This is a genomic window from Caballeronia sp. LZ043, from assembly GCF_031451075.1.
Classification (GTDB): domain Bacteria; phylum Pseudomonadota; class Gammaproteobacteria; order Burkholderiales; family Burkholderiaceae; genus Caballeronia.
In genome coordinates this window covers 962,494-1,018,960 of sequence record NZ_JARUXT010000002.1, presented here as the reverse complement: position 1 = coordinate 1,018,960, position 56,467 = coordinate 962,494, and the positions used below count along the sequence as shown (strand labels likewise).

At 61.2% G+C, this 56,467-nt stretch carries 48 protein-coding genes and 14 pseudogenes (1 of these 62 cut by a window edge); 30 read left to right on the top strand and 32 right to left on the bottom strand.

The genetic code is table 11. The annotated features are described in order from the left end of the window. The 5 genes in view from QCE64_RS18220 to QCE64_RS18200 are tightly spaced (at most 4 nt apart) and all read left to right on the top strand, a layout consistent with a single transcriptional unit that may run on beyond the window. On the top strand, positions 1–542 hold the 3' portion of the coding sequence (locus QCE64_RS18220; RefSeq protein WP_309839527.1) for a cytochrome c oxidase subunit 3. 103 nt of this gene lie to the left of the window's left edge; only the last 542 of its 645 coding nucleotides appear in the window; its start codon lies off the left edge, out of view; its stop codon occupies positions 540–542. Next, positions 539–874, top strand: a complete 336-nt coding sequence (locus QCE64_RS18215; RefSeq protein ID WP_310005274.1) for a hypothetical protein — start codon at positions 539–541, stop codon at positions 872–874. The genes QCE64_RS18220 and QCE64_RS18215 overlap by 4 nt, the downstream gene beginning before the upstream one ends. Next, a complete protein-coding gene (locus QCE64_RS18210; RefSeq protein WP_309839524.1) occupies positions 853–1,785 on the top strand; it encodes a cytochrome c oxidase assembly protein in 933 nt (310 codons plus the stop codon). Before QCE64_RS18215 ends, QCE64_RS18210 begins: the two co-directional genes overlap by 22 nt. 4 nt (positions 1,786–1,789) lie before the next feature. Then, positions 1,790–2,152, top strand: a complete 363-nt coding sequence (locus QCE64_RS18205; RefSeq protein WP_309839522.1) for a c-type cytochrome — start codon at positions 1,790–1,792, stop codon at positions 2,150–2,152. A gap of 2 nt (positions 2,153–2,154) precedes the next feature. After that, complete coding sequence (locus tag QCE64_RS18200; protein ID WP_309839520.1) at positions 2,155–3,429, top strand: cytochrome c; 1,275 nt, start codon at positions 2,155–2,157, stop codon at positions 3,427–3,429. A 239-nt stretch (positions 3,430–3,668) separates the two neighbouring features. Here QCE64_RS18200 and QCE64_RS18195 read toward each other — a convergent pair whose 3' ends face one another. Together QCE64_RS18195 and QCE64_RS18190 are read right to left on the bottom strand one after the other, a co-directional pair. After that, positions 3,669–3,905, bottom strand: a complete 237-nt coding sequence (locus QCE64_RS18195; protein ID WP_310005272.1) for a hypothetical protein — start codon at positions 3,903–3,905, stop codon at positions 3,669–3,671. Between the two features lie 243 nt (positions 3,906–4,148). Beyond that, on the bottom strand, positions 4,149–5,294 hold the full coding sequence (locus QCE64_RS18190; RefSeq protein ID WP_310005270.1) for an L-dopachrome tautomerase-related protein: 1,146 nt from the start codon (positions 5,292–5,294) through the stop codon (positions 4,149–4,151). Positions 5,295–5,599: 305 nt separating this feature from the next. Between QCE64_RS18190 and phoU the strand changes: the two are divergent. After that, a pseudogene (phoU, locus tag QCE64_RS18185) lies at positions 5,600–6,306 on the top strand (phosphate signaling complex protein PhoU). 22 nt (positions 6,307–6,328) lie between these two features. On the opposite strand, the gene QCE64_RS18180 reads toward phoU, so the two are convergent. From QCE64_RS18180 to QCE64_RS18165, 4 genes are all read right to left on the bottom strand, one after another. Further along, the gene (locus QCE64_RS18180; RefSeq protein ID WP_310005268.1) at positions 6,329–7,231 is read right to left on the bottom strand and encodes a DUF72 domain-containing protein; all 903 of its coding nucleotides are present in this window, start codon (positions 7,229–7,231) and stop codon (positions 6,329–6,331) included. Positions 7,232–7,357: 126 nt separating this feature from the next. Continuing rightward, positions 7,358–8,401: an SDR family oxidoreductase gene (locus tag QCE64_RS18175; RefSeq protein WP_310005266.1), complete on the bottom strand. Its 1,044-nt coding sequence runs from the start codon at positions 8,399–8,401 to the stop codon at positions 7,358–7,360. 84 nt (positions 8,402–8,485) lie between these two features. Next, the gene (locus QCE64_RS18170; protein ID WP_310005263.1) at positions 8,486–8,857 is read right to left on the bottom strand and encodes a glycine zipper domain-containing protein; all 372 of its coding nucleotides are present in this window, start codon (positions 8,855–8,857) and stop codon (positions 8,486–8,488) included. A gap of 142 nt (positions 8,858–8,999) precedes the next feature. After that, the gene (locus QCE64_RS18165; protein WP_310005261.1) at positions 9,000–9,476 is read right to left on the bottom strand and encodes a GNAT family N-acetyltransferase; all 477 of its coding nucleotides are present in this window, start codon (positions 9,474–9,476) and stop codon (positions 9,000–9,002) included. A 126-nt stretch (positions 9,477–9,602) separates the two neighbouring features. Here QCE64_RS18165 and QCE64_RS18160 point away from each other — a divergent pair, with 126 nt between their 5' ends. Together QCE64_RS18160 and QCE64_RS18155 are read left to right on the top strand one after the other, a co-directional pair. Next, positions 9,603–9,998, top strand: coding sequence for a hypothetical protein (locus tag QCE64_RS18160; protein WP_310005259.1), 396 nt, complete (start codon positions 9,603–9,605; stop codon positions 9,996–9,998). Positions 9,999–10,093: 95 nt separating this feature from the next. Then, complete coding sequence (locus tag QCE64_RS18155) at positions 10,094–10,306, top strand: hypothetical protein (RefSeq protein WP_310005256.1); 213 nt, start codon at positions 10,094–10,096, stop codon at positions 10,304–10,306. A gap of 49 nt (positions 10,307–10,355) precedes the next feature. Here QCE64_RS18155 and QCE64_RS18150 read toward each other — a convergent pair whose 3' ends face one another. Then, a complete protein-coding gene (locus QCE64_RS18150; RefSeq protein ID WP_310005254.1) occupies positions 10,356–11,231 on the bottom strand; it encodes an MBL fold metallo-hydrolase in 876 nt (291 codons plus the stop codon). A 203-nt stretch (positions 11,232–11,434) separates the two neighbouring features. Then, positions 11,435–12,314 (bottom strand): annotated as a pseudogene (locus QCE64_RS18145) (YihY/virulence factor BrkB family protein); the annotation flags it as partial. A 334-nt stretch (positions 12,315–12,648) separates the two neighbouring features. Here QCE64_RS18145 and QCE64_RS18140 point away from each other — a divergent pair. Together QCE64_RS18140 and QCE64_RS18135 are read left to right on the top strand one after the other, a co-directional pair. Further along, positions 12,649–13,525 (top strand): annotated as a pseudogene (locus tag QCE64_RS18140) (manganese catalase family protein). Positions 13,526–14,032: 507 nt separating this feature from the next. Continuing rightward, the gene (locus QCE64_RS18135) at positions 14,033–14,227 is read left to right on the top strand and encodes a DUF2934 domain-containing protein (RefSeq protein WP_310005252.1); all 195 of its coding nucleotides are present in this window, start codon (positions 14,033–14,035) and stop codon (positions 14,225–14,227) included. Positions 14,228–14,257: 30 nt separating this feature from the next. Here QCE64_RS18135 and QCE64_RS18130 read toward each other — a convergent pair whose 3' ends face one another. The 4 genes from QCE64_RS18130 to QCE64_RS18115 all read right to left on the bottom strand — a co-directional run bounded on the left by QCE64_RS18130 (position 14,258) and on the right by QCE64_RS18115 (position 17,450). After that, positions 14,258–14,641: a hypothetical protein gene (locus QCE64_RS18130; protein WP_310005250.1), complete on the bottom strand. Its 384-nt coding sequence runs from the start codon at positions 14,639–14,641 to the stop codon at positions 14,258–14,260. 130 nt (positions 14,642–14,771) lie between these two features. Beyond that, on the bottom strand, positions 14,772–15,281 hold the full coding sequence (locus QCE64_RS18125; RefSeq protein WP_310005247.1) for an MBL fold metallo-hydrolase: 510 nt from the start codon (positions 15,279–15,281) through the stop codon (positions 14,772–14,774). 465 nt (positions 15,282–15,746) lie between these two features. Continuing rightward, a complete protein-coding gene (locus QCE64_RS18120) occupies positions 15,747–16,247 on the bottom strand; it encodes a DUF4142 domain-containing protein (protein WP_404987409.1) in 501 nt (166 codons plus the stop codon). A gap of 942 nt (positions 16,248–17,189) precedes the next feature. Further along, a complete protein-coding gene (locus QCE64_RS18115; protein ID WP_310005244.1) occupies positions 17,190–17,450 on the bottom strand; it encodes a hypothetical protein in 261 nt (86 codons plus the stop codon). A gap of 1,140 nt (positions 17,451–18,590) precedes the next feature. On the opposite strand from QCE64_RS18115, the gene QCE64_RS18110 reads away from it, so the two are divergent. Next, positions 18,591–19,718, top strand: a complete 1,128-nt coding sequence (locus tag QCE64_RS18110; RefSeq protein WP_310005242.1) for an IS110 family transposase — start codon at positions 18,591–18,593, stop codon at positions 19,716–19,718. Between the two features lie 180 nt (positions 19,719–19,898). On the opposite strand, the gene QCE64_RS37950 is transcribed toward QCE64_RS18110, so the two are convergent. The 4 genes from QCE64_RS37950 to QCE64_RS18095 form a co-directional block, all read right to left on the bottom strand. After that, a complete protein-coding gene (locus QCE64_RS37950; protein WP_404987389.1) occupies positions 19,899–20,093 on the bottom strand; it encodes a response regulator in 195 nt (64 codons plus the stop codon). 86 nt (positions 20,094–20,179) lie between these two features. Next, a complete protein-coding gene (gene nadE, locus QCE64_RS18105; protein ID WP_310005239.1) occupies positions 20,180–21,025 on the bottom strand; it encodes an ammonia-dependent NAD(+) synthetase in 846 nt (281 codons plus the stop codon). Next, on the bottom strand, positions 21,018–21,542 hold the full coding sequence (locus QCE64_RS18100; protein ID WP_310005237.1) for a nicotinamide-nucleotide amidohydrolase family protein: 525 nt from the start codon (positions 21,540–21,542) through the stop codon (positions 21,018–21,020). The genes nadE and QCE64_RS18100 overlap by 8 nt, the downstream gene beginning before the upstream one ends. Positions 21,543–21,819: 277 nt before the next feature. Next, positions 21,820–22,314, bottom strand: coding sequence for a DUF892 family protein (locus QCE64_RS18095; RefSeq protein WP_310005235.1), 495 nt, complete (start codon positions 22,312–22,314; stop codon positions 21,820–21,822). A gap of 252 nt (positions 22,315–22,566) precedes the next feature. Between QCE64_RS18095 and QCE64_RS18090 the strand changes: the two genes are divergently transcribed. The 4 genes and pseudogenes from QCE64_RS18090 (at position 22,567) to QCE64_RS18075 (ending at position 24,535) form a co-directional block, all read left to right on the top strand. Next, on the top strand, positions 22,567–22,923 hold the full coding sequence (locus QCE64_RS18090; protein ID WP_310005233.1) for a hypothetical protein: 357 nt from the start codon (positions 22,567–22,569) through the stop codon (positions 22,921–22,923). Then, positions 22,898–23,107 (top strand): DUF892 family protein, encoded by a 210-nt coding sequence (locus tag QCE64_RS18085; protein WP_310005231.1) that lies wholly within the window; start codon positions 22,898–22,900, stop codon positions 23,105–23,107. Before QCE64_RS18090 ends, QCE64_RS18085 begins: the two co-directional genes overlap by 26 nt. Before the next feature lie 245 nt (positions 23,108–23,352). Continuing rightward, positions 23,353–23,801: pseudogene (locus QCE64_RS18080) on the top strand (manganese catalase family protein); the annotation flags it as partial. 224 nt (positions 23,802–24,025) lie between these two features. Continuing rightward, on the top strand, positions 24,026–24,535 hold the full coding sequence (locus QCE64_RS18075; RefSeq protein WP_310005229.1) for a YetF domain-containing protein: 510 nt from the start codon (positions 24,026–24,028) through the stop codon (positions 24,533–24,535). 228 nt (positions 24,536–24,763) lie between these two features. On the opposite strand, the gene QCE64_RS18070 is transcribed toward QCE64_RS18075, so the two are convergent. Both QCE64_RS18070 and QCE64_RS18065 read right to left on the bottom strand, forming a co-directional pair. Then, entirely contained in the window at positions 24,764–25,996 is a 1,233-nt protein-coding gene (locus tag QCE64_RS18070) for a phosphatidylserine decarboxylase family protein (protein WP_310005227.1), read from the bottom strand. A 156-nt stretch (positions 25,997–26,152) separates the two neighbouring features. Next, positions 26,153–26,716 carry a low affinity iron permease family protein gene (locus QCE64_RS18065; protein ID WP_404987388.1) on the bottom strand — a complete coding sequence of 188 codons (564 nt, stop codon included), beginning with the start codon at positions 26,714–26,716 and terminating at the stop codon, positions 26,153–26,155. Here QCE64_RS18065 and QCE64_RS18060 point away from each other — a divergent pair. Both QCE64_RS18060 and QCE64_RS18055 read left to right on the top strand, forming a co-directional pair. Next, positions 26,715–27,227, top strand: a complete 513-nt coding sequence (locus tag QCE64_RS18060) for a hypothetical protein (RefSeq protein WP_310005225.1) — start codon at positions 26,715–26,717, stop codon at positions 27,225–27,227. The genes QCE64_RS18065 and QCE64_RS18060 overlap by 2 nt on opposite strands. A 350-nt stretch (positions 27,228–27,577) precedes the next feature. Beyond that, a pseudogene (locus QCE64_RS18055) lies at positions 27,578–29,293 on the top strand (PQQ-binding-like beta-propeller repeat protein); the annotation flags it as partial. Positions 29,294–29,340: 47 nt separating this feature from the next. On the opposite strand, the pseudogene QCE64_RS18050 reads toward QCE64_RS18055, so the two are convergent. The 5 genes and pseudogenes from QCE64_RS18050 to QCE64_RS18030 form a co-directional block, all read right to left on the bottom strand. Next, a pseudogene (locus tag QCE64_RS18050) lies at positions 29,341–30,371 on the bottom strand (flavodoxin family protein). A 191-nt stretch (positions 30,372–30,562) separates the two neighbouring features. After that, positions 30,563–31,771, bottom strand: coding sequence for a zinc-dependent alcohol dehydrogenase (locus tag QCE64_RS18045; RefSeq protein ID WP_310005223.1), 1,209 nt, complete (start codon positions 31,769–31,771; stop codon positions 30,563–30,565). Positions 31,772–32,520: 749 nt separating this feature from the next. Beyond that, on the bottom strand, positions 32,521–32,724 hold the full coding sequence (locus tag QCE64_RS18040) for a cold-shock protein (RefSeq protein WP_309806740.1): 204 nt from the start codon (positions 32,722–32,724) through the stop codon (positions 32,521–32,523). A 201-nt stretch (positions 32,725–32,925) separates the two neighbouring features. Next, positions 32,926–34,185, bottom strand: coding sequence for an MFS transporter (locus tag QCE64_RS18035; protein ID WP_310005221.1), 1,260 nt, complete (start codon positions 34,183–34,185; stop codon positions 32,926–32,928). 660 nt (positions 34,186–34,845) lie between these two features. Continuing rightward, positions 34,846–35,729: pseudogene (locus tag QCE64_RS18030) on the bottom strand (YihY/virulence factor BrkB family protein); the annotation flags it as partial. A gap of 618 nt (positions 35,730–36,347) precedes the next feature. Between QCE64_RS18030 and QCE64_RS18025 the strand changes: the two are divergent. Then, positions 36,348–36,575, top strand: coding sequence for a CYTH domain-containing protein (locus tag QCE64_RS18025; RefSeq protein WP_310005218.1), 228 nt, complete (start codon positions 36,348–36,350; stop codon positions 36,573–36,575). Then, a pseudogene (locus tag QCE64_RS18020) lies at positions 36,494–37,695 on the top strand (CHAD domain-containing protein). Before QCE64_RS18025 ends, QCE64_RS18020 begins: the two are co-directional and overlap by 82 nt. A 197-nt stretch (positions 37,696–37,892) precedes the next feature. On the opposite strand, the gene QCE64_RS18015 reads toward QCE64_RS18020, so the two are convergent. The 5 genes and pseudogenes from QCE64_RS18015 to QCE64_RS17995 all read right to left on the bottom strand — a co-directional run. Next, positions 37,893–38,042 carry a hypothetical protein gene (locus tag QCE64_RS18015; protein ID WP_310005213.1) on the bottom strand — a complete coding sequence of 50 codons (150 nt, stop codon included), beginning with the start codon at positions 38,040–38,042 and terminating at the stop codon, positions 37,893–37,895. A 688-nt stretch (positions 38,043–38,730) separates the two neighbouring features. Continuing rightward, positions 38,731–39,216 (bottom strand): annotated as a pseudogene (locus QCE64_RS18010) (ferritin-like domain-containing protein); the annotation flags it as partial. Between the two features lie 332 nt (positions 39,217–39,548). Next, a pseudogene (locus QCE64_RS18005) lies at positions 39,549–39,948 on the bottom strand (formate/nitrite transporter family protein); the annotation flags it as partial. Positions 39,949–40,118: 170 nt separating this feature from the next. Next, a complete protein-coding gene (locus QCE64_RS18000; protein ID WP_310005211.1) occupies positions 40,119–40,283 on the bottom strand; it encodes a MerR family DNA-binding protein in 165 nt (54 codons plus the stop codon). A gap of 78 nt (positions 40,284–40,361) precedes the next feature. Beyond that, positions 40,362–40,520 (bottom strand): annotated as a pseudogene (locus QCE64_RS17995) (IS3 family transposase); the annotation flags it as partial. A 55-nt stretch (positions 40,521–40,575) separates the two neighbouring features. On the opposite strand from QCE64_RS17995, the gene tnpA reads away from it, so the two are divergent. The 3 genes and pseudogenes from tnpA (at position 40,576) to tnpC (ending at position 42,913) form a co-directional block, all read left to right on the top strand. Beyond that, positions 40,576–41,001, top strand: coding sequence for an IS66-like element accessory protein TnpA (tnpA, locus tag QCE64_RS17990; protein WP_310005208.1), 426 nt, complete (start codon positions 40,576–40,578; stop codon positions 40,999–41,001). Beyond that, positions 40,998–41,342, top strand: a complete 345-nt coding sequence (gene tnpB, locus QCE64_RS17985; protein WP_310005206.1) for an IS66 family insertion sequence element accessory protein TnpB — start codon at positions 40,998–41,000, stop codon at positions 41,340–41,342. Before tnpA ends, tnpB begins: the two co-directional genes overlap by 4 nt. Positions 41,343–41,372: 30 nt before the next feature. Further along, positions 41,373–42,913 (top strand): annotated as a pseudogene (tnpC, locus tag QCE64_RS17980) (IS66 family transposase). A 300-nt stretch (positions 42,914–43,213) separates the two neighbouring features. Here the strand turns inward: tnpC and QCE64_RS17975 are convergent. Continuing rightward, positions 43,214–44,365, bottom strand: coding sequence for a YihY/virulence factor BrkB family protein (locus tag QCE64_RS17975; protein WP_310005204.1), 1,152 nt, complete (start codon positions 44,363–44,365; stop codon positions 43,214–43,216). 457 nt (positions 44,366–44,822) lie between these two features. On the opposite strand from QCE64_RS17975, the pseudogene QCE64_RS17970 reads away from it, so the two are divergent. The 4 genes and pseudogenes from QCE64_RS17970 to QCE64_RS17955 all read left to right on the top strand — a co-directional run bounded on the left by QCE64_RS17970 (position 44,823) and on the right by QCE64_RS17955 (position 49,398). Then, positions 44,823–45,691, top strand: a pseudogene (locus QCE64_RS17970) (manganese catalase family protein). A 326-nt stretch (positions 45,692–46,017) separates the two neighbouring features. Next, positions 46,018–46,221 (top strand): CsbD family protein, encoded by a 204-nt coding sequence (locus QCE64_RS17965; protein WP_310005202.1) that lies wholly within the window; start codon positions 46,018–46,020, stop codon positions 46,219–46,221. Between the two features lie 94 nt (positions 46,222–46,315). After that, positions 46,316–48,034, top strand: a complete 1,719-nt coding sequence (locus QCE64_RS17960) for an ATP-dependent DNA helicase RecQ (protein ID WP_310005200.1) — start codon at positions 46,316–46,318, stop codon at positions 48,032–48,034. A 359-nt stretch (positions 48,035–48,393) separates the two neighbouring features. Next, positions 48,394–49,398 carry an alpha/beta hydrolase gene (locus tag QCE64_RS17955; protein ID WP_310005199.1) on the top strand — a complete coding sequence of 335 codons (1,005 nt, stop codon included), beginning with the start codon at positions 48,394–48,396 and terminating at the stop codon, positions 49,396–49,398. Between the two features lie 116 nt (positions 49,399–49,514). Here the strand turns inward: QCE64_RS17955 and QCE64_RS17950 are convergent, their stop codons facing one another. Both QCE64_RS17950 and QCE64_RS17945 read right to left on the bottom strand, forming a co-directional pair. After that, entirely contained in the window at positions 49,515–50,453 is a 939-nt protein-coding gene (locus QCE64_RS17950; RefSeq protein ID WP_310005196.1) for a hypothetical protein, read from the bottom strand. Positions 50,454–50,577: 124 nt separating this feature from the next. Continuing rightward, the gene (locus tag QCE64_RS17945; protein WP_310005194.1) at positions 50,578–51,090 is read right to left on the bottom strand and encodes a DUF4142 domain-containing protein; all 513 of its coding nucleotides are present in this window, start codon (positions 51,088–51,090) and stop codon (positions 50,578–50,580) included. A 219-nt stretch (positions 51,091–51,309) separates the two neighbouring features. Here QCE64_RS17945 and QCE64_RS17940 point away from each other — a divergent pair, with 219 nt between their 5' ends. Further along, positions 51,310–51,870 carry a DUF3005 domain-containing protein gene (locus QCE64_RS17940; protein WP_310005192.1) on the top strand — a complete coding sequence of 187 codons (561 nt, stop codon included), beginning with the start codon at positions 51,310–51,312 and terminating at the stop codon, positions 51,868–51,870. Between the two features lie 846 nt (positions 51,871–52,716). On the opposite strand, the gene QCE64_RS17935 is transcribed toward QCE64_RS17940, so the two are convergent. After that, the gene (locus tag QCE64_RS17935; RefSeq protein WP_310005188.1) at positions 52,717–53,256 is read right to left on the bottom strand and encodes a nicotinamide-nucleotide amidohydrolase family protein; all 540 of its coding nucleotides are present in this window, start codon (positions 53,254–53,256) and stop codon (positions 52,717–52,719) included. Positions 53,257–54,084: 828 nt separating this feature from the next. Here QCE64_RS17935 and QCE64_RS17930 point away from each other — a divergent pair. The 3 genes and pseudogenes from QCE64_RS17930 to QCE64_RS17920 all read left to right on the top strand — a co-directional run. Continuing rightward, positions 54,085–55,353: an Nramp family divalent metal transporter gene (locus QCE64_RS17930; protein WP_310005186.1), complete on the top strand. Its 1,269-nt coding sequence runs from the start codon at positions 54,085–54,087 to the stop codon at positions 55,351–55,353. 471 nt (positions 55,354–55,824) lie between these two features. Next, complete coding sequence (locus tag QCE64_RS17925) at positions 55,825–56,076, top strand: hypothetical protein (RefSeq protein WP_310005184.1); 252 nt, start codon at positions 55,825–55,827, stop codon at positions 56,074–56,076. Then, positions 56,073–56,192 (top strand): annotated as a pseudogene (locus tag QCE64_RS17920) (cytochrome C oxidase subunit II); the annotation flags it as partial. The gene QCE64_RS17925 and the pseudogene QCE64_RS17920, both read left to right, overlap by 4 nt. Positions 56,193–56,467 lie beyond the last annotated feature (275 nt).

Sequence of the window (56,467 nt, the reverse complement as noted above, 5' to 3'; positions counted from 1 at the left end):
GCAGCCTGATGTGGTGGAGCACGGCCGGCCTGATGCTGATCGAAGGCACGGTGTTCGCCATCGCGGTGATGATGTACTTCTATCTGCGCACGCGCGCGCCGGCCTGGCCAATGGCCGCCGACGCGCCGCGCTTGCTGTGGGGCACGCTGAACACGGTGGTGCTGATCGCGAGCCTCTGGCCCAACCAGCTGGCAAAGAACGCCGCAGAACGCGGCGATCGCAGCAAGGCCGCGCTCTGGCTGACGGTCTGCCTCATCGCGTCGCTGGCGTTTCTGGCGATACGCGGACTCGAATTCGCGTCGCTGAACGTGAGCTGGTACACGAACGCGTATGGATCGGTCGTCTGGCTGCTGCTCGGGCTGCACACGACTCACCTCATCACCGATACCGTCGATACGGCCGTGCTCACCGTGCTTCTCTTCACCGGGCCGTTCGAAGGCAAGCGCTTCGTCGATGTCAGCGAGAACGCGCTCTATTGGTACTTCGTCGTGTTGAGCTGGCTGCCGATCTATGGCGTGATCTACTGGGCGGCGCGGCTATGAAAACCTGGCTCGCGCTGCTCGGCGCTCCATCGATCGTGCTCGGCTGCCTCAGCGTGAACTACGCGCTGGTGACGCCCGCATGTCGGCTCGGAGGGCAGGCGTTGCTGCACGGCGTGAGCGGCGCGAGCGTGATCGTGTGCGTGGCCGCGACGCTGCTCGCCTGGCAGCGCTGGCGCGACGCGCGGCGTGCGCTCGCCCTGCCGACGCCCGATACCGCCGCTCGCCCCGCGCGCCCCGCGTTCCTCGCCGCGGTGGCGGCAGGCGTGGGCGTGCTGTCGATCTTGTCCGTCATCGCCATATCGATACCGCAATGGCTTCTGTCCGCGTGTTGAAACTCGCGCCGCTCTGCGCCCTCCTCGCGTGTGCCGATGCTCACGCGCATGTCCTCGCCGACACGGCGGAGGCGTCGCCGCTCGCATGGACGTTCGAGCCGTGGGTCGTCATCGTGCTGACAGTGAGTGTGATGCTTTATCTCGTCGGATATGTGAGGCTGCGCAAGCGCGGTGCGCAAGGCCGCCGCGAGCGCGCGACAAGGCTCTTTGCGTTCATCGGGGGCTGGCTCACGCTCGTGGCCGCGCTCGTGTCGCCGCTGCACGCGCTGAGCGAATGGCTGTTCTCCGCGCACATGCTCCAGCACGAACTCTTCATGCTCGTCGCGGCGCCGCTGCTCGTCATCGGTCGGCCGCTCGCCGTGTGGCTGTGGGCGTTCCCGGCGGATGCAAGAATTCGCATCGGCGCGGCGACGCGCTCGCGCTGGATAAGACTGCCGTGGCGCTGGCTCACATTGCCACTCGTCGCGTGGACGCTGCACGCCGCCGCGCTTTGGATCTGGCATGCGCCGCGCTTCTTCGAAGCGGCGCTCGCGCGCCCCGGCATCCACACGCTGCAGCATGCGAGCTTTCTCGCGAGCGCATTGCTCTTCTGGTGGACCGTGTTCGGCCGCGCATCGGAGACGCAAGGCGCGTCGAACGCGCACGCGATGCTTTCCCTCTTCACGACGATGGTTCACACCGGCGCGCTCGGCGCACTGCTTACTTTGGCGCCGGGCGTCTGGTATCCGTCGTGCATCGAGACGACGCGCGCGCTCGGCTTCGATCCGTTGCAGGATCAGCAACTCGGCGGCCTCGTGATGTGGGTGCCGGGCGGGCTCGCCTATCTGATGGGCGGCTTGCTCGTCGGCGCGCGCTGGCTGATGCGACGCCCGCCGCCGCGCTTGGGCGAGCGCATCTCCCGCGAGGGATGACAGCATGCGCCAGGTTCCGGTCGCGCTGTTGCTGATCGTCGCGCTCGCTGCTTGCAATGACAAGCCGCCGTCATCCGATTCGATCACCGGCGGCAATCCGCAGCGCGGACTCGAGGCGATTCAGCGCTATGGCTGCGGCGCGTGTCACCGAATCGACGGCGTGCCGGGCGCAATCGGCAAGGTCGGACCGACGCTGCAGAACATCGGCGAGCGCGCTTACGTAGCGGGCAAGTTGCCGAATACGCCGGAGAACCTGCAGACGTGGATTCGCTTCCCGCAACGCCTCGTGCCGGGCAGTGCGATGCCCGACCTCGGCGTGAGCGAGATCGACGCGCGCGACATCGCCGCTTATCTGTATCACCAATGACGATGAACGTTTCCCGCTTCCTCCTCATCCTGCTCCTGTGGCCTCTCACTGTCATGGCGGACGACGCAGCGCCCTCGCCCGAACTGCTTGCTCGCGGCGCGTATCTTGCGAAAGCCGCGGACTGCGCGGGCTGCCATACGGCGCCATCGAACGGCGCGCCGTATGCGGGTGGACTCGAGATGACGTCGCCCTTCGGGACCATCGTCAGTAGCAACATCACACCGGACCGTGAAACGGGCATCGGTGGGTACAGCTTCGAGGACTTCGCAAAGGCGTTGCGCGAAGGCGTGCGGCGCGATGGCAAAGGTCTGTATCCGGCGATGCCCTATCCCGCCTTCGTCAAGATCTCCGACGAAGACATGCATGCCCTTTACGCCTACATGATGCACGGTGTGCCGTCCGTGGATCATCGGCCACCTGAAACGAAGGTGCCGTTTCCGTTCAATCAGCGCTGGGCCTTGCGACTATGGCGGATGGCGTTCGCGCCGAAGCAGCCGTTCGAGCCGCACGCGGACCGCGATGCGGCGTGGAATCGCGGCGCGTATCTCGTGCAGTCCCTCGGGCATTGCGGCTCGTGTCACACGCCGCGTGGCATCGCCTATCAAGAGCGCGGTTATGACGAATCATCGAAGACGTTTCTTTCCGGCGGCATCAACGACAACTGGTTCGCGCCGAACCTGCGCGCGGATCCGGGCTCGGGGCTGGACCGCGTCACGGTCGAAGACCTCGCCGCGTTCATGAAGACCGGTCACGGCGCGGGCATCGTGGCGTACGGAAGCATGGTCGAAACGATCGAGGACAGCCTGCAATATCTGACCGATGACGACGTGCGCGCCATTGCCGTCTATCTGAAGACGCTGCCCGCGACGGGCGCCGCCGACGGCGTCTTCGATCCCGCGCTTGCGCAGCCCGGCCGCCTGAAGACCCGCGCGCCCGACTTTCCGCCTGCACAGGGCGCGGCCGTGTATGCGGGCTTCTGCGCGCAGTGCCATCGCGATGACGGCAAGGGGGTGCCGAACGCGTTTCCGGCGCTTGCCGGCAATCCGTCCGTCATCACCGAGGACACGACTTCGCTCATACGGCTCTTGGTCGAAGGCGGCAACAGTCCGGCGACGATACACGGCCCGCCGCGTCAAGCGATGCCGCCCTTCGCCGGACGCCTCACCGATGTCCAGATCGCGCAAGTGCTGACCTACTTGCGCGCGTCGTGGGGCAACGATGCGCGTCCGATCACGACCAACGATGTCGCGTCGATGCGCAGCAATCTGCATAAGTGACAGCTCTCCGTGCCGGCCGCGACACAGAAGTGGTCTCGTGGTCCGGCTATAGCGAGTGCCCTCGTACGTCTCACCGGGCTTGGATCGCGCGCGGTCCGTCACGTCGCGCCGCTTCACTTACCGGCGCAGCCATATCAAGCTCCGGCCCGCTTCGCGGCCGACGGGCCAATCGGGTCTGCGAGTGCGTTCGTCTTTTGTGAGCTTCTCTCGCATACCCGGCGGCAGCGCGTAGCGACGCGTCAGCGGACCGCGCGTCGCGCCAACGCGGCTATGGCGAACCCCGCAGCCAGCGCGACATAAGCCATCGCCAGCGAACGCGTCGACACATGCGCTTCGAATCCCGGCGTGAAGCGTTTCGGAACCACGTGGTAATCGACTACATAAGCGATGAGCGCGGTCGCCGCCGCAGCGCTCACGATGCCTGCGGGACGGCTCCGTCGTCCGCACAGCGATTCGAACAGAGCGCCCCAGAACAAGTGCGCTGCCCATATGAATCGTCGCCCCGAGCGCCGTGTACTTGATGCTCGGCGTCTCCTGCGACGATGCATCGGGCCACAGGCAGTGCGTCACGGCATTCAGCGCGGCGTACGACGCATGCCCCGCGCGCAGCGCCCCGGTCGATGCCGCCGAGGCCATTGCGAGCCCCGCTGCCGAACCCGAACAGAGGGCGCGAACGATCCGATCGTCGAATTGCTGTTTCATACGCTGCCTTCCTCTTTCTAACGTTTGCGAATCGCATACAGCCGCGTCGGCAACGCGATAGGACTGTGCGGATCGAACCAGCTCATCTCTGGGATGCGCGAATCGGTAATATAGATCGTGCCGTCGGCGCCTTCCGAGAATGTGTCGGGCCAGACGAGATTGCGGTCCCGCAGCAGCGTGTCGAAGCGCTCGCCGTCACGCACGCGAATCGCGTGATGCTCGACCGACGACACATAGAGACGTCCATGCTCGTCGAACCAGAGTCCGTCCGCGGGTCCATCGATAGCCACCGCCTCCACGCGCGCCGAGACCTGTTGCGGACTCAGTTGCGCGTTCTGCAGCGCGTCGGTTGCGATGCGATAAAGCGTCTTGCCCTTCACCGCCTGCCAATAGAGATAGCGTCCGTCCGGCGTCAGCGCGATGCCGTCCGCCGAAAAGCTCACGTGCCTGCCGTCCGTCTGTTGCAGCGGCTTGCCGTCGACCTTCACGGTGACGGTCTTGTCGGCCTGCGTGCTCGGATCGCCGTCGAGCACCCGTCGCGCGCTTCCGGAGGCCGTATCGACCACGACGATCGCGCCGCGCACGCCGGAATCGGTGATGTAGACGAAACGCCCGTCCGGACCGATACGCACGTCGTTGAGGTAGCTTCCTTGCGGCGCGATGGTTTCATCGAACGCGTAGACATGCGCGACGCGATTCGACGCCAGATCGATCTGCACGAGCTTCGGCGCGCCCGGCACGACGAGCGATTGCGCCGGCGCGCCGGGATCGATCACCCAGAGGTTTCCATGCTTGTCCGCCACGACGGACTGCACACATACCCAATGATCCTGAGGCGTGACTTGATCGCGGCGCGCGTTGCGCCAGCTATTCCATTCGGGATCGGGATAAGGACGCAGATCGCCGGACGCTCCGAGCTCCGCGACGGAGATGGGCGTGTCTTCCGTCCAGCGCGGGAAGTTGACGAACTTACGGCCATCCGGCGTGACCGTCACGCCCGTAACCTGATGTTCGAACGTAGCGATGAGCTGAAGCTGCGGACCGCCGCCGGCGTGATTGCCGCGCGCGTCCGCGCTCTCCTGCGCGACGCCCGCTTGAGCGAACGCGGCAAGGCTCAGTGTGAGAAAAAGAAAGCGGCACAGCGGCTTCGAGACGAGCACCATGATCGGCTCCAACGGTGGCATTGCGCGATGACAGCAATCGCGATGCCAAAATCGTTTGAAATCCCGCTTTCCTTTTCATTGACCTGCCTGGTGACGCGTAATGGCTGTCCGAAACGCTAACGTGGCGAACATGCAGCAAATCCTTGCTGCCTGGCGATGCAAACGCCCTTGCCAGCGGGGTTGTTAACTTGCGCAGTTACCAGGAAACGGTATATACCGTTATTGCCTACACGACGAACGCGACGTCCGCCCTCGGCGCCGCACCGCTCCACGCTGATCATGAGGGCGTGAAACAGGTAATCGCCATGCCAGACAAGCATCTCTCACGCGCCTTTGACGCCTCGCTCGATGCGCTCTCGACCCATCTTCTGGAGATGGGCGGTCTGTCGAAATGCAGATCGAACGCTGCCTGCGATTGCTGGACGCCTACGACCCTGCGCTCGCGCTGGAAATTCGCGCCGGAGAGCGGCTTCTCAACTCATGTGAAATCGAGATCGACGATGAAATACAACATGTGATCGCCCGACGACAGCCCGCTGCCTGCGACCTCAGGCTGCTGATGGCCATGTCCAAATGCGTGGCGAACCTCGAACGCATGGGCGATGAAGCGCGAAAGATGTGCAAACGGATGCGGCGCATTTCCGAAAGTGGTGAAACGGCAAGCTTCCATGTCGCCGAACTGAAGAAATGGGGCGAGATGGCTCACGTCATCCTGCATCGGGTGCTCGACGCATTCGCACGAATGGATACCATCGATGCGGCGCGCATCGTACGCGACGATAAAGCCATTGACACAGTGTTCCGCTCGTTTTCCCGCAGCCTCGCCGTGCAGATGCATGCAGCACCCGGAACCATCCCGGTCGCGCTCGAATACCTGTTCATAGCCAAGGCTCTGGAGCGGATCGGAGATCACGCCAAGAATATCGCTGAGTTCCTCGTGTTCGTGGTCAAGGGCCGGGACGTGCGTCACATATCGCTGGACGAACTCGAACGAGAGGCCTTGGCGAATTGACGGCGCCTTCTCGACGATTGTTTTATCGCGACGAGCCGCTGAAGGACCCTTCCTGGAGACGTTCTCGCAGCCGCTTGGCATCGAACGGCGCCTGTACTTTTTGATCGTTGTCGAAGTAACAGAATACATCGCGCGATGCGCGGCTTCGCGGCTTGTGCGCCGTGATTAGCCGGGCATCCTCGGCCTGCGTTCCCTTTGCCCAGCACACGATGCGATGCGCCCATGCGTCGAGTGCCTCGTCGGTATACGCGCCGCCGTAAAGCGTTTCTGTGCCGTGCAGACGCATGTACACGAAATCGGAGGTCAAATCTTCCGCGTATGGCCAGCCAGCCGTGGAGTCCGATACGACCAGCGCAACGCCGTGTTTGCGCAGCAAGCGTACGAAGGTCTCGTCAAGAAAGCTCGGATGTCGAATCTCGACGGCGTGCCTCAACACCCGGTTTTTCCTTGGCGCATCGAACCACGGCTCCTTTACTCGCGTGTCGTGCCGCTGAGCGAACGCAGCGGCGCAGGCCGCATCCTCCGGCAAGAGCGCGAGGAAGCGCTCGAAGTCGTCCACATGAAAGGCGAAGCTCGGCGGGAATTGCCAGAGAAACGGGCCGAGCTTTTCGCCAAGGCCCAGTACGCCGGAGGCGAAGAAGTTCGCCATCGCGGGGATGGCCGTTTCGTCGCGAAAGCGCAGCATGTGGGTGAGATAGCGAGGGCCCTTTACGCTGAAAACGAAGTCGTCTGGCGTCGCGTCATGCCATGTACGCCAACTCGATGCGCGTTGCAGGGAGTAATGCGAGCCGTTGATTTCAATGCTCTGTATCCGGCCCGACGCAAATTCGAGTTCGCGCGCCTGCGGGAGTTTGGGCGGATAGAAGACGCCGCGCCAGCCCGTATATGGCCGGCCCGAGATGCCGATGCGCACGCGGCCCGTCATGACCCGCGCTCGTACGCATTTTCACGCGGCGGACGCGTATTTGCGCAGGCTGCGCAGCAGCCTTCGTGGACATCAAAGGCATCGCCCATCGAGACTGCTTCCTCCTTGCATGAGGCGCTCATGCTTTTAGCGCAGGAAGCGGGGCAACCGGCGTCCCTGTGTCTCGCGCACATAGCGCCGCGCCGCCGCGACCAGCAGCACGCCCGCGACTCCCATGAGCGCCGCACGCGCGCTCATGGGATGGGTATGCGCATCGGTGTAAAAGCTGCGTTCGCGGACCCGGCCGTGCCGTCCGGACCGTTCGCTCAGGCCTGTGCCGCTCTCATGGAGCGCATCGCCGTCGCGCCGGGGCTCGCTCGTGAGCTGGGCCTTGACGCCGAGCCGGCGCATCATCGCGTCGTACACGCGCGGCGCCGAGCGCCCGAACCACGCCATGCCGCGCGACGCGCCACCCGCGTAGACATCGCGCTGCGGATGAGCCGCCGCGTGCAGTATTGCTCGCGCGACAACATCGGGCGCATACACCGGCTGCGGCAGCTTCGGCTGGTGATCGAGATAGTTTTTCGCATGCTCGACGAAAAGCGTGTCGATGCCCGCAGGCTTGACGAGGGTCACCGAGACCGGTGCGCGCTCGTCGGCGAGCTCGATGCGCAGTGCATCGGTGAAACCCTTCACGGCATGCTTCGATGCCACGTAGGCACCTTGCAGCGGAATGGCGACATCCGATAGCTCGCTTCCGAGATTGATAAGCGCGCCGCCCCGTTCCCGCAAATGCTGCACGGCGACGACCGAGCCGTTGACGACGCCCCAGTAATTCGTATCGAAGAGCTTGCGCTGGTCCTCCAGTGGTACATCGACGCAGCGGCCGTACAACGAGACGCCTGCATTGTTGATCCAGGTGTCGAAGCCGCCGAAACGCGAGATCGCCTTATCGGCCGCGACCTGCAGCTGGGCGCGGTCGCCGACATCGGCGACGGCGTACGAGACACTGTAGCTTCGATCTCGCGACAACTCGCTGGCAAGCTCGGATAGCGCCTTTTCATCGCGCGATATGAGCATAAGCCTGGCGCCGCGTCGGGCAGCGGTGCGCGCGGTGACGAGCCCGATTCCACTCGTCGCGCCCGTGATGACGATGACCTGTTCGTGTAGAGGTTTGAGTCTGATTCGCATGGTGCACTCGCTGCGTGAGAGGAATCCATGCGCTCAAGCATTACGCGTTCCTCAGCACACGCAGGCGGGCGCCACCGCGGCAGTTCAACGCGATGCAAGCATCCCGACGACCAGACCCGCGACCGCGGCCAGCGCGATCGCTTTCCACGGATTGTCGTGCACGAAGTCATCGGTCGTTTCGGAGGCCGCGCGGTATCGAGCCGCCATTCCGTCCCGGACGTTGGAAAGCGTGTCTTTGACGGTCGAGCGCATATCGCTGCCGGACGATGAAGCGTTATCGCCAGAGTCCCACGACTGAGACGCCGCGCGAAAAGCACCCTCGCCGCCGCTTGCGAATGACTCGCCGCTTTTGCGGGAAGAATCATGAGTCGCGCTTGTCGGGAACTCATCAGCAGTCTCGGCCCTTTCGGTGATGAAGGAATAGGCCGGGTCGGAACCGTGAACCGTGTTAGCCATGAACGTCTCCTTGCGTGTTTAAGGTATCAGGCCGGCGAAACGCGGGTCGCCGCGCATCGACGCGGATCGCGCAATTCGCATGCCGTCGGACGTTCGCAGTCCGGCCATTGTCGACGTCAATGCGGCACTGGCCGAGCAAGCGTCAGGTATCGACGAGCATTTTTTCGAAGCAGCGCGCATCCGGCTGACCGATGTAAGCGCCGTATCGCTCCATCGGCCTGTAACCGTTGCGCTGGTGGAAGTCGATCGCACGCTTGTTGACCGCCCGTGTTTCCAGAACGAGCCTCGTGTAGCCACACGCTGCGGCGTCGGCCTCGAGTTGCTGGATGATTGCAGTGCGGACCCCGGACCCACATTGCCGGCTATAGATTCTTTTGAGTTCGGCCGCGGACGCGTCGAAATGCCGGAATGCGCCGCAACCGACGGGTTCCCCTAGGGCCGTTCCCGCGACGTAGAACATGCCGTTCGCCGATCGGAACTCGTCGATATCGAACCTCGACTGCCCGCCGTCGCCCGAGAATAGCGCCAGCATGGCGCTGAGTTCATCGAGCAAGACTTGTCCGTCGGTCGAGGCCGGATCTTCACGCCGCACGGTTATCGCAATGGATGACTGAGTCATTCGCCACTCCCTGTTGTTTGCATGCGTTTTCACTCGCTCAGCAAGTCGGGGACCTACAGAGCGCGCTGATCCTCGGAACGGAGTTTGCTGAATTTCCCGCACGACTCACTCGACGCTTGAATCGCCATGACCAACACATTCGATGTTCAAGGTACGTCCGCCGTGCCTGCGCACTTCTCCCTGATGTCCACACCGCCCGACCCCTCGACCGAGGGCAAAGGCGACGGCCTCGATGATCTTCTCGATGAAACCGGCGCAACGACCCATCGAAGCACCGGCAAGGTCGGCACCGACACGAAGGCCGAGCCCGATCCCAAGCCGAAGCCCTCGTCGTCGGCGCAGCCGGAGCACATTGAGCAACAGCCGGTGCCCGGTCACACGGAGAACATTCCGGCGAATCCGGCTGAACCCGCGCCACGTGGACCGAATGAAGACCGCGCGTCCGATGCCCGGCCCGACGACAAGCCGGGCACACCACCGGGCACGCAAAGCGGGCGCGACCGCAACAAGTCGCCGGACTGAGCCGGAGAATCGCAGTTGCGTCAAGCTTGCTTGCCACTTCTCATCGACCGGAACGCCACAAAGAGCACAACAACGAGCAAAACAAGGAGCGCACCATGAAGTCGTCCATCACGTTGAAAGCCTTGCTGATCGCCGCAATGTCGGCAGCGCTTTGCCTCGTCGCTGGCTGCAACCGCGATCACACCGGCGCGAGAAGCGCGGCCGGCGACACATCGGCTGCCGCGCCCGCGTCGGTCACATCCGCGCCGGCTGCCGCCAGTTTCCCCGCGACGGCGGCGAGCGATGCGCCTTCGGGCGCCAGCCAGTAACGCGGCTACAAAGCAAGGCGAGAAGTCTGAGAAACGACGGCGCGCACATTCACGCGAGTCGCGACAGCAGGGCTTCGGCGGGAATGCTCGGCGAGCGTCCCGCCATGCGCTCGAACTCGATCGGGTCGTGACTGCAGAAGACCCGCACGTCGCGCGCAGCGTCTTCATTGCACAGCGCCCGGAGTCGCGCCTGATTGTGCCGCCGCGCTGCGCCGTTCTTGTCCATCATCCACTGATAGAACGCAAGGCCGGGCGTGCAGCGAGGTCGTGCGGTATCCATTTCAGTGTGATAGAAGTACGCGTCCGCCGCCAGCAGAAACCAACCCTCATTCGCCCGAACGGCGATACCCGCATGACCGAACGTGTGGCCGCACAAGGGAACGAGCGCGATCTCGTCAGCGCAGCGCGTGAGGGGGCGCACGCATTCGAATCCGTACCAGTGGTCGCCGCCGCTGTGATGCACGAGCCAGTTGGCCTGCGTCGACCACTGCTGCGGCCGGAAGCGCTGGCGGTCCAGCCAGGTCTTCTGCCGCAGCGCGTAGTCCCGCTCGATTTGCAGCATGTGGACGTGCGTGTGCGGAAAGTCATCGAGACCGCCGGCATGATCGAAGTCGAGATGGCTCAGCAGAATGTGACGCACGTCCGCCGCCGAAAATCCGAGCCGCTCGATCTGCCGCGCCGCCGTCATCTCCACGCGGAACTCGGGCTTCAACATCAACAGGAAGAACGCGCTCAGGCGGCTGCGCGGATCGGCGACATCGCGCAGACCGAAGCCCGTGTCGGCCAGCATGAGGCCGTCATTTGTTTCGATGAGCAGGCAATGGCACGACAGCTCACCGCGTCGCAGCAGGCTGGCCGTGCGTCCGTCGAAGAGCTTGCCGCCGAGCGGACAGCTAGAGATGCAATTGAGATGATGAACGCGCATGCCTATGTCCAGGGAACGCCCGCCGCTGCATTCGCAAAGCGGCTCGCATTCGCCCTCACCGCATCGAGCATCTTCGCGAACACCGGCGTGCCGCCGGACCGAACATGCTTATCGGACAGCACCGTAGCCGTGGACACGTTCACGTGTGCAGCACCCGGCGTGACCGGCGCACGTGTGTTCGCTGGCGCGCTCGCCTGCGTGATACGAGGCCCACGCTCCTCTCGAGACGCTTGCCCGTCGCCTTCGCGCGCCTCGCCTTCACGCGCTTCGACTCGCGTTGCAGCGGCTTCCGCGCCGAGCAGCATGACAGCGGCGGCGAAATACAGCTACATCAGCAACACGGCGAGCGAGCCGGCCGCGCCGAACGCGCTCGCGGTCCCGGCGTGCGTCAGATACAACGCAAAGAGCTTCTTTCCGACGGAAAACAGCACTGCTGAAATGAGCCCGCCCACGAGCGCATCGCGCCACGGCACGTGACCGTCCGGAAGATACTTCAACAGCGCGGCAAACGCGCACGAAAGGATCACGCGACCGAGCACGAACCGCACGATATCGCCGATGATAACGAGCGGCGAATCTCCGAATAGCCATTTGCCCGGTGCTGCACAGCTGTGTCCAGCACGAGCGACACGATCAGCAGAAACGCGACGCCCATGACAAGGCCGAACGAAATCAGCCGCACCTTGACGAGCGTTGCGACGCCCGATGCTTCCTTGCCGCGCTTCGGCCAGATGATCGACAGCGCCGTGTTCAACGACGAGAACGTCGCCGACGCGCTTACGGCCAGCAGTACGAACGACATCGCCGCGGCAAGGCCGTTTCCGCGGCTGCGGTGCGCATGCTCGACGATCGCCTGCACGCTCGCGGCCGCATCCTTTCCGAGCATGCCTTGATCTGAGCAAAAAGCTGTCCGCGAGCGGCCTCCGCGCCGAACACGAGCCCGGCGACGGCAATCACCATGACGAGCGTCAGTACGAGCGCAAACGCGGAATTAAACGCAATGCTCGCGGCCATCGGCGCGGCGCGATCGGCGCCGAAACGTTTGAATGTCCGCGCGGGCCATGCGAAGGCCCGGCCCCTCAGCTATCTGACGTTCATGGCTGTCTCCGGTGGTCCATGCGCCACGCATCGAGCATCGAAGATGCCCCCGCCGGAAACAGCCGCCTCGCATGGCATACGCGTTACTGAGTCGCATTCAGGCCGGTGTCGCGGATTCGATCCGCACAACGGCCGTTCCTATCACGACGCGGCTTCCCCGCGATACGCCGGCGCGCTTTCTTCGCGCCGAGGCTCGCAGCAGCATGACCGTAAGCGACGCTTTCGATGTCCTCTTGGTCGTTGCGAGCAAAACCGTTCAACCTTTGTGATTCGCGCCGAGTCCGTGAAGGGTTTCGTGCGCCCAAAAGGAGTCGCCCAAATGTTCGTGCATAACAAGCGTCTGCAATACACCGTTCGCGTGAGCGCGCCCAACCCCGGCGTCGCCAATCTGCTGCTCGAGCAGTTCGGCGGCCCGCAGGGTGAACTGGCGGCAGCATGTCGATACTTCACACAAGCCGTCGGCGAAGACGATCCGGGCCGCAAGGACCTGTTGTTCGACATCGCGACCGAGGAACTCAGCCATCTCGAAGTGATCGGCTCGATCGTCGCCATGCTGAACAAGGGCGCAAAGGGCCAGCTCGCGGAAGCGGTGGAGTCGGAAGCCGAGTTGTATCGATCGCTCACCGGTGGCGGCAATGATTCGCACACAACCGCCCTGCTCTATGGTGGCGGCCCGGCGCTCACGAACTCGGCAGGCGTGCCCTGGAGTGCTGCCTATATCGACACCATCGGCGAGCCGACGGCCGACCTGCGTTCCAACATCGCGGCGGAGGCGCGCGCGAAGATCGTCTACGAACGTCTCATCAACGTGACTGACGATGCGGGCATCAAGGGAGCGCTCGGCTTTCTGATGACGCGCGAAATCGCCCATCAGAAATCCTTCGAAAAAGCGCTTCACTCGATCCAGCCGAACTTCCCCCAAAGGCAAGTTGCCTGGCGAGCCCGAGTTCACGAGCGTCTACTTCAACATGTCGAAGGGTGACGATGTGCGCGGGCCATGGAACGAGGGCGGCGACTGGAAGTTTGTCGAAGATCCGCAACCGGCCGTCGACGGGGGTGACGGAACGGCTACCGCGAGTGTGACTGAACAGGACGTCGAGGTGCTGCAAGCGATGGCATCGCGCACGGCCTCGGATCCATCGGCCGCGCCGACGACCGGCGCCGATCTGGGCGCTGGAAGGGCCAACGAGGTGTAACACCGGTCGGCGCCGCCGAGCTTCGGGGCGGCGCCTGTCCACGCCGGGCCGAGGTCGTTCGCGTACTCACCTCGGATCGGCCGAGTGGCGAACCCAAGAGCGTCGGCCCTTGCGCAACAATGCCGTTGCTCGCCATAAAGCCCCTACCCGCGACGAACTGTTCCGGCATGAGGAACGCCCGTGATGAGAACGTGTGCGACGCGCGCCGAGATCGACGGACCGACGCAAATCACACGATCCCGAGAATATCGCCAGTGTCGGGAGTCTATGGCGCGCGAGCCACAGCGGAACGACGCTTCCTGATTCCCGCACATTCAGTTTGCGGTGCAGAGCAAAAAAGTACGGGGTCGCCACCGAATGACCGACGACTTCGTGCATGAAAATTCCTGAAGGCCAACACGATGTCCGCACTCATGGCATAGTCGTGGGACTGCTTGCTTCACGTTGATATCTGTCCGTCCCACGTAAGAGCCCAGACCATCAACAAGGTTTTCAAAGGAGGAGAGAATGGATACCCCGCCCACAGAAGAGCAGATCCGTGCACTCGCTTATCGCCTTTGGGAAGAAGCTGGCGGTCCAGAAGGCCGCTCTGGCGATTTCTGGGTCATGGCGCAACGCCAACTGGCGAGCGAACCGGGCATGGGCGATGGCCTATCCGAAATCGCGCGCCCCGGCGGAGAAATCGGCGACCGATCTGGTTGAAACTGCGGGCAGGCTCATCCACCGGCCCACTTATACCCGGGAGCGCGCTGGCTGCTTGATTGCCTCGGCGGGACCGCCCGCCGAGCGTCCGGCAATACGCTCGCTGTCGATCGGTTCACGACTGCAGAACAAGTCCACTCGTTCGGACCAGTCGTCACCGGCACAAAGCCCGCGAAGCCTCGCCGGGTTCCATCGACGCGCTACGCGATCTTTGTCCATCATCCATTGGTATAAAGCCAGTCCTGGCGTACAGCGTGGACGTTCGACATCGATTTCCGTGTGAAAGAAATACGCGTCTGTTGCCAGCATTAGCCAGCCGCTAGCCTTGCGCACCGCGATGCCGGCATGACCGAAAGTGTGGCCGCCAAGCGGAACCAACGCGATATCGCCCATCGACAGCGATAGAGGCGTCACGCATTCAAATTCATGCCATCGGCCACCGCCGGTAGTGTCACGGAATTCCCATTTTCGCTGTGTCGACCACTGTTGCGGCCGGAAGCGCTGTCAATCGAGCCACGTTCGCTGCTGGACCGCGTAGTCGTGCTCAAGCGCGAAGCATATGCACTTTCGCGTGCGGAAAGTCATCGAGGCCGCCCGCCTGATCGAAATCCAGATGGATAAGCACGATGTGCCGCACCTCGTCAGCGGATAAGCCCAGCCTCTCGATCTGACGTATCGCGGTCATCTCTTCGCGGAATCTGGGCTTCAGCATCACTCGAAAGAATGCCGACAGGCGACGGCGCGGATCGGCGACATCGCGCAGTCCGAAGCCCGTATCGATCAACAAGAGTCCCTCGTCGGATTCGACCAGCAGACAATGACACGTGAGTTCGCCTCGGCGGAGAAGGCTTGGCGTGCGGCCGTCGAAGAGGTTTTCGCCAAAGATGGGGCTTTCCGGTGCGGTGATCGTGGGCCACTCGTTCGGCTTGATGAGGTCATTCGCATTTTCCCGTGGCGGAAAGACCGGGTGTTCTGCCACGCCGATTGAGGCAGCGAGCGCGCCGCCAATCAAAGCGTACCGTGGAAGCAGTGATCGGTTCCCTTCATCCTTCATGGTGTCCCTATGGAGTTCGATGCTGAGGTTGAGCAGTGGAACGCGACCCGTCGAGGACCAAGGTTCGACTCCTCAATGCCGGAAATGTCTCGCCCACCGCTAAGCGGCCGATTTGTAGCTTGCAAGCCCTCCCCGTTCCCGTGGCTAGTTCGGAACAGCGCAACGCTGCCTTCCAACCGTTCCAAAACCGAGTACAGCACATGCGCAAGCTGTATCGCATTGAACTATCAAGGATAAATTCAAAGCCATCCGCGAAGCAGGGAAATGCCAATCCCACGAAGCCAAGGAACGATCAAGGCACGGCGCAAGGCCAGCAGCAAAGGAATCAACAGAACCTTGCATCAGGGCGGTCAGCGTCAGCCGTAAATGATGCGCGATAAGCGTAGATGTAGACGCGCGTGCAGCACGCACGTCTGCGTTTCTTCAATTATCGAGCTTTCACACCTGAGCCGCTGGTTGCAACAATCACTGCACGCCCTTTTTGGCAGCGAGGTCCTGCGCCATCTTCAGATGTTCTTGGATCGTCGGCAGCGCCTTCTGTGCGGTCTTTTTGAGGTCGGCGTTCTGACCTTCCTGCGCCTCCTTTTGGAATGCCGCCACCGCCTTTTGATGCCCTTCAACTCCGACCTTCTGGATGTACATCCTGTCGAACGCCCGGCCCTTGAGCGGCTTGAGCGCATCGATGACCGACGTGTCAGAGTTATCCTTCGGCACTTCGATGCCGTGCGGAGCCGCCATCTTCAACTGCACGGTCAACTTCGTGTGGTCGACCATCATGTGATGGGCGAAGCTTTTGACGTCCTTGTCCTGCGACTGCTTGGTCGCAAGCTTCGCTGTGTCGATCTCCGTGGAGCTCGATTCCGTCGCGGCCTGAACGAAAGCCTTGTCGACCGCGGGTAGCTCGTTAGCCTGGGTTGTGCTCGCCGCCTGCGTCTGTGCGAAAACGCTGAGGGGCGCACCGCTCATCAGCACAGCGCTGAATACGGTGGCTAAAGCCGAGGTTGCCTTCATGATAATCTCCGTGATAAATGAGCCAATAGCGCCGGTTCTTTAGCAATTGCGATACCGTGCCGGCTACAGCGGCTTCCGCGGCTTACCCCTACCGCCGAGCCTTCGACCCGTCGTCCGATTTTGCGGGCGGTTCGTCGGCTCCCGGTCGTGCGGCGGAAAGGCTGTGCCCACGACCCCGTCGCCGTCTTGTAATCGGGATGGGGCATTTCTAGCCCTGCGTTCCTATGGATCATTGCCCCCGTCAGTATCCTAAGTACCGCAGACTCTCGTCCATCATCGGTCGAACTGGCTCGTCATAAGCAGCCTTTCCGGCCATTAACTTCTCAAATCGCCCGCCGTCACTCACCTTCAATCTCACGTGGATGCACAACACTGCCATAGCTCATAGATGTTCCGCCGTCTTGGAGCGTCTCCTGACCGCGCCGCACGCGCCCGGCGGACGCGTGGCACTTCGCTTCGCGCTACCCGAACATGCGCGTGAAGTGCCAATTATCCCGTTAGGAGCCGCGGGTCGCCGTGGACGATCCGAAACCTGCTAAAAGCGACCGCTCATTTCCAGCGCCCATGCATCCGGGGGCGCAGTTTCGCAACGCTCGGCGCCAAACTGAGAACACAGCTGCAGTAATCCGGGTATGCTGGCTGCCGGCAGAGTGACAAACCAGAGTCTCATTGGGCGCAGGACGCCTTCGTCAGATAATGCGTCGTAGGCGTAAGCGATAGTTCTCAACTTCACCGCGAGCCCTTCCACTGCGCATCTCAAAACAAGGGAACGCTCGCTCGATGGATGCAGTCGGCATAGAGCCTTCATCACCCGGTTCCGCTCAGCGCTAGACACGCCGAAATCAAGAGCATCTGCTGGAAAACGAAGTACAGAGGCACCCGGGAATCCTCTGGGATTCAGGTCAGAAGCGGAAGGAGCGTTGGACCGGCGCCGGTCAAGTTCGCCGCGCCGACCATCACGCAGGCCAGGCGTGCCCACTCACGCTTTGAAGGACCGAACCCTGCGCCCTGCATGCTTCCCGACGCCAACTGGATGACATCTCGATAGCCCTTGGCTCCCTTGGCTCGATTTGCCTTGACGCACATCACCATCAGGTTTCCCGGCGCGTACGCTCCATCGTTACTGATCCTGTCCACCGACCAGTCGCTTTCGGACAAGGCAGCATGCGTCATGGCGATCAATGTGATCGGACACGTCGCAAGTCGATCCTTCTTAGATGCGCAGGTGTGACTTCGGGGTCGAGAATTCGGCGGCGACGAAACGCGTTCAGTCGAAGTTGCAACCACTTCGAGACGAAGCGATCGGGAAGGTGTTGCGGAACGCGAAAGTGCTCACGTCCGGCACGGTATCCGGCGAGTACACTTTGTTCGCTGGATGAGGCGTCCAATACGCGGCCAAATCGTGCGAAATCCCAACCGATGTCAACCCCGGTCTCCGCAACGTTGACAGCTTGCATTACGTTGGCCCCCGGCTATAGGCTCGCCCCAAATACATGGCCTCAAGTGAGACCGCCTCGTGCGGTGGCGCGCCCTTGCGACACGTCGCCGTGAAGTCACTAAAGCAATGCAAGCGCCGCCCCAAGGCAGCACGCCGACGGAAACGAGCAGCTTGCTGACCGGACACCTGCCCGCCGTCGGGAGCCGCACGCTCCTGCTCCCGAGGCGACGGTCGAGTCGATATTGAATGACCGGAGGCCTGCGATGCCGGGAATAATGGGCTAGCCCTTTTGTAACAACGGCCGCGACGTTCCCATAGGCCCATAAGCAGCGGAGCGAAGCCGGCATTCGAGCCTATATAACAAAAATCGCTCTCCCGTGGACGGCGGCGCAACCGCCCCGCCAACTTTCGAAGCTCAAGCAGAAGGGCAGTACCCCGGTCCTGATAAGGAGGCTTTTCTTTTTAATGCCTCCGCCGCGTCGGCTCCATTTGATGAAAGCAGTTCAGAGCCGTCTATCGGACACGCGAGAAGTGGCTCGCCGCTCGCCTTAGCACTGAGCGACTAATTCCACGTCGGCGTCGTTCGACTAGTTTCAGCTGACGAAGTAGGGCGAGCACTGAGAAAGGCTTGCCCATAAAACAGGCACAAGGTAGGCTTGGGCGCCGCAGGTATCGGAGATGAGAATCACAGGGATTTGCGCAAGCTTCGGGTCCGGAAGCATTGAACAGATTAGGCAGTATGACTTCTGTGAGGTAATGGCTGGCCCGCCGTGCTAAATCGGGCGCGGGTTAGCATTGCTGCCAGAGCCGCATGGTGTGCACGAGGGCGACACCCGGTGATTTCCAGCACGGAGGCCAGCATGGGACACGATAGCACGGTGTACGTCGGTCTGGATGTCCACAAGGAATCGATCACGACAGCCTACGCTGTCGACATAGGCGAGGTCGAATTGCTGGGCAAAATCGGCACCTCGAAAACAGACATCGATCGCCTTTGCCAGCGCATGCAGTCCAAGGCGACGCACGTTCGCATCGTCTACGAAGCGGGGCCGTGCGGCTACGGCCTTTACCGGCAATTGGCGCAGAAGGGGTTCGACTGCATGGTATGTGCCCCGTCGCTGATTCCCAAGAAACCGGGCGAGCGGGTCAAAACCGACCGCCGAGACGCGATCAAACTCGTGCGCTCGTTGCGCGCAGATGATCTCTCGCCAGTCTACGTACCTGGTGTCGAAGATGAAGCATTCCGGGACTTGGCCCGCGCATGGGCCGCCGCCAAAGCGGATCTCAAACACGCGCGCCAGCGGCTCAAATCCTTTCTACTCTCTCATGGTATCCGTTACACCGGCAGTGCAAACTGGGGACCGGCACATCGAACGTGGATCAGCACCTTTGCGTTCCCAAACCACCGGCAACAACTTGCCTTTGACGAGTGCCGCCGTACAATCGAAGACAGGCTCGGGCAATGCGACCGCCTTGAGGCGGCGCTACGCGAGGCTGTGGTCAACTGGCGCTTCTATCCGGCCGTACTGGGACTGCAGGCAATGCGGGGGATCCAGTTCACCACAGCCGTAGGCATGCTCGCCGAACTCGGCGACCTGTCGCGATTCGAGCATCCTCGCCAGCTGATGGCTTGGCTCGGCGTGACGCCCTCCGAACACTCTTCAGGAGATCGCCGTCGTCAAGGCAGCATTACAAAAAACGGAAACAGCTATGCAAGAAAGCTGCTCGTAGAGGCTGCGTGGAGTTACAGATACCCCGCTCGGGCGAGCCCGGACATCCAACGCCGCCATGAAGGAATCCCGAGACCGATCATTGACCGTGCATGGGATGCTCAACTGCCACTGTGTCGGCGATATCGCAAGTTCGCAGCGCGCGGCAAGAATGTAAACATCGGCGTGGTTGCCGTGGCGCGAGAGCTCGCGGGGTTCATTTGGGACATCAGCAGACTGGCGATGTCCCCCGCCATACCGATGGATGCTAGACCTTGACACCACGATACCTTATCGAGAACACCGAGAGTTTCCTGAAGGCGGCGAGGGCGGACCACAGTAATGCGGTAACCAACCCGCGGATATCAGTGTGACCCACCGTCGAGACGTACTGCTACGTCGCCCTCGGGAAACTCAGATGCACAAAAACCGAGAACCAATCCCGATTGACACGGGAAGTCATATCAGTCCTACGCCATCTAGGCCGGGCATAGCACAGTCGGTTACCACAACGTCAGGCGGCGCAGATTTCGCGAGCAACAGAGCGTGTTCGCTGTCGGTTGCGGTTCGGACAGTATGACCTTCCGCCGCAATCGCAACAGCGAGAGAACCCAGCCACTCCATGTCATCATTGACCAGTAGGATGGACGCCATGGCACGTCCCTCCCTGTCGCTTATCGCAGACCGTTGCGTTTTCCCTTTCACCGAACGAGTGGAAGCACCCGGGATTAGCCGCGCGGTCAGCGTCGACTGACCTCGACGGGAAGTGAGCGCTTGTGACGGGTCGCTGTATAGAAGCGGTGTATTGTTGTCAGCACCTCTTCACTGACTTCTTTGCCCTCGAGGAAATCGTCGATGTTTTCGTAGCTGATTCCGTAACTGTCTTCATCGGGCCGCTGCGGGGTGAGCGTCTCCAGGTCGGCAGTGGGCACCTTCATGACGAGCCGCTCCGTCGCCCCCATGGAGCGCGCTAGCGCGCGCACCCGTCGCTTGGTTAAGCCGGAGAGTGGCAGAACGTCGGCGCCGCCATCACCGTACTTGGTGAAGAACCCCATCAGCGACTCCGCAGCGTGGTCTGTGCCGACCACGACCCCCACACGCGCCCCCGCGATCGCGTACTGCGCGATCATGCGCTCGCGCGCTTTGATGTTGCCCAGCACGAAGTCCTTTTGAAAATCACCTGTGTACTGCGCGCCGGCGCGCTCAAGGGCCGTGAGCATTTCGTCGGATGCCCCTTTCATGTTGACCTCGAAAGTCTCGTCCGGCCCCACGAATTCCAGCGCGAGACGCGCATCGTCCTCGTCGCGCTGCGTCCCATAAGGCAATCTTATCGCGACAAAATGCGCCTCGTACCTGCGCGCCCGCAGACGCTCGACGCTCAACTGAGCAAGGCGCCCTGCCGCCGAGGAGTCAACGCCTCCGCTGATCCCGAGGACAAGGGTTCGAAGACCCTGTGAGAGGAGGTAATCGCACAAGAAGCCGATTCGCCGCTCGCGCTCGATGTCCACGTCGAAATGCGCGCTGACGCCAAGTTCGTCGATGATCTGCTGCTGCCAAGCTCGCCAATCGTTCGGATCGTTACTCATCGCTCTTCCCTCCGTGATTACGAGACCATTGTTGGTCGAAGTAATGTTCGATACGTGAGATCGCGTAGTGCGCTGCGGCGTGTCGCACCTCGTTTCGATTCCCTTCGAATTTTTTCGTTTCGCTGAAGGTCACGACGTGTCCGGCGGGTGCACGAAAGGACCACGCAAAGCACTGAGTGCCTGCAGGCGGTCCACCGCCCGGTGCGGCGTCGGCGACGCCCGTGTTGGAGACCGCGACATCTGCGCAACATGCCTCCTGCTGCAGCGCGCCCTCGCTCATCTCGCGTGCAACGGCCTCGCTCGTCAGGCCGTAAAGCTCCATTGTTTCCTTTCGTACCCCCAGAAAACCGGCTTTGCCAGAGGGCGAATAGGTAACGAAGCCCACGTCGAGGCAGCTACCGCTGCCGGGAACGGACGATATTAAGGATGCGATGAACCCTGCGGTGCAGGACTCGGCCGTCGCCAACTTTAGACCCCTTGAGGTAAGGAAGGAAACCACTTGCTGCGGTAGGTCCATATCCGTCTCCTATTCCCGTCACAGCCATGAGCCGGCAGACGCCGGTGCTCGCCGCACGCCGCGCCGATCGGCGGCATGACCTGCGTCCTCCAGCGGCGTAGCGGTCATGGGAGGCTCTTCGTCTCTTAGAACCACGGGCAACAACCTCGCGCTGCCGCGCCAAAGCAATAAACTCAGCCAAAAGTAGGCCGACGGCTCGCAGCAATGTCGCGAGCAACTAGGGCACCACGGTTTCGCATCTTTTAATCCGCGGCTCATCGCCCGTGGCCGTAGCGCATTATTTGCCCACCTCCTCCTTCGACAACTCTTGCTTGGCCAACATGGTCAGCTTTTCGTCCGTTGCCTTTTCCTCTTCCAACGTCTCCAGTAAGAGCTTCATACCGTCGGTGTAATCAAGCTTTTTCGCAAGCGTCGCCAACGTCCCATACGCAGCGATTTCGTAGTGCTCGACTTTCTGAGCCGCCGCGATCAACGCCGCATCCAGAATCGGGCCTTTCTCGATTTCCTCGATCTGCTCTTGGCCCTCTTCGACGAGTCCCTCCATGGCGACACACTTGATACGCTTAAGCTTGACCCCAGTGCTTTCGACTACTTGAACGATACGCTCCACTTGTCCTTGCGTCTCCTCCAAGTGAGTCTTGAACGCTGCCGATAATCCGGGATTGGTTGCGGCCCGGGCCAGTCGGGGCAATGCCTTGGTCAGTTGTTTTTCCGCACTATAGATATCCGAAAGTCCGTGAATAAAAAGATCGTTTAGGGTTGCGACGGGCATGGCGTTTCTCCATAAGAGGTGACGAGTAGAGGCATAGCTGCGCGCAAAAGCTATGCCGCGAGTACAGCTTCGTTCCTTTCGGCTGGAACACGCCCCGGGCACGTCGACCTACCGACCGGTCGAGCAAGATTCCCGCTGACACGAATGCCCCGCCATGCTCCATTCATGAAATAGCGTGCCCTCGAGGTCTTGACCATATATCGCCAGACGAATGCCACGCGCGCTCAGTGCTAGTGAGCAATGAGCGGCCTAATGCCATTCGTCTACTGTTCTGACGGTCCTGAAGCGCATTTATTTTTGTCGTCTGGTCCTGCTCGATATACGTGGACGCATGCCGAAGCTGCCAACTGGAGCGTCGCGCCGAATGCACAAACCCAAGCCCGAGAGTTCGGAAGCGTCAGCAATGCCGGTTCCGCCAAGCCCGGTGTAAAAGGCGGCCCCACTGTGCTGTCGACGATCGAGCGCCGTGCGAACGGCAATGGATCGACGGATTCAATCGAGCGTGCGAGCCGGCGGATCATTGGGACAGGCAACGCAGGCATGGAGTTGACCGACAACACGGTTGACGCTGACGCGAAGTCGCATGAAATACGTCTTCGAAACCTATAATCGCGTCTCCTGCACGTCGCTCATTGCGGCGGCCGTCCGCTGCGGCCACGCGCTGACCAAAACAGTGTGTGAGCTCATTTTGCCGCAGGAACAAGCGATGGCCAGATGGCTGATCGAGCAAGTTCAAGCGATCTCGGTGGGCTATCTCCTGCGCGCCACCTCGGGCGTTAAGGCGAAGAAGTGAGCGACGACCAAGTGGCATAGGCGTTGCTCACTTTAAGCCAACCGCGCTTCCATCCGCGAAGCGTCTATTCCTAGCGGCGGTGCCGCATCACGCCAGCGCGCATCCGTAGCGCTGAGACTCGAAGCAGACAGACCGAAAGTGACGCCAACGCGCTCCTCCCGGTCGCTCCGAGTTTGCCCCTTGTCTTCATTGCGTACGCGGTGCCGCGATGGCCTGCGCACGCCTCAACAAAAGGAGCCGTTGACATGTTCGTTCATAACAAGCGCCTGCAAACACAGTGCGCGTGGCTGCGCCGAACCCCGGCCTCGCTAACCTGTTGCTTGAGCAGTTTGGCGGGCCGCAAGGCGAATTGGCTGCCGCGTGTCGTTACTTCACCCAGGCGGTGGCGGAAGATGACCCAGGCCGCAAAGACCTCCTCTTTGACATTGCAACGGAGGAATTGAGCCACCTCGAGGTGATCGATTCGGTCGTCGCAATGCTGATTAAGGGTGCAAAAGGCGGACTTGCAGAAGGCGTCCAACAAGAAGCAGAGCTTTACCGCTCGCTGACCGGGGCGGGGAACGACTCTCATATCACATCGCTGCTGTATGGCGGCGGTCCATCGCTGACCAACTCCGCTGGCGTGCCCTGGACCGCGGCCTACATCGATACGATCGGCGAGCCCACAGCCGATTTGCGCTCAAATATCGCCGCTTGAGCGTCTCGAATGCATTGAGCGCCGTGCCGAGCGTCGGCCCGCCTGCGAAGCGCGCGCGAACACGCGTTTCGCCGGAGACGGCCTTCGCATCGGCGAGATGTCGAAGGAAGCGTTCGTGGAGCGCTGCTTCCCGGCTATCTCGGTTGAGCAGCCTCTTATGGGTTGCCCGGCGTCCGCGAGAATCAGCGGCCGAGCATTGCCGATTGGAATCGGAGGAAACCATGAGCCTGATACTTATTCTCTTCGGTGAGGGGCGAGACCTCAACTCCGTGCAGATGGCGGCACGCGCTATCGCGGTCTTCCTCGGCGCGCTGATCTTTATCCGCATCGCAGGCCGGCGTTCGTTCGGACAGCGTTCGCCCTTCGACTACGTCGTCGCGATATTGCTGGGCGCAACGCTTAGCCGCGTCATCGTGGGCGCATCGCCCGCCATACCGACGGCCGTCGCATCGCTCGTGATCGTTCTGCTGCACCGCGTCCTCGCCTGGGCGTGCGTTCACTCGACCAAGCTGGAGAGAATCATGGTCGGCGCGGAAAGAGAAGTTTTCAAGGATGGCCGGTTCAACGACAAGCAGATGTCAGCCGCTCTGATCACAAAAGAGGATGTGTTCGAGACCGCCAGACAGGAACTGCACGTAACCGGGCTGGAAGAAGTGAAGGCAGCCATTCTTGAGCGCAATGGGCAAGTGAGTCTCATTAAAAAGCCTAAGAATGCGCCGGTTGATGGATGACTCGACGAGCGGCAGCGCGACTTTGCAAGAACGAACGCCGCGTTTGCCACGGAAGAATACGTCCTTCTTCGCTTTCTCGAACGCATCGAACAGCTTTTCGACGGCGCGAAGGACGCGGGCGATAACACATCACGCCTGCACTGAATCACCGGCGATGAAATCAGCGACGCGATAGATCGCCGTGCATCACCTGGCAGGGAATATCCACGCGTACCGCTTTCTTGACATTCAGCGCGCCGTGCAGAGATGCGCATTGACCTGCACCGGCGAGGCATAGTCGTCATAGGGCGGACGGCGCTCGAAGCTTTCGATGACGCCCGGCCTGAAGATCAGGCAGTACGTTGAGCCGCCGTACTGGAAGTAGCCAAGCTCTTCACCCTTGCACACACGCTGGCCGGGCAGCGCCTCGATCATGCATGACGAGACTTCCGCCATGCCGACGAACACGCACGCGACTTCACCGATGTCCGGATCATCGCAATCGATGACGATCACCGCGCGCGCCGCGACGGCAGTGATATAGCCTTGCGAATCGTTGAGACCGCTCGGGTCTTCGCCCTCCGAATCGGCGTCCGAGTAATAGGCGCCGTCGACGAGATACGCATTCGTGATCGTTCCACTCACGGGCGCGTGCCAGCGGTGATAGAAGAACGCGCTGAGATAGGCCTGATACACCGTCCCACCGACGAAGCGGCCCGCGAGCGCTGCTTCTTTCGCGGTGAACATTTCGAGCAGCGAATAGGGCTGCGACTTGATCCAGAACGAATCTTGAAGCTGCACGTCGTACTGGACGTTATACGGCGACGCTTCGCACGCGCGGACGACGGTCGTATTATCGTCAGGGCATGCGACGGGACGCGCACCGGCTTTGAATTCGCGCGTGAAGAAATGATTCCACGACGAGAATCCCCAATAAGGCTTATGCGGATCGCACAGAAACTGATCCAGCCCGATCTTCGCATCCGCTTCCTTGCTGAACCAGCCGTTCGGCGAGGCCGTCGTCAAATGCATGCGTGAATACGGTCCGCTCAGGAACCCGGACCACACGTTCAGTACTTTCTTCAAATGCGCATTGAACGCCGGATCGCGAAAGAGCGCGTAGCCCGATGGCATGACCATCGGCCAATCGAGCAACGCGTTCAGTGGACAATGAATCAGGCTCGATTCGCTGAAAGGCGGCGCATAAGTCAGCATCGCATCGAGCAGGACGATGAACTCGTCGATGCCGGAGTAACCGAGGGTATAACCTGCTTCGCGCGCCTGCCGGATCGCACGCGTAAAGTCCATGCGCACGACGGGATCGTCGCGGATAAATGCCGCGAATTCTTCGACTACGCTGTTCATCTTCGTCGTCGTCGCGCGCTGGCGAGCGTGGTCCGCGAAGGTTTCGCGGAAGCGGGCGATTACTTTCTCTTCGCACGGAAGCCACTCGCCGAGGCGGCGGCGTTCGTCAGTCGCCATGTCTTCTCCGATCGGTCGGTTCGATGCAGGATGTGAAGCAGGTTATATTCCCCCGCTGCTGCTACCGCGTCATCCGTTGGCCGATGTGTCCATGACAATCCGGCCGCGCTGCCCGCCGCGCCGTGTCTTGGCGGAGTAAGGCGGCGCCCGTCGCGCCTATTTGGCATTGCCGGGTTCGCTCACGTGCAACGTCGTTTTTCTCGCCTGCGCCTTCGCGAGACGACGCGCAATTTCCGCCGCTGCCCCCTCGTCACGCGTCGGCTGCTGGCCATCGCGATCGCGCTCCTCCGCAAGCTGCAGATAAGCAGCGGCAAGCTTGCGCAACTCGTCTTCGGTCGCGTCTTCGATGCCGATCAACTGGTTGCTCGCTCGCTTGTTCGAGGCGAGCAGTTCGTTCAGTTTTAAATGAAGCGCGACGCTGTCCTTGTTCGCGCTCTGCTGGATGAGAAACACCATCAAGAATGTGATGATCGTCGTGCCCGTGTTGATGACGAGCTGCCAGCCATCGGAAAACTTGAAAATTGGACCTGACACGAGCCACACGACGATCGCGATGACCGCGAGCCCGAAGGCGACGGGCGATCCGGCCCAGCGCGTGACAGCGCTCGCGAAGGCATCGAATGCGCGCGTGACGGGATGCGCCTTCGCATAGCCCGGGCTGGACGTCGATGGGACGGTGTCCATGGGCGCGGCGTCGGGGAAAGGATCATTCTCGTTCATGTTTGATGCAGGAATGGCGAATAAAGAGAATCTAGCAGTTTCAGCTTTCGAAGAACATACGGCCCTGATCGGCATTCGACCGGATGGAATGGATAAGCACTGGCTTAACGTTGCGCCGCCGCGGCACGTTGCTTTCACATCTCGCTTTGCGTGTTGTCAAAAGCCACACGATCCGCGAAAGACCTTCGCAAGAACAGTGAAAAGCAGGCCAATGGCGCAACTCCCGCCAATGATCGCGCTGCACAGAGCAGCCGAACGTTGGCGCCTCGAGCGACTTACTTTCCCGGACGGCACAATCCCGGCGGCATCGTTGCCTTCTTCCGCATCGTCCGGTATCTGCCGGATGTTCGCGAGAACAAACCCGCGTGTCGCGCGCACCGCACACAGTAAGCCGATGACAATCGCGGCGCTCGACGCGAGAAACGCCGCCGTGCTCATCGAACCGGGGCCGGCGGCGACCTTTGTGAGGTCACTCGCGCAACCTTGCGTCAATACCAGGCGGTCAAGATGATTTGCAGAACCCATACGCCTGGCACACCGACGAGTCCTGCCCACATCGGCAGGTCCAGGCGAGGCAACTTATCCTCCGCGTTGGCAACGTGGGTGTTCAGGAGTCCTTCTGGCGTAAGGGCGGTTACGGCAAGTTGTATGTGCCGCCCGTGGCGCGCCTGATGCGGAGCGCATGCGGCGACGACATCCGTATCCTAGCAAAGAGCGTTCCGGCGAACCGTCGTCACGCTTGTCCAATGCTAAGCATGATCAAGGAGTTATTCATCCTTCGCTGCCGAATCCTCAATTTCTTTCGCGCGCCGCCGGCGCTTTAGTTCTAGCTTTACGACTGGCGATGCCTCTGGCGTCGCCGCACTGGACGGCGCGACCGGCAAGCAGAAATGGCGCTTCGAACCGCAACTGTAGCCCGATCCGAGCTTCCAGCATGTGACCTGCCGCGGCATGTCCTACTACGAGACGCCGGCCGCCGCACAGGCGCGCGACAACGGCAATTCATCGAATCTGCCGATGTGCGCGCGGCGCATCATCCTGCCCGTCAACGACGGCCGCCTCTCCGAGCTCGACGCCGCCACGGGGCGACGCTGCCCGAACTTCGCCGTGAACGGCATGCTCGATCCACAGCACTTGCAGCTCGTCAAGACGCCGGGTCAATACGAGCCGACATCGCCGCCGGTGGTGACATCGAGAGTCATCGTGGTCGCGGGCGCGGTGACGGACAACTTTAGCAATCATGAGCCGTCGGGCGTCATACGCGGCTTCGACGTGGATTCCGGCAAGTTGCTGCGGGCGTTCGATCCGGGCGCGGCCGACCCAACGCCATTCCCGCCGATCCTCAGGGCTACACGCCGAACTCGTGGGCGCCCGCAGCTTACGACGCGAAGCTCGATCTCGTCTATCTGCCGATGGGCGTAAAGACGCCGGACATCTGGGGCGGCGATCGTTCGCCCAATCTCGAACGCTATGCGAGCGGGCTGCTTGCATTGCATGCATCGACGGGCAAGCTCGCGTGGTTTTACCAGACCTGCATCGACCTGTGGGACATGGACGTTCCTGCGCAGCCGACGCTCGCGGATATCCGCGATCAGAGCGGCAACACAGTCGCGGCAATCTATGTGCCCGCGAAGACCGGCAACATCTTCGTGCTCGACAGGCGCACCGGAAAACTCATCGTGCCCGCGCCGGAGCAGCGGGTGCCGCAGGGCACGGCCAATGGCGATCATGTTTCGCCGACGCAGCCGTTCTCGCAGCTCACCTTCCGGCCGCAAAAGAACCTGACCGGCCGACATGTGGGGCGCGACGATGTACGACCAGTTAACGTCGTGTGCCTGAGCGGCCTGTTGAATGACGATTTGGTCGTGGATGTGCCGCGTGATGTTTCACCGGCTTCGCTACGAAGGGCCCTTCACGCCGCCGTCCGAGCAAGGCACGCTGGTCTTTCGCGGCAACCTCGGCATGTTCGAATGGGGCGGCCTTGCTGTCGATACCGATCGACGCCTCGCCATCGCCAATCCGATTGCGCCGCTGTTCGTCTCGAAGCTCGTGCCGCGCGGGCCGGGCAATCCCGTCGAGCCGCCGCAAGCGGGGCAGGCCGGCACCGGCACCGAGGTCGGCATCCAGCCGCAATACGGCGTGCAGTATGGCGTGGAATTGAATCCGTTCCTCTCGCCCGTGCGTTTGCCTTGTAAGCAACCCGCATGGGGCTATGTCGCCGCGCTCGATCTCGACACCGACAAAGTGATCTGGAAGAAACGCATCGGCACGACCCGCGACTCGTCTCCGATTCCCATTCCATTCAAGATGGGCATGCCGACGCTCGGCGGACCGATGACGACAGCAGGACATGTCTTCTTCATCGCGGCCACCGCTGACGACTATCTGCGCGCGTTCAGCACGGACACCGGCGCGAAGCTATGGGAAGCGCAATTACCCGCAGGCGGCCAGGCAACGCCGATGACCTATGAGGCCAACGGCAAGCAATACGTGCTCATCGCGGCGGGCGGACACGGTTCGTTCCTGACGAAGCTCGGCGATTACGTGATCGCGTACGCCTTGCCCGACAATCACTAGGCCACCCGCCAGAACGGCTCCCGCGCGACGCCTCTGCGTTTAAGAGGCTATTTCGCGCGCGGTTGCTGAAGGTTCGAATCCGGCTCGGTGAATTTTTCACGCACTTGTGCCACCTTGGCCGCGAGCGCACGCGCGACGTTGTCGACTTCCTGCTGAACCGGCAAGTCACGATCGAGCGTCTGATGACTCGTGGCATACGGCTCGTAGTAGCCGATGAATCGGTCGAGCCGAGACTTTGCACCCGACTCTACGAGGCCCATCCAGTCGAGCCAATCGGTCAACGCGCGGCGCGAACCCTCGATTCCGGCTACATCGCCATGGACGACGAGCCCGTATGCACGCCCTGCCAGATGCTTTGGATAATCCCATCCGTCCAGTTCGAGTTGCTTGGCTTCAGAAGGGTTTTTGCCGTGCGTGGATGACGGATCGGAATTGCCGCCATCCGCGCAGACCAGGCGATCCATCATTAACTTGATCGGGCTGTTGACCTGATACCAGTAGACAGGCGTGACGATCAGCAAGCCGTGGCAGGCGGCGAGCTTTTCATAGATCTCGTTCATCCAGTCATTGACGAGGCCTAGCGAATGGTTCGGATAGCAGCTGCACCGCAGTGACAAAGCGGCATCGCCGTCGAAACACAGCCTTTGCACGGATGGATATGAAGATCGTGCTCGGAGTTGAGCCGCGACAGATCGAGCACGTCGACTTCGATCGACGCGCTCTGGAGGATAGCTTCCGCTCGCTTCGCCAGCCGGAACGACTTCGACATTTCGCCCGGACATGTGAAATCGTTGCGCGACGAACCGATGACGATGACGACCCGCGAGGGCGCCTTTGGATCTCGCTGCCGCGCCTGCGCCGCGGAAATTCGGTCGCTTGCCTCGCGCCACTCAACCGATAGTTCATATTCGGGGTCTGCGAAACGCGGTCCGGCCTTTTCTGTGATCGGCGATTTTCTGCCTTCGAGATACGCGTCCCACGCGATCGCTTCGAGCCAGTCGATTGCCTCATCCGCTACGCGAAACGCCGGATCGTAAAAGCGCGCCATGAATCGCTGACGAAAGACATCGCGCCCGATTTTTTCCGTGACCTGCCCCTGGCGAACGTCGATCTGGTCGAGGGCCACGGTGTGAGTGACGGAGCCATTGCCGGCTTTTGGGGTCGCCATGGGAATCCACCTCTTTCCGATGATTCACGGAACAGCAGTTCCCATGCCCCGATCCGGTCATGATCGAGACCGGCCGAAATCACCGGATCAAACGGGCGCGGTCATGCCACCGGTTCGAGCGCGACCTTGATCCAGCCGGGTTGGCGCTTGTCGAACGCCTTATAGGCATCGATGACGTTCATCAACGGCTCGCGTGTGGTCAACACCCGCAGCGGGTCGAATGATCCGCTGCGCACGCGCTCCACCAGCGGCGGCGTCACCGCGCGGTGATTGCAGTTGCCCATCTTGATCGTCAGGTTCTTGTTCATTGCGACGCCGATAGGAAAGAATCGATCATTCGGCGGATAAACCCCGATGATGCCGAGCGTCCCGGCCTTGGCCACCGCGGCGATGCTCCAGTCGAGCGCCTGGGTTGGCGCATCGCCGGGAATCCAGTTGCCGTCCGACACGTTGCGCTCGGGAGTTATGGACTCGCTTTCCGATTCGCCCTGCTTCGCGAGGTCGTCAGATGATGCCGGGCCCGCCTGTGCGTGGACTGAATCCACGCCTACCGCATCGATCGCGCGATCCACACCGGTGCCACCGGTCAATTCGAGGATAGCCTGCACCGGGTCCTCTTCATCGAAGTTGACCGCTTCCGCGCCTTGCGCACGGGCCATGTCCAGGCGATCTTTCAGACGATCCACGACGATCACGCGCCCTGCTCCGAGCATGAACGCGCTTGCCACGGCGAACTGACCGACCGGCCCGGCGCCGAACACCGCGACCGTATCGCCTCGGGTGACCTCGGCGAGTTGCGCGCCGAAGAATCCCGTCGGAAAGATATCCGACATCAAAATGGCACGTTCGTCGTCGATATTCTCCGGCAGCCTGATAAGGCTCGCGTTCGCGAGCGGCGTGCGCGCGAACTGGGCCTGGAGGCCGTTGAAGGGTCCCGTCGATTGCGGGCCACCGAAGAACGCCGTGCCTGCGGCAGGGCCATTCGGGTTTGCCTCGTCGCATTGGGCGGTGTATCCTTTTCGACAATACGAGCAAAAGCCACAGGAAATCGTCGATGGGATCAGTACGCGGTCGCCGCGCTTGAAGTTACGCACACCCTTGCCGATTTCCTCGATCACGCCGACGCCTTCATGGCCGAGAATCGTTCCCGGCTTCATGCCGCCCAGGGTGCCGCGAACCATATGCAAATCGGTCCCGCACACGGCGCTCGCAGTAAGGCGAACGATGGCGTCCTGATCATGCTGAATCGACGGGTCGGGAACGTTGTCGAGTGATATGTTTCCGACTCCGTGGAAGACGACTGCTTTCATGCTGTGCTCCTTCGCTGGTTTCTTAGTAGAACGAGAGGGAGCAAGCGTCGCACCCGCGAGGGCATGGCTCGGTGCGGTTTTAATCGGAGCCGCGTGGATAGCTGTCCAAAAGGCTCACCTCATATACGCTCGAGTCGGTCGCGGTTCCTAGTGGCACGCTCCGCTGATGGAGAACTCCTGGCGTGCGGGGCATCCGCCGACATAGCTATCAAGTCGCCGAGTTCAGACGCCTGTATGCGTGCCCGGAGTTCGAAGGGTATGGACTTCGCCATTCTGTCAGCGCTCGGACAGAAAGCCCGTCTGCTAGCGTACCGCTCACTGCGGCTGACTCGCGAGAGCCATTCGAAGGCACGTCGGACCATCAGGCCGAAGTGAAGGCGGACGCGACCTGTCGGAGACGAAACCGGCCGAGGGCGATTCCAAATCTTGATGCTCATGCGCGAAGTCTCTCTCCAACGCACGGCGCAACGTCGCACCGCGGATCGTCGCGATGAGCTTCGGCGCGAGCACCGGGCTCGTCAGATGCGCTTGAGAGCCGGCCGCCGGCGCACGTGAACGCGCGTCCGCCTGCACGGGCGCCCACGGGGCGGCCCGCATCGCACAATGCGCCCGAACGGCCCATTCACGATTGACGGTGACGGATTCGCTAACCGCTTGCCGCGGATTGCCAGCAGGGTAGCGCACTTCGAGAACCGCGCGCGCCCTCCGTGCTGACGCCCAGCGACTGCTCGTTCGGGAGGCGAGACGACTCAGGCCGGCTTGATATTCGACGCCTGCTTGCCCTTCGGGCCCATCTTCTCGTCGTAAGTCACTTTCTGCCCTTCGGCGAGCGACTTGAACCCGTTCGACTGGATTTCCGAGAAGTGTGCGAACAGGTCATCGCCGCCTGCATCCGGAGTAATGAAACCAAAACCCTTCGCGTCGTTGAACCACTTAACCGTACCGGTTGCCATTTTGGTTTTACCTTAAAAGTTAGAAACATGGCGCCGCCCTCGCGAACGCCGCCGCTATCTTGACCGCGCACGGACGCCAATGCAACAAAGAATGTCCCCAATAGCAACTGTGCGCAGTCACCCACGTTACACGTCCGCATACATTAAGACAGATACACACGTTACTGTCGAGGAATAAGGCGGGTGTCGCGAATCGATTTATCAGCGCGAAGTGCTCCGCATCGCGCGATGCGCCAGAAGGCCGTTACTGACAAGACCTGCAGCGCCTAACACGAGCAGCGCTCCTGACGGGCTCAGTACTTCAGCAATGAGACCCGCCAACATCGTTCCAATCGGCCAGCATCCGATACCGACCGTCACGAGCCCGAACACGCGGCTACGCATGGCGCTGGGCACGGACTCGATAACGATAGTCGTCTGGTGGATGTTATAAGCCGCGGATCCGAATCCGCCGATGAAAAAGATGAGGAGCAACCACGCCAATGAGACTTTGACGAAGCTCGCGGCTCCCGCAATTGCTATCGCAGAGAAAAACAACACCGACCCGGCTATCAGGCAGTTGAGGGCGCGTACTCTCATCTGAACGTTTCCGATGATCAAGCCGGCGAGAAACGACCCCGCCGGTTCGGCCGATGACAGCACGCCGATCATTAGCGCCGACAAGTTGAACGTCTCCCTCCCGAGCGGCGTCAGCAACACGTTATAGCTATAACCGCACAGGTTCGTGATGATCGTCACGAGAAGCAGCGTCATGATCATGCCGTTGCCGCGCGCGTATTGCGACGCTTCCACAAGGTCTTTGCGGATCCTTGCCAGGGAGAGCCGTTCTGACGGCATCTCGACCGACGATAGTCGCCCTATGAACGCGGCCGCACAAAACGATGCCGCTGCGGAAAGCAGATACGACGCGGAGACACCGAGCGTTCCGTAGATCCAACCACCGAGCACAGGACCGACACTTCGTGTCGCGTAGCTGGTCATACTGTCGATGGCGACGGCGCGCGAGGCCATCCCGGCGCCCGCCGCTTCCGCGATCATGCGCCGACGCGCGGGCATCTCGGTCGCGTACACCACACCGCTCACGAGCGCGGCGACGCAGAGGTGCCACGTCGACAGCACCTCGAAAATCGACAAAACGGCGACGCTTGCCGACGAAGCGCCCGCGAGCAGCAGACCGAAGAGCACGATTTTCCTGCGATCCAATGCGTCGGCCAACACGCCCATGACCGCGCCGCTCAACAGAAGCGGAACGCTCCTGCAAGCGGAAACCAGCGCGACGTCGACGGACGAATGCGTCGCCTTGAACGTGAACAAGGCAGCCGCGAGCATCTCGAGCCACATCATCGAGGTTGACACCGCGCCGGCCGTCCAGAGCGGCACAAAGCCTCTCGCGCGCATCACGCCGGCTTCACGCGTCGCGCGTTTGAGGGGATTCACATTGTTTTCGATATCTGCGGGCATGCGCTTGTTCCGCGGCTGTACAAGATTCGCGCCTGGGCTTGAGATGAGAAAGTATCGGCGGTAGTCGATCGCTCGCGGGACGCCGCTTCTGCGGCACGCCGACTGCGCCGTTGTGGCGGAGCGACCGTGATTGCCTTCCACGGATTCTCGTGCACGAAATCGTCCGTCGTGTCGGAGGCGACTCGGTACTGTCTATCTAACGCATCCTGTACGTCCCCGCCGCCGACGCGTTATCGCCTTGACTCGCAGCGACTACGGACCGCCTGCGCTTCCGTGCTCTTGATCGGACGCGACGACACGGCGATGTAGAACAATCGGAGCGGCGCCAAGCTCGCCGGAGGCGATCCGCTGCATCATCGCGGTCCAGCTGCCGCCGGTCCGGATATCGCGCGGAAACGGTAGTTAGCGCTTTCTCCCGGGTGAACGATGGTTTCCCTTTGTCAAAACGAACAGTCCCGCGCCCGCAGCCGCGATGGCGACACGGCTCGGATTCGCCTTCGCAGCGCTGATTCCCTTCGCCAGAAGACGACTCCACGTAGTGCCGCCTGGTTCTACCGTGCGGCGCGCGACCGGTGCCGGCGCAGGCTCGAGCGTGCGCACAGTCACGTGCGGCCGCGCGGACGCGCTGGCATCGTTGGCCCCGGGAATGGCGCGGGCTAGCGCGGGCATAGGTTGCATTGGTTGGGAAGCGTCCGGCGCGCGGTCGGTGGCGCCCTCGCGCTGCTCCAGTCGCGACGCCGCCGCCTCCGCGCCCAGTAACAGGACGGCGGCGGCGAAATACAGCCACATCAACAGCACGGCCAGCGAGCCTGCCGCGCCGAAGGCGTTTGCCGTTCCGGCCTGGGTGAGATACAACGCGAAGAGCTTCTTCCCCACTGAGAACAGCACCGCCGAAATGACGCCGCCGACCAGCGCATCTCCCTAAGGCACGTGACCATCGGGCAAATACTTCATCAGCGCAGCAAAAGCGCAGGAGAGAATCACGAGCCCGAGCACGAACTGCACAATGTCGCCAATGATCACAAGCGGTGAGTCACCGAACACCCATTTGCCCGCCGCCTGAACGGCAGTGTCCAATACCAGCGACACGATGAGAAGGAATGCGATGCCCATGACGAGGCCGAACGAGATCAGTCGCACCTTCACGAGCATAGCGACGCTCGATGCCTTCTTGTCGTCCTTGGGCCAGATCACCGAAAGCGCAGTGTTCAAAGAAGAAAACGTCGCCGATGCGCCGACGGCAAGCAGCACGAGCGACAACACCGTGGCAATGCCGCTACCGCCGCTCTGATGTGCGTGCTCGACGATCGCCTGCACGCTCGCGGCCGCGTCCTTACCGAGCATGCCGCTGTCTGATGGAACAGTTGTCCGCGCGCTGCCTCCGCGCCGAATACGAGACCGGCGACGGCGATCACCATCACAAGCGTCGGCGCGAGCGAGAACGCGATGCTCGCTGCCATCGGAGCAGCGCGGTCGGCACCGAACCGTTTGAAGGCGCGAACGGGCCATGCAAAAGCGCTGCTCGTCAGTGATTTGACGTTCATGGCTCCCTCCCAGTGAGTGGTGTGCGTTGCCTGAAGTATCGGGAGTGCCAGCTTTTGCTTCGACCGTTCGTGGATATCATGAGCAAGACGCTCCGGCCGTGAGCGGTGGCAATGTCGGCCGCTTACCACACGGAGCCGCGGAAGCGGCGCGATAAGACTTTGCGGATCGAACCAGCTCATGTCGAGGATTCGCGAGTCGGTGACGTAGAGAGTGTCATCCGGACTCTCGGTGAAGGTGTCGGGCCAGACCATTTGTCGGTGGTAGTGCATCACTGTCGAGAACCTCGCGCCTTCTCGCCCGCGGACCGCGCGATGCTCGACCGGGTAGACGTAGAGCCGATTTGCTGCGGGTCCAGTCGCGCGTTTGCAGTGCATCGCCGGCGAAGCGAACGTTGAGCGAGTTGAAGTCCGACACGAATCATGCCGATTCGCTGCTCGTCGTCGCAAGCTTTCTGAAACCCAAGTACGAAAAATGCTGGTCGCTCAGTATCAACAACGTTGAAATCAGAGCCATGGAGAGAGAACTCAAATCACAGGTCAGCCGGTAGAGCCACTCAACTCCGGCATGCACCTTCGATAAGCCGACTAACGAACGGCTCTGCGCATATCGAAGAACTCGTGAGCACGTACTTCGACACGCCCGCGATGGACCTGCGCGGGAAGGGCGCTTCGTTGCGCGTCCGTGCCACTGGCGAGCAACGGATCCAGACTTTGAAGCTGGACGGATCGATGACCGCCGGGCTGTTCGAGCGGGATGAATTTGAATGCGCAATCAACGGCGACGTACCCGACCTCGAGGCGCTGCTTCGAATCGTCCCCAAGAGTTCCAGGCGGCGGATATCCTGACCGCCGATAGGCTTGCCCAGCAATTGCAGCCTCTTTTCCTCACACGGATCGATCGCTGTGCCGCGTTAGTTCAAATGAACGAGGGCACCGAACTCGAGCTGGCATTGGATGACGGCTACGTTGAGGCAGGCGTTGGTGCATCGGCTCCAATACACGGTGTTGAACTTGAACTGAAAAAAGGCGATCCTGCGCAACTTTACAACTTCGCGCTGAGCATTTTGCATGAGGTCCCGCTGCGTCTCGATCATCTCGGCAAAGCCGATCGGGGATACGGGCTGCTCGTGCAGGAACCCGGCGCTCCGGTGCGGGCCGAGCCGCTGAAACTCAGGAAGCGCGCTTCCGTCGAAGATGCGTTCCAGGCCATCGCAAGAAACTGTCTCGCTCAGATCCACGGCAATGAACGAGGCGTGGTCTTCGGACAGGATCCGTCGAGCGTCCATCAAATGCGTGTGGGGCTTCGTCGCCTGCGTTCCGCACTCGATCTTTTCGCGCCTGTCATCGCGACACCCTCCGATTTCGACGGCGAACTGCGTTGGATTGCCGGCGAACTGGGCGCGGCGCGCGACTGGGAAGTGCTTTCGGGAACGACATTGGAACAAGCCATCGGCGCCGTTGACGGCGACAGCGACGTCATCGCCGTTCGGCAAGCTGCAAAGGATGTGGCCATCGCGAACCGCAAGGCTGCCGTTGCTGCCGTCAACTCCGTCCGTTACACGCGATTGATCATTCAGTTCACGCTGTGGGTAGAACAGAGGGGTTGGCGGGATGAACAGCCCGAAAAGCGTCGAGGAGCATTAGAAAATTCCATCACAGGCTTTGCAACCGAGACCTTGCTACGTCGGCACAAGAAGCTTCTTAAGCGAGGACGCGGCTTGGCCGAGCTTGACGACGAAACGCGCCATCGTGCGCGCATCGCTGCCAGAAAATTCCGTTATGCCACCGAGTTTTTGCTTCACTGTTCGAGCGTCGCGCAGTCAAGCACTATGTCAGTGTGTTGAGCGATTTGCAAGACGATCTAGGCTGGCGCAATGACGTCGTCGTCGCAAGCGAACTTCTTCGATCGTTAGGGGAATCTAACCCGCAGACGGCAGCGGGCGCGGGCTTCGCGCGCGGTTTTTAGCCTCGCGCGACGTATCGGATCATGATTCGATGAAAGCCTTGTGGAAGAAGTTCAGCCGCCTGACGCCACCACAATAAGCTGCGTGCAGGTGTTTGCTTTGAGAATGCACTGCGTCGCGCGAGAACTTCACCTCGGTCGCGACCAAATCGGTTAGGAAGATGCGCCGCAGACCATCGCGTCTGCGGCGCATCATCATTTCACTTGGTCACCTGCTTTGTCGGCTCCCTCGCAGCCTGTTTCGCAACCGGCTTGCCCGCCTCCGCTTCCGACACCTCCTGCTCAGCAAGCAGCGTCAGCTTCGCGTCGGTCGCCTTCTCCTCCTTCAAGGTTTCGAGCAGCAGGTTCATCTCGCATCCGCACTACTACTCGACGATGAGCGATTGGGCGCGCGCCTTTGAATGCCCTGTATGGATTCACGAAGCCGACCGCCAATGGGTCTTTTGTGAAAGTGATGCCGTGCGCTTCTGGTCTAGCGAGACATAGCCAATTTCATCTGACATGACCCTTCCGACGCTTGGGGGCCATTTCCCGGGCGGCGCCATCCTTCACTGGAAGGCCGGCGCCGGTGCATTGCTATCTGGCGACATTTTGCAAGTGACGCCGGACCGGTCGCACGTATCGTTCGTGTACAGTTACCCAAACTACCTACCGGTTTCCGCCTCGACCGTCCGTGCGATAGCGACGGGCCCATCACCTTGGTGAAGATAGTGCAGCCGCACGCCAACGACACGAACTGTCCAACCGGTGGATGTTGACGCTCGGCCCGACGGGCACTTTACGCCGTCCGTGCGGCGACGGTGAGCGAGGGGCGTAAAGTCCACTACGAGTCATGCGTTCGGTTCAAGTTATGGAGCGGGTCGAAACGCGCTGGTGACTATGGATTCGCCCGCTGCCTTATCGACGAACGCGCCGCATTCCCGGTCATCTGCGGCGCGTGAGCATTTACTTAGCCGCCTGCTTTTCTGCCTGTTTAGCGGCAGGCCTCTCGGCTTGCTTGACGGCGGGCTTTTCTGCTTCCCTGGAGGCGGGCTTCCCCGCCTGCTCTTCCGAAACCTCTTGCTCGGCGAGCAACGTCAACTTCTCGTCGGTCGCTTTCTCTTCTTTCAACGTGTCGAGAAGCAGATTCATCGCATCGGTGTAACCAAGCTTTTTCGCGAATGCTGCCAACGTGCCATAAGTCGCAATTTCATAGTGCTCAACTTTCTGCGCTGCGGCGATCAACGCCGCATCGAGAACCGGTCCCTTCTCGATCTCCTCAATTTGTTCCTGGCCTTCCTCAATCAACCCCTCCATGGCGACGCACTTGACGCGCTTGAGCTTGATTTCTGTGCTCCCAACGACCTGGTCGATACGCTCGATTTGCCCCTGCGTCTCCTCGAGGTGCGTCTTGAATGCGTCGGCGAGTTCAGGGTTGGTCGACGCACGCGCGAGTTTCGGAAGCGCCTTAGTCAATTGCTTTTCCGCGCTGTAGACGTCCGAGAGTGCATGAATGAACAGATCTTGCAAAGTTTTGACGGCCATGTTGCCTCCGGTGGATGGTAATCGCGCTGAGAGTCGCTCAGCTCGGCAGGTCTTGCGCAATACCCGTTCCACAGACGCGAAGGACAAGGACCGCACCAAGTCGCCTATCCTATAGGCGGTTCTTGCGTACCTGAGGCGCCGGGTTGATCCAGAGGATGTGGCCGTACGGTCCGAGATGCAGTCCGTACCGAAGAATAAACGAAGCGATCTCGCACTCCACCGACGGCGCCAGATCAACAAGCGCGCGCCAGGAACTAATGCGCTTCCGGCTGCGTTCGCTGGCTTGGTATGAGGGCCGATTGCATTCTCACGCAACACCGGCTTGTGAGAAGTCAGTCCTGCGACTCGTTAAAAATTTCAGGCGCAATTGCGGCGTAATTCACGAGTGGCAACCATGGCGATTCCGCCAATCATGTTGCCAAGCAGGGTCGGTAGAAGAAAGGCAAGGAAATAACTGGCCAAGCTGGCCGAGCCAGTCATGACGGCATATGCCGCTTCGACAGAACCAGCGATGACGTGCGCGAGTTTGCTGACCCCGACCGTATAGGTCACCAGCAAGATCGTAAGTAGCCGGGCGGCACGAGCACTCGGCAAAAGCCAGACCATCAACGCGATTAGCCAACCGGCAAAACCGGCACGCACCGTCGTCACACCGAAACTCGACGTGAACGGTGCCTGGGCGACATGAATCAGCGCTTCAGTTACTTCGGGGGAGAATGCGCCCTTAAGCTTACCTCGGTTGCCGGCTTCGTTTCGTACACCTGTTCCCAGTGATTTTTTGACTGCATAGGCGTTGACGGCTCTGGCGCAGCGCTATGCACCCGGCGAGAACGCCTCGATGATGCGACACTCGGCGACCGTGCCACAACTGCGCTGGTCGATCAGACTGTCCAGCTCCACTTTCAGCGCCTGCAGGTCGCGATCTTTCGTTCGACTTCGACGCGATGCGCGGACGCAATGGCATCAATGGCTCCGCAAGGCCGATCGCGATCATCGGCGAGTTCGAGCAGCTCGCGCACCTGGTCGAGCGAAAAACCCAGGTCGCGCGCGCGGCGGATGAAGCTCAAGCGGCCAAGATGCTCGCTGGAGTACGCTCGGCAATTCCCTTCAGTCCGTGACCCTGCCTTGTTTCCACGTACAGCAGATTATGCAGCGATCATCCTAGCCTCGTAATCGACGGGAGCGGAGAAATCGATAGAGGTGTGCAGGCGTTGTCGATTGTAGTAGCCCTCGATCCAGTCGACGATATCCAGACGGGCTTGAGCGCGCGTTTCGTAGAGAACTTGATAGATTCGCTCGACTTTCGTAAGCACCTCGCGGCGGCCGTCGTAGACGCCGGCGCGGCACGAGATCAAAGTAGTGCCCATCATTTTCGATTTGATGGACACCACTGTGACAGAGGCGGAAGCCAAGCCGGGTAGCCGCAAGGGACGCCCGAACCATGATCCGGAATTTCGACGCCGGCTTGCGGCCGTGGCATGTGAGCCTGGCGTGTCGGTCGCGAAGCTGGCCCGGGAGAGTGGCATTAATGCAAACATGCTGTTCTCATGGCGGCGTCGGTATCGCGAGCAATTGCAGGCCGAAGCGACTTCCATGATTCCAGTGGCAGTGGTCCATGAGACGCTGCCCGCGCACGTGGCGATGACGCCGGAAGCACGGGACGTTGGCAATCGGACGCCACTCGCCGGGGCGATCGAGATTCGAATCGGCAGCGTAGTCGTCAAGGTCGACGGCGTCGTCGATGCCGATACGTTACGGAGCGTACTAGCGAGCGTGCGATCGTGATTGCGCTGCCTACGGGTACACGCGTCTGGCTGGTGGCAGGCGTCACCGACATGCGCTGCGGATTCCAGGGACTGGCGGCGAAGGTACAAACGGCGCTCGAGGAGAATCCGCTGGGCGGCAACGTGTTCATCTTCCGCGGTCGTCGCGGCGATCTCGTGAAGGTCCTGTGGGCGACCGAGGACGGGCTCTGGCTCCTCGCAAAACGGCTTGAGCGAGGCCGTTTCGTCTGGCCCCAGGCCGATGGCGGCAAGGTCTATCTGACGGCGGCGCAACTGTCGATGTTGCTCGAAGGCATCGATTGGCGGCAGCCGCGTCGGACCGCTGCAATGTCGATGTTGTAAACCGCCCGGAAGGCTCGTAAACTGCGCCGCATGTCGAACGCCGCCGAACTCCCTGACGATGTCCAAACCCTGCGGGCCTTGCTGGCCGAGGCCCGTGCCCAGCTTGCCGAGCGCGATCTCGAGATCGAGCAACTCAAGGCGCAGATCGACAAGCTCAAGCGCATGCAGTTCGGACGCAAGTCCGAGCAGTTGGACCGCGAGGTCGCGCGGCTCGAGACCGCCCTTGAGGATCTGACCGGTGAGCGTGGCGTCGCTGATGTGCGACGTGCTCGCCAATCGAGTGCGAGCACGCCTGTTGGTGACGCGTCGCCGAAAGAAGCGCTGCCGGCGCATCTGCCACGCGAAGAGCGCGTGCTGGAAGCCGACGCGACCTGCCCGAAGTGCGGCAGCGCCATGCAGCCGCTCGGAGAAGATGTGTCCGAGCAACTCGCTCGCGTCTCGGCGATGTTCAAGGTGATTCGCACGATCCGACACAAGACGGTCTGTCCGTGCGGCCACCACTTCTCGCAGCCGCCTATGCCTGGCCTGCCGATCACGCGCAGTATCGCCCATCCAAGCCTGCTGGCCGACATCCTCGTCTCGAAGTACGCGGACCACACTCCGTTGTACCGGCAGTCGCAGATTGCCGCGCGCGATGGCGTGAAGCTCGACCCGGCCAGCATGGGACGCTGGGTCGGCCAGTGCGAGGCGCTTTGCGGGCCGCTGACCGAGGCGCTGCGCCGCTACACGATGGCAACGTCGAAGCTGCACGCGGACGACACGCCGATCCCGGTGCTCGCGCCGGGCAACAAGAAGACGAAGACCGGGCGACTCTGGGTGTACGTGCGCGACGACAGCCGTTCGGGCTCGAAGGAGCCGGCTGCGGTGTGGTTTGCCTACTCGCCCGACCGCAAGGGCATCCATCCACAGACCCATCTCGCCGGATTCGAGGGCATCCTGCAGGCCGACGCCTACGGCTGTACGAGAGCGGCAAGGTCCATGAGGTTGCATGTTGGGATCATGCGAGACGGTACATATACGACGTTCACGCCCGCACGCCCACCGAAGCGACTCGGCAGGTGCTCGAATTGATCGGCGAGCTCTACGGCATCGAGGCTCACATCCGTGGCAAACCGGTCGCTGAACGGCTGCGAGTAAGACAGGAGAAAAGCGTGCCGCTGCTGGCGGCAATCAAGGCGTGGATGACGGACAAGCTCACGACGCTGTCGAAGAAATCCGAGCTGGCGAAAGCGATTCGTTACTCGCTCAACCAGTGGGATGCCCTCCTGCTGTATGGCAAAGAGGGCCGCGCCGAGATCAGCAACGCCTTGGCCGAAAACGCGCTGCGTTGCGTGAGTCTGGGCCGGAAGAACTTCTTGTTCGCGGGCTCCGACAGCGGGGGCGAGCGGGCCGCCGCTATGTACGGTCTGATCGGAACTTGCAAGCTCAATGGGATCAACCCGCGCGCCTACCTCGAACACGTCCTGACTCATATCGCGGACCATCCCATCAACCGCGTCGATGAACTGCTGCCCTGGAACATGGCCAGCAAGCTGCCCTCGCACCCTGACTTACCCGCGTCTACTGCCTGATTGCCGACCAGTGAGAAGCCCGTAGCCTGATTCCCCGATCATGCCTCACGCGAACGTCCCGTTGCGAACGGCCGTCGCGAGGTGCTTACCGAGGAGCAGCAGGATCACCGTCATCACTATCACTTTGACACCATCAAGAATTGGCCGAGCGGCCTGCCGTAGATAGGGTCGCACATGAGACGGGAAAAAGGGCCCCGAAGAATTGGCGGCTTGGCTGGTTTTCGTCGCCACATCCGCCCATCGTCTCTTTCTCGCCCATAAATGCGGCAGATTGCCCAGTCGTCCGAGCGAGACACCGTGTCACTTCCTGCTCGAACCGCTCGGGCTACGGGCAAATAGGAACAGCCCGGCTCCCACCAACGCCGCTACCAAGCGGACAGGGTTCGCTCTCAGCAACTGCAGAACGTGTGAAGCAGCGGGCGAGCGCAGGGTGTCGGAGGCGCGTCCAGCCGTGTTCAAACGTTTAGCGCGTGCGGGGGGCTGCGGATTCGACGGCGCAGAAACGGGGGACACTACCGCCCGGCCGGAAGTCGAAGTCTGGGGAACGGCATCTGCAGTAGCACCGCGGGTCTCCCCCGATTTTTTTGCTGTGCCCCCTTGATATTCTTCGCCACGTTGTTCGACCCGTGATGCAGCCGCCTCTGCTCCCAGCAAGAGCACCGCAGCGGCAAAATACAGCCACATGAGTAGAACAGCCAATGATCCGGCCGCGCCGAACGCGCTTGCGGTCCCGGCGTGCGTGAGATAAAGCGCGAAAAGCTTCTTACCGACCGAGAAGAGAACCGCAGCGATGCTGCCGCCTACCAAGGCGTCGCGCCATGGCACATGACCGTCGGGTAGGTACTTCAATAGCGCAGCGAAAGCGCATGAAAGGATCAGTAGCGCGATCACAAACTGCGCGACGTCGGTGAGAACGACGAGGGGTGACGCGCCAAACGCCCACCTTCCCGCTGCCTGCACGGCAGCATCCAAGACCAGCGATATGACCAGCAAGAATGCGACGCCCATCACGAGCCCGAAGGAGATAAGGCGGACTTTGACAAGCGTCGTGACGCCGGACTTCGCCTTGTCTTCAGACGGCCAGATGATCGAAAGAGCGGTGTTTAACGACGAGAACGTCGCGGAGGCGCCAACGGCTAACAACGCAAATGAAATCAGGGCCGCCAAGCCGCCGCCGCCACTCTGATGGGCATGTTCCACGATTGCCTGAACACTAGCCGCTGCCTCTTTTCCCAGCATGCCACTGATCTGCCCGAATAGCTGCCCGCGTGCTGCTTCCGCTCCAAAGACAAGGCCGGCTACGGCGATCACCATGACGAGCGTCGGCGCGAGCGAAAACGCCGAGTAGAACGCAATGCTGGCGGCCATCGGCGCGCATCGGTCCGCAGAGAAACGTTTAAACATCCGGACCGGCCAAGCGCTTGCTCGGCTTATAAAAGACGGCGAGGTCATTGCAGGTCTCCGTTTAGGATTCCCCCACATATAGCATCGATGATGCCTAGAATGAATGCGCGGCGCCGATCGATCGCATGCCGTGCTTAGAATGCGGCGTGCGAGCGCAGTTAGCGTGATGAACAAGCGTTCCGAGTCGCTGCTCGACTATTCTGAGCGGCTGTCCCCTATCTCGGGTCGCAACGCCGAGTTGAGCAAATAAGCGGCGCAACGCCCTTGGCACACGCATTGCTCGATGAATAAGACCGCGCGCTTGATGTTTGAACGCGAAGCGGTCCTGTCAATCAGCGGCGGTGCCGCATACGTCAGCGCACGTTCGTTGCGCTGAGACTCGAAGCGCGGAGGCCGTAGTGACGTCGAGGCGCTCTCCGGCCGCTTCGAGCTATACCCTCCATCACTTTTGCGTACACGGTGCCGTGATGGCCTGCGCGCGACCTCATGAAAAAAGGAGCCATTGATGTTCATTCATAACAAACGCCTGCAATACACCGTCCGCGTTGCAGGGCCGAACCCCGGCCTTGCCAATTTACTGCTCGAGCAGTTCCGTGGGCCACAAGGTGAACTCGCCGCCGCGTGCCGCTACTTCACTCAGGCGGTTGGCGAAGATGACCCTGGTCGTAAGGACCTGTTGTTCGACATCGCCACTGAAGAATTGAGCCACCTCGAAATCATCGGTTCGATTGTGGCGATGCTCAACAAGGGTGCGAAAGGTAAGTTGGCCGAAGGCGTCGAGCAAGAGGCGGAGCTTTACCGTTCGCTCACCGGGGCCGGCAATGACTAGCACATCACCTCGATTCTGTACGGCGGCGGCCCCCCGCTGACGAACTCGGCAGGCGTGCCTTGGACTGCGGCCTACATCGATACGATCGGTGAACCCACCGCCGATTTGCGTTCCAATATCGCGGCTGAGGCCAGAGCGAAGATCGTCTACGAACGGCTTATCAACGTCACTGACGATCCGGGCATCAAGGACGCACTCGGCTTTCTGATGACGCGTGAGATTGCGCACCAGAAGTCCTTCGAAAAAGCGCTGCATTCTATTCAACCGAACTTTCCGCAAGGCAAGTTGCCGGGCAATCCGGAATCACGAACGTGTACTTCAACATGTCCAAGGGCGACGACGTCCGCGGTCCATGGAACGAAGGCGGCGACTGGGAGTTCGTCGCGGACCCGCAACCCGCTGTCGACGGAGGCGACGGAACCGCTACCGTTACAGTGTCTGAGGAGGATGTGCAGACGCTGCAGTCGATGGCGTCGCGCACTGCATCCGATCCGACTGCCGATCCCACGACCGGCGGAGACCTTGGATCTGGCAAGTCCGTCTGACCGTCGGACAAAGCGTCTGATAAGCAACCGCGCTCCGGGCGCAGCACGCCCATCTAGGCAGGAGGACGTCCCGAATGCCCGCTGTTATCGGTGGAAAATCGTTTTAGGTCATCGCGACCCGGTTGACTGGATTGCATGCGCACTGGTCATCATCGCCCAACTGGGGCCAGACGGCGCCAGTTTGACCACGGTGCAGCGCTATCTGGCGCAGCCGTCCGCTTGCACGCATGGGGTACGTGCCGGTCGGACACGCGGGCTTCTGTCCCCCCTTACGCGCGCATCTCGCTATGGGCTTGCGCGACACTAACGAACTGCAGGAGGTAGAAATGAACAGCGACCAAAAAGAAGGCATCAAGGAACGGATTAAGGGCTGGACCGACACTGCGATTGGTACCCTGACGGGAAATGAAGATCGCAAGCTAAAGGGCGACGTTGAGATCACGAATGGCGCCAACAGGAAAGACTACGGCGACCAGAAGGACAACATTGGCAAAGGTGTTGAAGACCCGGGCGAGCCAACGAATCAGTGATTTAAATTCAGTGGTCTGTCACCTTGCGACAATGAGCGGGCGGAGCCCAACGCTTACAGAACTTCCTGATCATCCTTACTACGGATGCGGCTCTATGCATAACGATGACAAGACGTCTACACGAACGCGCACGCCGCTAGATCCGCAACTGGAAAGCGCCCTGAGGAGTGTGTTTGGCTTCCCTGATCTGCGGCCCGGACAGGAAGAGGTTGTCCGCAGTGTCCTCGAAGGACGCGATACACTGGCCATCATGCCAACGGGCGCGGGCAAATCGCTCTGCTATCAGTTGCCGGCGCTACATCTCGATGGCATGACACTGGTTGTATCGCCGCTGATATCGCTGATGCGCGATCAGGCCAGCAAGCTGATGGAAGCTGGCATCGCGGCAACGGTCATCAACAGCACGCTGTCAGCAATCGAGGAGCGCGATGCGCTGCGGGCTTTCTCGGACGGTGCGATTCGCATCCTGTTTGTCACACCCGAGCGCCTCGTTACCAATGAGTTCGTCACGATGCTCACGGCCGACGGCATGCCTGATGTGCCGCTCGTCGTCATCGATGAGGCACACTGCATCTCGCAATGGGGACATGACTTCCGTCCCGCCTACGTCGAGCTAATACATGCAGTGAAAAACATCGGGCACCCGCCTGTGCTTGCGCTAACCGCGACCGCGACACCGGCCGTCGGCGCGGACATCGTGCGCGAATTGCAAATGCGCGATGCAAACATTATTAATACCGGCGTCTATCGCGACAACTTGCACTTCGCCGTCGAACAGATGACAAATCTCGATGACCGGCGAAAGCGCGCGGTCGAACTGGCGAGAGCGGAGGAAGGCAGCGGCATCATCTATTGCGCGACCGTGGCGGAGTGCGAGACGCTGCATGCACTGCTCCTTGATGCAGACGTCCACGCCGAGCACTATCACGGCAAGCTGTCGGCCAAGGCCCGCTCGGAGGCCCAGGACGCCTTCATGGAAAACCGCGCACGCGTGATGGTAGCAACGAACGCGTTCGGCATGGGCATGGACAAACAGGATATTCGCTTCATTATCCATGCGCAGATGCCGGGCAGCCTCGATGCGTACTATCAAGAAGCAGGCCGCGGCGGGCGCGACGGCGAAGCCGCGCGCTGCATTCTTCTGTTCGAGTTGAAGGACAGGCAGGTCCAGCAGTTTTTCCTTGGCGGACGCTATCCAACTACGGAAACCATCCGCAAGGTGGCCGAAACGGTGCAGATGCTCGCGCGGAACAGCGAAAGAAAAGTCCTCGAAAAACCGCTTGAGCGGTTACGACAAGCGTTGCCGAACGTAGGCATCAACAAGCTACGCGTGGCGACAACGCTGCTCAACGATATAAAAATGACCCGCCGCACGCGCAACGGTGGCTTGAGGCTCATCGACGACGGCGGCGCAATGGCGAAAGTCGACGCGACCGCCGAACAATTCGCAGCACGCGCCGAGCGCGACCAAGCGGTGCTTGACCGCATGATTACCTACGGGCAAAGCGCCCGCTGTAGATGGCGGATGTTGCTCGACTACTTCGCCACCGATGTCGCAGGTATCGTAGATGCGCGATCTCAAGTGTCATCAGGCGATCGAAAACCGATCGATGAACTCGGCGGCGAAAGCTGTGGCGTGTGCGACAACTGTATGCACCCGCCCACCGTGCAGGAGAGTCCGCGTGAAATCCAAGTGCCGGCGCACGCGCATGAGCTCACGCGCACCTTCGCGGTAGGCGACGTCGTCCGCGTGCGCCGTTATGGTGAAGGGACGGTAGAAATGGTCAGCGGCGATCGCGTCGCCGTGCGCTGATCGGACGACGAGACGCGGACGTTCATCGCCCGCTATATGAAGCGGGCTGCCTTCCCCCAGGGGATTAACGCCCGTGGAATTGAGGCGGAGCACTGCTTTGCTGAGCCCGCCCGGCGATAGCCTTTGTGCGAAACCATCGTTCACTGACACGGTTTGCCGCCACTACGAAGCACGAAGGCGCAGGGCGGAGCGAGCTGGAGCGTGGCTCCGACTGATGACAACGCACGGCGCTTGCTCTTACGTCGCGACGACTGCGACACGAGTTTGAGTTTCTCGTCGTAAGGACCGGTGTGTTTGACTACCGGGCCGAATCGACGCTCATTTAAAGACTTTTCCTAAATCGGCATTTGCGAGGCTCTATGAATCGTCCGTCCCGCCAGAACCCCACCGTTGGGCGCGTCCTCCCGTCATTGGCGCTCGCCGCCGGTGCGCTTGCCTCGCTCGCAGTTTGGAACCTCTCTCACGCACGAAAGGCGGAACGACGTAACCCACCCGCCGGTCGGTTTATCGAGGTCGACGGGGTGCGCCTGCACTATCTCGAAAAGGGTAACGGTCCTGCCGTTGTGCTCCTCCATGGAAACACAGTCGCGCTGCAAGACGGACTTTGTAGCGGTCTGTTCAATCGGCTGGCGGAACGGCATCGTGTCATTGCGTTCGATCGCCCCGGCTTTGGTTACAGTGAGCGGCCGCGCGACCGACTTTGGACGTCACAAGCGCAAGCTCAGCTATTGCATGAGGCGCTCGACAAACTGAGCGTCGAGCAGCCCGTGGTACTCGGCCATTCGTGGGGCACGCTGGTGGCCCTCGACCTGGCGATGGGTTTTCCTGCGGACGTGCGGGGCCTGGTTCTGATTTCCGGCTATTACTACCCTAGCGCTCGACTGGACGTCGCGATCAGCGCTCCAGCGGCAGTCCCGCTCCTGGGCGATGCACTGCGTTATACGGTGTCTCCCCCCACCGCGCGGCTGTTGCTCAAGCGCACAGCAGAGGCGATGTTCGCGCCCACGCCTCTGCCCGAAGATTTCTTTGTTGCCATGCCTCGAGATTTCTTATCCCGTCCGCTCCAGATTCGTGCCGAAGCGGAGGACGCAGCGTTTATGATTCCGGCAGCGGCGCGGCTCCACAAACGCTATCCTGAGCTAGCGCTGCCACTCGCTATCTTCGGAGGTGCCGACGATAAGGTCGTCGACGTGGAGGCCCATTCGGTCCGGCTGCACCAAGATGTCCCGCAGAGCGCGCTGAACGTCATTCCAGGTGTGGGCCACATGGTGCACTACGAAATTGCCGAGCAGATCGAGCGTGCGATACGACACATGACGCGCGCAGGAGACGGCACACAAGGACGATTCGCTGTGGCGTCGTAGCTTGCAATCATTTTGGGGCTCTGCGAAGAGCGTTAATCGACGACGTGCGCAGCGTTGAGGCGCGCCGCGCTCTGCACTGAACTGCGGCTCATGTTTTACCCGATCTGCTCCCTCTCTCAGAATCGTCCGTGGGTTTCGACCGACCAAGCAGCCGGCAGCGTCGGCTCACAGCGGTAAGCCCCATGGCTCGCGCATAAGCCGAGAAGTTCTGGCACGTGCGTGCGCGGGATATCTACAAACCAGCATCGCAATTGGCGTTGGAACAGTTCGTCGTCAAGCGCGTGGTAGGGATAATCAGACGTTTTCAGTAAAACCGATAGCCGCTCCGCGGCGAAACGGAGCCCCAGACACCTTTCGTAAGATGGCTGGACACGATTGAGCGCCTTGACTAACCGGTTACGCGCCGATGCCCGAGTGACGGACTGCAAGAGCATCTGCTGGAGAACATAGTAAAGCGGCGCTCGGGAATCCTCGGGGATCCGGGTGAGCAACGGGGTCAGTGTCGGCGCCGCGTCAGAAACGTCCGCCGCACCGACCATGACGCACCTCAGGCGTGACCACTCGCGCTTTGAGAGGTTCTTGCGCTCAGCGTCCTCTGTCTGCCCGTTGGCTGTCTCAGAAGCGAGAAGAGCCACATCGCCGTAGTCTTTTGCACCCTTCGCGCGGTTCGCTCGAACCGACATGACGACCAGATTGCCTCGCGCGTAGGCGCCATCGTTATAGATGCGATCCACGGACCAGTCGCTGTCACATAACGCGCCGTGCATAAGCGTCATCAAGGTTATCGGGCAGGTCTCGCAGTCGATTTTCTTGAGGTACGCCGGGTCGACGTCAGCGCTCAGGATCCGACGTCGTTTGAAGGCGTTCACACGGAGCTGCAGCCATTTCGAGACGAACCGGTCGGGGCGGTGTTGAGCGACAAGGAAATGTTCGCGCCCGGCGGCATATTCGGTGAGAAGATCCAAGTCGTGGGCTGCCGCATCCATCGGGCGGCCAAACCGGGCGAAATCCCATCCAATATCAAAACCGATGGTGCTCGCTTCATCCGGTGACATGGCTGGTGACCCTCCCAAAGCATGCTTCGACGGTGCAAGCGTCGGGTTTGCGAGCCTGCTTGCCCGATCTCTTACTATTCGAGCCGTCACCACATCGTCGAGTATTGCGCAATCAGGCTGGTGGCTATTGAACACCCTTCTTAGCCGCCAGCGCTTGCGCCATTTCTAGATGATGCTGGATCGTCGGCAGCGCCTTAGCGGCCGCTTTTTTCAAATCAGCATTCTGTCCCTCCTGAGCTTCCTTTTGGAAGGCCGCAATTGCCTTTTGATGCCCCTCGATACCAACGGACTTGATATAGGCCGTATCGAACGCCTTCCCCTTTAATGGTTTCAGCGCATCGAGCACTGCGGGGTCGGAATTGTCTTTGGGGACCGCAACACCGTGCGGGGCCGCCATCTTGAGCTCGACAGTCAGCTTGGTGTGATCGACCATCATGTGATGGGCGAAGTCTTTGACGTGCTTATCTTGCGACTGCTTCGTGGCGAGTTTCGCGGTATCACTTTCGGTCGAACTAGATTCCGATGCGGCCTGCACGAACGCCTTGTCGACCGGAGGGAGGTCGTTGGCTTGCGTCGTGCTTGCAGCCTGAGTTTGGGCAAACCCGGATGAAAAAGCGCCAAGTAACGCAACGCTCAACGTTACATGGACAGTCAGATTTCGCTTTACGGGACGCTCCTTCAATTTTTTTGTGGGCACGGTGTATGAGCAACCGCTGTGCCGGGGAGGGCCCCTCGGTCCGATGCCGGCCGCGTCCCGCTCGGCTGTTGCGCCGGCACGGCCGATGCTGCCCAAGGTTGCGCGAACGCCGGACAGGCTCGTTTCCCTCCACACCGACCCAACCAAACAGGCAAACTCATGAACAACGCCGAGTCCAATCCCACTCAGGCGCAACAGAGGGAGATCCAGGCCAAAACGCCTTCTGCGACACCGGCAACGGAGACCGCCCGCGCCAATCCCGAGGTTATGGCACGAGATCACGTTGGAGCGAGTCCACCACCGACCTCATATCAAACCGGAGCAAGGGACCGAGATCCGCTGCCGCCCATCGATCTGAATGCTTCGACTTCAGCCTCGCCGGACCCGCTCAAACGGGCCAAGTCTCGTATCGTCTCACTGGACAACGCCAATATGGAGGCGTCCGATGACACCGTGGACACGGATGGCAAAGGGCTCGAGGCGAAACGGGATCTGCCAATGCAGCACGATAACGTGGTCGGCACCAACGCAACGCTCGTCAACCACGTACCGGCGCCTGCAATGGGGCTGGGCGGCATTGACAGCCGAAGGGAAGGCAATCGCCCATCGATCCAACTGCGAGCGGGCTGGACCATGGACTACCACGGACGCATCGAGACACCGACACGCAATGGCGGACGCGTCGAGCACCTTATCGCCATTGTGCGGAGAGAATCGTGATTCCACGCGTTTGCCATTTCTATCAATTCCCGCGTCGGCGACCGGGTCCTAGCTTCGTGGACGCGCTCCGCGCACCGATGGTCTTATCCATTGTCGCGGGCCTTGTCGGATGTGCCCCCTCGGGTGATCCCGGACGTCGAGCGGTGGAGCAGGACAGCCAGGCGTATCGATGCGCCGGGTTCAACCCTGTCGCCGACGAAACGAGGTATCCCTCAGATGTCGAACTTGCCAGTAGGACGCTCCAGCATTCGCCCGCTTGCTCCGAAGCGACGACGGGCCTGACATCGGGCCATAAGCCATGAAGAGCTTGCCGAAGAAGCGTCCACGAAGCCTGATATTGAGCCCTGCGTACGATTGAACGATGTACGGCGCGTGGATTCGCGTGCTCGACAACAAATTGCAGTACCGACAGACAGGAGGCGGCGTGCGTGCGACCCTAATAATCCGTGGATGCGGCGTCCCGCTGATCGAACCAGCCGATGTTCTCGCACTCATGGCGGCCGAGGGCCTTGTCTGCAGCCAGGACATTGGCCTGCGGCGTCTCGAGTTCGTCTGCTATGGTCAAGCCGCTGCGTTTCGCAGGTTCGCGTCAAGCGCGTTGATGCTGTCGGGCGTCACTTCAGTCACGTTGCAGCGAACCGATTGTACCGAGCAACGCAGCCCCAGCGCATCGAATTAGTAGTTAACCCAGCCATCTTCGTCTCGGTCGAGGGGTGAGCGACTCTCTGTCTGCGTTGGGCGCTTTCCTGTTCGGCCGTCTCCGCACTCGGCGACGGTGCAACCGCACGGTTACTACGCATGCTTTAGCCAGGAAGCGGCATCAGGTCGCGCTGCCACGTTCTCGAGTCATCGCTGGTCCTGTTCGGTTCGGTCGGCGTGCTGCTCGGACGCGTGTACGAGATGATAAAAATGGTGCTCGATATGCGACAGCGCGTATTGCGCGGCTGCATGCCTGACTTCATTGCGGTCGCCGTCGAACACTTTAGTCTCAGTCGCACTGATAATCTCGCCACTTCGCAATTTGAACGACCAACCAAAGCACTGGGTTTCGGGCGTGGGAACACTCCCAGCGTTGCCGTCCGCAACGCCGGTGTTGGAAACCGATACGTTTGCGCAACACGCTTCGTGTCTCAGCGCGCCTTCGGACATCTCGCGTGCGACCTCCTCGCCTGTCAGCCCATTTCGGTTCATTGTTTTTTCCTGAACGCCTAGAAAGCCGGCTTTTCCGGAAGGCGAAGACGTGATGAAGCCCACGTCCAGGCACGCGCCGCTGCCTGGAACTGACGAGATCAACGATGCGATGAAACCAGCCGTGCACGACTCGGCCGTAGCGAGCTTCAATGCTCTGGAACTCAGGAACGACACCACTTGCGTCGGAATGTCCATATCCGTCTCTTGTCTTAAACCGGCTAGTGATTACGATAAGCAATCCGTAATCCCGACTTACAGCTTTCGACCGTCACGGTCAGCGACGTCGGCCCTACCCTTTGCGCCTCCTTTCTTAAGGGCATCGGGCTCTCGCTTGGTGGCTCCGCTAGCATTCGGCGCGTGCACGGATAGCTGCGGGGGCCGATGATGAGTCCACGCGTCGGCCTTTCCAGAAGAAACAAGTCAAGCAGTCGAACCGAGACGGCTTTTTGGCGGCTCGGAACTGCAGTCCTGACGCGATGGGCCTCTTAGGAAGCGCTCGCCAGCGTCGCTGCGCACCGGGTCCGCTTTTACGCAACGGATGCCCGTCCGACGCCAACTTTTCGCTTGGTTGAGACGCCGAGAAACGCGCGGTATTGATCGGTTCGAGTACCTCGTTCTGATGCCCCATAAGCTAGCGCGCAGCGCGTCAGCGAGTGCGCCGTCGCCGACGGTTTCTCCGCCTTCTCCGCGACAACATCAAGGGCCTGCGGAAGGCAGGCACGACCTGCTCGTCGGTTGTTCATCAACCCAGGACACGCGCACCATTGAAGCCTCCGGAGATTCGATTCAGCCGACTCCTGTTCGGATTTGCAGGCGTGAGCGGGCGAGGGTCTCTGTTGCTGCCGGCACGGAACGCGAGTTGCTCCAACTAGCGGGCTCCTAAAGATCCCATCGACGGTTCGATGCCAGCACCGATTGAGGGCGATTCGATTGACGTTACAGTGACTGAAAAAGGTAATTGATCACCTGAATACCGACCCGTCCGCGCTTGCCCAGCTTTCTGACCGCGCGTCTGACGTTCCATTGCACCCTCGCGAGCTCGATAAGTCGCCCCGCGCGCCGCGCAGACGCTGGTGGTCGTTCGTCGGCGCGGGTTCGCTTATCGCAGTCGGCTATATGGACCCGGGAAACTGGGCGACCGCGCTGGCGGGCGGCGCCCGCTATGGTTATCGGTTACTTTTCGTCGTTCTGATCGCCAGTCTCATGGGCATGCTGTTGCAATGGGTGGCATCACGCGTGGGCTTGGTTACCGGACGCGATCTAGCGCAGCTTTGCCGTGAACGGTTCAGTCGGGGGACGACGCTCGGGCTCTGGGTGGCGTGCGAGATTGCGATCATTGCATGCGACGTGGCGGAGGTCGTAGGCAGCGCGGTCGCTCTGCAGATGTTGCTCGGCCTCTCACTCACCGCCGGCGTTCTGTGCTCGGCAGTGTGGACGTTTGTCATGCTCGCGCTGCAAAGCCGTGGCAAGCGGCCCTTGCAATGCGCGATTACGGCGCTGATCCTCTTTGTCGGTCTTTGCTTCGTGGTGGAACTGGCGCTTGCGCATCCCGATTGGGCTGACGCGCTGCGCGGCTTTACCCCGCCCCCCGCGTTGCTGCGAGACGCCGGCATGCTGTGGCTCGCCGCGGGCATTCTGGGGGCGACCGTGATGCCGCACAACCTGTATCTGCATTCGGCGCTCGTTAAGAGTCACGCGCCCAATCACGATGATGCCGCCATCGGCCGCGCGCTCAAGGGGGTGAACATTGATACTTTTGCTTCACTCGGTCTAGCGTTCGTGGTCAACGTCTCACTACTTGTCGTCGCGGCAGCAGTATTCCACGCAAGCGGCCATCGTGAGGTCGACGATCTCGCCGATGCGCATCGGCTGATTGCGCCGCTCTTGGGAAGTCACTGGGCCGGCGTTGCGTTCGCCTCTGCCCTGCTCGCCTGCGGCCTGAATGCGACGGTCACGGGAACGCTCGCCGGACAAGTGGTGATAGAAGGCTTTCTGAATCTGCGAATCGCACAATGGGCACGTGCCCTCCTGACGAGGTCGCTTGCGATCGGTCCTGCGCTGCTCGCCGTAGGGTTTTATGGGCAACACGGGTCGAACGCGCTGCTCGTTTCAACGCAGGTTGTGCTGAGTTTGCAATTGCCACTTGCAACCCTTCCGCTGGTGCGCTTTGCTTCGGACGTCGGCCTCATGGGCCGCTGGCGAGTGGCTCGTACGCCACTGCTCGCGGCGTGGGGATGCGCGGGCCTCATTGTCGGTTTGAACGCCGCGCTTTTATGGCAGGCCTTGGTCTGACAGGCATCGTGATCGAAAACGGCAGTTGAACCGCCGGGCAGTCGCCTTTTCTAGTCCGTTGCCAAGCATCATCCCACCTACGAAGCGTGCCGCCGGGTAACGCCAGTGCGAACTGGCGCGATGCCTGCGCGCGGGGCGTACGCGACCACCGGCGCGACGCAATTCTTGGAAAAGGGGCTGCAAACAGGTCGACAATATTGGCGGAACGCGATTTGCTGTGCCCGACATGCGAACCTCCTTGTCGAAGTTTTTCGTCACCACGCACGGGGCTTCGGGTGAACCCGAGCGACATGCATATCATGCAAATCGCGTTGTTCCCGGCAGTCATTCAGACCAGCCGCATTCTTGAATTGTGGCACCCCACGCTTGCGGTGTGCTGTGCAGTCTTTGCCGCGATTCTGCTGGCGTGCCTTGTCGCGATCGTGCGTGCGCCACGTGCCAATCGCGCGACCGCCGTGGATCTAGTCAGCATTGACCTTCCGCAGCCTCGGGCGCGTTTCTTGGGTCGTCGTCGCGACGGGCGTCTCGACGTTGCTTCTGCTCGGACTCTTGCTCGCGGACCTCATGACCGACCGCGCGCTGTCGCGCCTGCCGGTCGATGACGCGTTGCGCATCGAGAAGACGAGTATCAATGGTGGTGCGAAGCGAAATATCGGAGCGATGCAAACACGCCCGAATTTACGCTGGCCAACGAACTACACGAACCGGTGGGTCGGCCCATGATTTTCGCGTTGAAGGCGGCTGATGTCATCCACGCGTTTTGGGTGCCGTATTTGCATGGCAAGAAAAAGATGATTCCCGGGCGTGAGGCGACCATCGAGTTCCGCGCGGACAAGGCGGGCGTCTACCGCGGGCAGTGCGCGGAATTCTGCAGCTACGAGCATGCGCTCATGGCGTTCTCCACCACCGCCGACCCACCTGCGCGATATGCGGCGTGGGCTGCGCAGCAGCGCCAGCCGGCCGCGGCGCCCGTCGACGCCCTCGCGCTGCACGGGTGCGACGTCTCTATTAGCCAAGATTGCGCGCGCTGCCATAACGTGCGCGGCACCGATGCGACTGGCACCATCGGTCCCAACCTTACGCATCTGGCGCGGCGTCATGATTTCAGCACGAC

Excerpts from the sequence above, each read along its gene's own strand:
- QCE64_RS18215 (WP_310005274.1), top strand. The coding sequence starts at position 539 with ATGAAAACCTGGCTCGCGCTGCTCGGCGCTCCATCGATCGTGCTCGGC.
- QCE64_RS18210 (WP_309839524.1), top strand. The coding sequence starts at position 853 with ATGGCTTCTGTCCGCGTGTTGAAACTCGCGCCGCTCTGCGCCCTCCTC.
- QCE64_RS18205 (WP_309839522.1), top strand. The coding sequence starts at position 1,790 with ATGCGCCAGGTTCCGGTCGCGCTGTTGCTGATCGTCGCGCTCGCTGCT.
- QCE64_RS18200 (WP_309839520.1), top strand. The coding sequence starts at position 2,155 with ATGAACGTTTCCCGCTTCCTCCTCATCCTGCTCCTGTGGCCTCTCACT.
- QCE64_RS18190 (WP_310005270.1), bottom strand. The coding sequence starts at position 5,294 with ATGGTGCTCGTCTCGAAGCCGCTGTGCCGCTTTCTTTTTCTCACACTG.
- QCE64_RS18180 (WP_310005268.1), bottom strand. The coding sequence starts at position 7,231 with ATGACGGGCCGCGTGCGCATCGGCATCTCGGGCCGGCCATATACGGGC.
- QCE64_RS18175 (WP_310005266.1), bottom strand. The coding sequence starts at position 8,401 with ATGCGAATCAGACTCAAACCTCTACACGAACAGGTCATCGTCATCACG.
- QCE64_RS18170 (WP_310005263.1), bottom strand. The coding sequence starts at position 8,857 with ATGGCTAACACGGTTCACGGTTCCGACCCGGCCTATTCCTTCATCACC.
- QCE64_RS18165 (WP_310005261.1), bottom strand. The coding sequence starts at position 9,476 with ATGACTCAGTCATCCATTGCGATAACCGTGCGGCGTGAAGATCCGGCC.
- QCE64_RS18160 (WP_310005259.1), top strand. The coding sequence starts at position 9,603 with ATGACCAACACATTCGATGTTCAAGGTACGTCCGCCGTGCCTGCGCAC.
- QCE64_RS18155 (WP_310005256.1), top strand. The coding sequence starts at position 10,094 with ATGAAGTCGTCCATCACGTTGAAAGCCTTGCTGATCGCCGCAATGTCG.
- QCE64_RS18150 (WP_310005254.1), bottom strand. The coding sequence starts at position 11,231 with ATGCGCGTTCATCATCTCAATTGCATCTCTAGCTGTCCGCTCGGCGGC.
- QCE64_RS18135 (WP_310005252.1), top strand. The coding sequence starts at position 14,033 with ATGGATACCCCGCCCACAGAAGAGCAGATCCGTGCACTCGCTTATCGC.
- QCE64_RS18125 (WP_310005247.1), bottom strand. The coding sequence starts at position 15,281 with ATGAAGGATGAAGGGAACCGATCACTGCTTCCACGGTACGCTTTGATT.
- QCE64_RS18120 (WP_404987409.1), bottom strand. The coding sequence starts at position 16,247 with ATGAGCGGTGCGCCCCTCAGCGTTTTCGCACAGACGCAGGCGGCGAGC.
- QCE64_RS18110 (WP_310005242.1), top strand. The coding sequence starts at position 18,591 with ATGGGACACGATAGCACGGTGTACGTCGGTCTGGATGTCCACAAGGAA.
- QCE64_RS37950 (WP_404987389.1), bottom strand. The coding sequence starts at position 20,093 with ATGGCGTCCATCCTACTGGTCAATGATGACATGGAGTGGCTGGGTTCT.
- nadE (WP_310005239.1), bottom strand. The coding sequence starts at position 21,025 with ATGAGTAACGATCCGAACGATTGGCGAGCTTGGCAGCAGCAGATCATC.
- QCE64_RS18100 (WP_310005237.1), bottom strand. The coding sequence starts at position 21,542 with ATGGACCTACCGCAGCAAGTGGTTTCCTTCCTTACCTCAAGGGGTCTA.
- QCE64_RS18095 (WP_310005235.1), bottom strand. The coding sequence starts at position 22,314 with ATGCCCGTCGCAACCCTAAACGATCTTTTTATTCACGGACTTTCGGAT.
- QCE64_RS18090 (WP_310005233.1), top strand. The coding sequence starts at position 22,567 with ATGCCATTCGTCTACTGTTCTGACGGTCCTGAAGCGCATTTATTTTTG.
- QCE64_RS18085 (WP_310005231.1), top strand. The coding sequence starts at position 22,898 with ATGAAATACGTCTTCGAAACCTATAATCGCGTCTCCTGCACGTCGCTC.
- QCE64_RS18075 (WP_310005229.1), top strand. The coding sequence starts at position 24,026 with ATGAGCCTGATACTTATTCTCTTCGGTGAGGGGCGAGACCTCAACTCC.
- QCE64_RS18070 (WP_310005227.1), bottom strand. The coding sequence starts at position 25,996 with ATGGCGACTGACGAACGCCGCCGCCTCGGCGAGTGGCTTCCGTGCGAA.
- QCE64_RS18060 (WP_310005225.1), top strand. The coding sequence starts at position 26,715 with ATGTTTGATGCAGGAATGGCGAATAAAGAGAATCTAGCAGTTTCAGCT.
- QCE64_RS18065 (WP_404987388.1), bottom strand. The coding sequence starts at position 26,716 with ATGAACGAGAATGATCCTTTCCCCGACGCCGCGCCCATGGACACCGTC.
- QCE64_RS18045 (WP_310005223.1), bottom strand. The coding sequence starts at position 31,771 with ATGAAAGCAGTCGTCTTCCACGGAGTCGGAAACATATCACTCGACAAC.
- QCE64_RS18040 (WP_309806740.1), bottom strand. The coding sequence starts at position 32,724 with ATGGCAACCGGTACGGTTAAGTGGTTCAACGACGCGAAGGGTTTTGGT.
- QCE64_RS18035 (WP_310005221.1), bottom strand. The coding sequence starts at position 34,185 with ATGCCCGCAGATATCGAAAACAATGTGAATCCCCTCAAACGCGCGACG.
- QCE64_RS18015 (WP_310005213.1), bottom strand. The coding sequence starts at position 38,042 with ATGAACCTGCTGCTCGAAACCTTGAAGGAGGAGAAGGCGACCGACGCG.
- QCE64_RS17975 (WP_310005204.1), bottom strand. The coding sequence starts at position 44,365 with ATGACCTCGCCGTCTTTTATAAGCCGAGCAAGCGCTTGGCCGGTCCGG.
- QCE64_RS17965 (WP_310005202.1), top strand. The coding sequence starts at position 46,018 with ATGAACAGCGACCAAAAAGAAGGCATCAAGGAACGGATTAAGGGCTGG.
- QCE64_RS17960 (WP_310005200.1), top strand. The coding sequence starts at position 46,316 with ATGCATAACGATGACAAGACGTCTACACGAACGCGCACGCCGCTAGAT.
- QCE64_RS17955 (WP_310005199.1), top strand. The coding sequence starts at position 48,394 with ATGAATCGTCCGTCCCGCCAGAACCCCACCGTTGGGCGCGTCCTCCCG.
- QCE64_RS17950 (WP_310005196.1), bottom strand. The coding sequence starts at position 50,453 with ATGTCACCGGATGAAGCGAGCACCATCGGTTTTGATATTGGATGGGAT.
- QCE64_RS17940 (WP_310005192.1), top strand. The coding sequence starts at position 51,310 with ATGAACAACGCCGAGTCCAATCCCACTCAGGCGCAACAGAGGGAGATC.
- QCE64_RS17935 (WP_310005188.1), bottom strand. The coding sequence starts at position 53,256 with ATGGACATTCCGACGCAAGTGGTGTCGTTCCTGAGTTCCAGAGCATTG.